Raw genomic sequence first — 57671 nt, forward strand, 5'->3', positions numbered from 1 at the left:
GGCTCAGCTCAGCCGCTCGATCACCATCGCCATGCCCTGGCCGCCGCCCACGCACATCGTCTCCAGGCCGAACTGCTTGTCGTGGAACTGGAGGCTGTTGATCAGCGTGCCGGTGAGGCGGGCGCCGGTCATCCCGAAGGGGTGACCCACGGCGATGGCCCCGCCGTTGACGTTCAGCTTGTCCAGCGGGATCTCCAGGTCCCGGTAGGACGGGATGACCTGCGCCGCGAAGGCCTCGTTGATCTCGAACAGGTCGATGTCGCCGACGGTCAGCCCGGCCCGCTTCAGGGCCTGCTTCGACGCCTCGACCGGGCCCAGGCCCATGATCTCGGGGGAGAGGCCGGTGACACCCGTCGAGACGATGCGGGCCAGCGGGGTCAGACCCAGCTCCCGGGCCTTCGTGTCGCTCATGATGACCAGCGCGGCGGCGCCGTCGTTCAGCGGGCAGCAGTTGCCGGCCGTGACCAGGCCGTCCGGGCGGAAGACGGGCTTGAGGCCCTCGACGCCCTCCAGCGTCACGCCGGCGCGCGGGCCGTCGTCCTTGGAGACGACCGTGCCGTCCGGGGTGGTCACCGGGGTGATCTCGCGGGCCCAGAACCCGTTCTTGATGGCTTCCTCGGCCAGGTTCTGCGAACGGACGCCGAACTCGTCCATGTCCCGACGGGTCACGCCCTTCAGACGGGCCAGGTTCTCCGCGGTCTGCCCCATCGAGATGTAGGCGTCCGGGACCAGGCCGTCCTCGCGCGGGTCGCGCCAGGACGAACCCTCGCTCTGCGCGACCGCGGCCGTACGGGCCTCCGCGTCGCCGAACAGCGGGTTGTGGGTGTCCGGCAGGCCGTCCGAGGAGCCCTTCGCGAACCGGGAGACCGTCTCGACGCCCGCGGAGATGAAGACGTCGCCCTCGCCCGCCTTGATGGCGTGCAGCGCCATCCGGGAGGTCTGGAGCGAGGAGGAACAGTAACGGGTGATCGTGGTGCCCGGCAGGTAGTCCATGCCCATCTGCACGGCCACGATGCGGGCCAGGTTGTGGCCCTGCTCGCCGCCCGGCAGACCGCAGCCGAGCATCAGGTCGTCGATCTGGCGCGGGTCCAGCTCGGGAACCTTGGCCAGCGCGGCCTGGATGATCGTCGCGGTCAGGTCGTCCGGGCGGACGTCCTTGAGGGACCCCTTGCCGGCGCGCCCGATGGGAGAGCGGGCGGTGGAAACGATGACGGCTTCGGGCATCGGGACTCCAAGGGGTGCGTCGTTGCGGGACCGCATGCGAAGTTACCGCCCCGTACGGTCGAGGTCACCGGCCCGGGCGTGTGATGCCGGTCGCTCCGCCCGACCGGGCGGGCGGTCGCGGGCCGGCGCGAACCGCCCCTCAGGCGGATTCCTGGAGCGGCGCCGGGCCCGGGGCGCCCGCCGGACCGGTCGTCGCCGGCTCGGGCAGCTCCTCGGCCGGAACCCGCCGCCTGCGGCGGTGCTTGAGCAGGGCCCAAGCCCCGCGGGCACCCGTGACCTCCGTGCCCGCCTCGCCGGCCGCGGCCGACGCCGCCTTGGCCACCGGCAGCATGTCCTCGTCCCGGGACACGTCGAGCCGGTCCGACTCCGGCCACAGGCCCAGCGCCGCGCACAGCGTCGGCAGCACCGCCATCGCGGCGGTCGCGTAGCCCTCCGCCGACGGGTGGTAGGAATCCGGACCGAACATCTCGCGCGGGTTCGCCGCGAACTCCGGGCCCAACAGGTCGCCCATCGAGATCGTCCGCCCGCCCTGCGCGACCACGCCGATCGTCTGCGCGGCCGCCAGCTGCCGCGACACGCGCCGGGCCATCCACCGCAGCGGCTGGTACACCGGCTCGATCGTGCCCAGGTCCGGACAGGTCCCGACCACCACCTCCGACCCGGCCAGCCGCAGGCGCCGTACCGCCGCCGTCAGCAGCCGCACCGACTGGGTCAGCGGCATCCGCCGCGTCACGTCGTTCGCCCCGATCATGATCACGCACACGTCGGGGACCGGCCCGCCGCCGTCCAGCAGCAGCCCCACCTGACGGTCCAGGTCGTCGGACATCGCGCCCGACAGCGCCACGTTGCGCAGCTCCACCGGCCGCTCCGCGACCGCCGCCAAGCCCGAGGCCAACAGCGCGCCCGGGGTCTGACGGGCCCGCCGCACGCCCAGCCCGGCCGCCGTGGAGTCGCCCAGCATGCCCATGCGCAGCGGGCCCGGACTCAGCTCCGGCCCGCCGAACTCGCTCCCGTACAGCCCGTCCGCGCGCGGCGGGTCCGGCAGCCCCGTCCCCACCGTGCGCTTCGCGAACTGCACCTCCGCCAGCACCAGCCCGACCGTGGCCACGCCGACCAGCCCGAGTCCGCCCCCGCCGTACGCTGCCCCCGCCGCGATCCGGCGGGCCGTTCTCGCCCTGGACACCCTTCAGGCCACCTCGCTTCCCTGTCTGGCGTTGTTGACCTACCTGCCCCGTACGGACGGTCGGTCAATCCCTTTCCGCATACTCTGGCCGGACCTCCCGGAGAACCCGTGGAGTCCCCTCCTTGGAGAACATGGTGCAATTCCACGACTCGATGATCAGCCTCGTCGGCAACACCCCGCTGGTGAAGCTCAACCGTGTGACCGAAGGCCTTCAGGCCACCGTTCTGGCGAAGGTCGAATACTTCAACCCCGGCGGTTCCGTGAAGGACCGCATCGCCATCCGGATGATCGAGGCCGCCGAGCAGAGCGGTGCGCTCAGGCCCGGGGGCACCATCGTGGAGCCGACCAGCGGAAACACGGGTGTCGGACTCGCCATCGTGGCCCAGCAGAAGGGCTACAAGTGCATCTTCGTCTGCCCTGACAAGGTGTCCCTGGACAAGATCAACGTGCTGCGCGCCTACGGCGCCGAGGTCGTCGTCTGCCCGACCGCCGTCGACCCCGAGCACCCGGACTCGTACTACAACGTCTCGGACCGCCTCGTGCGCGAGACGCCGGGCGCCTGGAAGCCCGACCAGTACAGCAACCCGAACAACCCCCGTTCGCACTACGAGACGACCGGTCCCGAGCTGTGGGAACAGACTGAGGGGAAGATCACTCACTTCGTCGCGGGCGTCGGCACCGGCGGCACCATCTCCGGCACCGGCAACTACCTCAAGGAGGCGTCCGGCGGCAAGGTCAAGGTCATCGGCGCCGACCCCGAGGGCTCGGTCTACTCCGGCGGATCCGGCCGCCCGTACCTCGTCGAGGGCGTCGGCGAGGACTTCTGGCCCACCGCCTACGACCCCGACGTCACCGACGAGATCATCCCGGTGTCCGACAAGGACTCCTTCCAGATGACCCGCCGCCTCGCGAAGGAGGAGGGCCTCCTCGTCGGCGGCTCCTGCGGCATGGCGGTCGTCGCCGCGCTCCGCGCCGCCGAGGGCCTCGGCCCCGACGACGTCGTCGTCGTCCTGCTCCCCGACAGCGGCCGCGGCTACCTCAGCAAGATCTTCAGCGACGAGTGGATGGCCGGCCACGGCTTCCTGGAGGAGGCCGGCCCCGCGGCCCGCATCGGCGCCGTCCTCGCCGACAAGGACGGCGGCATCCCCTCCCTGGTGCACATGCACCCCGAGGAGACCGTCGGCCAGGCCATCGAGGTGCTGCGCGAGTACGGCGTCTCCCAGATGCCGATCGTCAAGCCCGGCGCCGGCCACCCCGACGTCATGGCCGCCGAGGTCATCGGATCCGTCGTCGAGAAGGAACTCCTCGCGGCGCTCTTCGCCCAGCGCGCCTCCCTCGGCGACCCGCTGGAGAAGCACATGAGCGCGCCGCTGCCGCAGGTCGGCTCCGGCGAGCCCGTCTCCGAACTCATGGGGGTCCTCGGCGAGGCCGACGCCGCCATCGTGCTCGTCGAGGGCAAGCCGACCGGCGTCGTCAGCCGCCAGGACCTCCTGGCCTTCCTCGCCAAGGGCGCGAAGTAGTCACCCGCCCCGGCCCGGGCCGGCCCGCCGTACCGTTCGCGCGAACGGTACGGAGCCGACACGTGGCGGCAGCACCGGCTTAACACGGCCGGGGCACAGTGGTGGATGTCGGCGGGGAACACCGGGAAACCCGGCCCGGCCGACACCACGAGCGGCGCTTGCGTGGCCTCCGGAGCGGCTCCCGGAACCCGCGGACGTCACGGACGCGGACGGCCCTGACCCGGCCCGTGTCCCTCGCGGGGACCGCCGTCGTCCCGCCCCCCGGCCCAGGCCGGGGGTGCGGCGGTCCCCGCCTCCTTCTTTTGGGGCTCGGTTCGCCTCCGGGGCGCAAAAGCCGGGCTCACAGCCCCGTACGTGCTCGAAAACCGCTCGTTCCCCTTTTTTTGCGGGGCGGTTCGCCTCCGGGGCGCAAAAGCCGGGCTCACAGCCCCGCACGTGCTCGAAAACCGCTCGTTCCCCTTTTTCGCGGGGCTCGGTTCGCCTCCGGGGCGCAAAAGCCGGGCTCACAGCCCCGTACGTGCTCGAAAACCGCTCGTTCCTCGCGGTTTCCTCCGCGCGTTCGGGGCTGTTCCCCCGGCGCGCCCCTTCGGCTCACTCGCCCCGGCGGCGCAGGCGGCCCGTGTGGGCCAGGTTGACGCCCACGATGCCCGCCCAGGCGACCAGCAGGCCGCCCAGGCCCGCCTGCGCGGCGCCGATGGCGGAGAGCGGGACGGCCAGGACCAGGGTCACCACCGCGAAGCCGAAGCGTTCGGCGAGGCCGCCCTGCGCCGCCCAGGACGCGGCGCCACCGCCCCGCGCGGACGACAGCCGTTCCTCGGCGAGGCGGCGTCGCACCTGCGTGTCGACCTTCTCGACGAACGACTCCACGAGCGCGGGCTCGTACTCCGGCCCGAGCTCGCGCCGGGCGTCGAGGGTCGCGACGAGTTCCTTCTTCAGCTCCTGGGCCTGCGGCGAGTCGGCTGTCATGCCCTCCACCGTAGGAACGCCCGCGGCGCCGGGCACTGGGGTTAGCCCCCCTATCGCCGTGCTCCGGGCGTCCCGGATCGCGGGCGCGGCTTGCCGAGCTGCATAACCACATGCAGAGTGCACCGTGAGTGAATATCTCACCGGGGACGGGACGGAGGGGAGCGCCATGAGCGCCATGAGCGACAGCCCGGCCGCGCGGCTGCAGAAGCTGTTCGAGGGACACCGGCTGACGCCGACACAGCGGCGGATCGCGCACTGCATGGTGCGCGGGGCCGCGGAGGTGCCGTTCCTGTCGAGCGTGGAACTGGCCGAACTGGCCGGCGTGAGCCAGCCCTCGGTGACCCGCTTCGCGGTGGCCCTGGGGTTCGACGGGTACCCCGCGCTGCGCCGGCACCTGCGCGAGGTGGCGCCCGCCGGGCGGCCGGAGCCGGTGCGCGAGGAGGCGTACAACGAGTACCAGCAGGCCGTCGAGGGCGAGATCGAGAACCTGCGCCGGCTCTCGGCGATGCTCGCCGACCCGACGCCCGTCGAGGAGGCCGGCCGGCTGCTCGCCGCTTCCGCGCCGCTGCCGGTGCTCGGGCTGCGGGCGGCGTCCTCGCAGGCGCGCGGGTTCGCGTACTTCGCCGGGAAGGTGCACCCCGACGTGCGGCTCCTCGACGAGGGCGGCTCTATGCTCGCCGACCGGATCGACGCGGCGGCCGGCGCCGGGGCCTCGGCGCTGATCTGCTTCGCCCTGCCCCGACACCCCCGCGAGGTCGTCGAGGCCCTGGAGCACGCGCGGGGGGCGGGGCTGACGGTGGTGACGGTCGCCGACTCGGCGTTCGCCCCGGTGGCCCGGTACTCCGACCTGCTGATCCCGGCGCCCGTCGGCACCGGTCTGGCCTTTGACACGGCGTGCGCGCCGATGCTGCTGGGCCGGGTGCTGCTGGAGGCCATGGCGGACGCGCTCCCGGACGCCCAGGCCCGACTGGAGGCCTTCGACGCCCGGGCCGCGGCCCGCGGGCTGTTCGTGGAGTAGGTCGGCGGGTCGGCGGGTCAGGTCAGCAGGGCGTCGGCGAAGGCGCCGCCCGCCTCCTCGACGAGGGAGGCCGTGGACTGCGCCGGCCGGACCGGGGCGAAGCGGACCCCGTCGGGCGGGGCGGTGGTGAACCCGTGCACGGCCGGGCGCGGCAGGCTGTTGTAGCCGTAGTGGGCGGTGAAGAAGTAGGCGCCCGTGTCCGGCAGGGCGATGACGTCGCCCGGCGCGAGCTCCGGCAGCTCCCGGGCGGTGGCCAGCAGGTCCCCGGCGAAGCAGGCCGGGCCCGCGACGTCCTGCGCGAGGAGGGGGCCGGTCTTCGGGGAGCCCTTCGCGTCGTACGGCAGGACCCGCAGCGGCCAGGACCGCGGGGCGTACACGGTGCGGGTGGCCAGCTGGACGCCGGCGTGGGTCACGGCGATGGGGCGCCCTCCCGTCACCTTCGTGTACTCCACGCGCGCCAGCACCGTGCCGTGCTTGGCCAGCAGTGACCGGCCGAACTCGGTGACCAGGCCGTACGAGCCGTCGAACAGGGCCGGTACCGCCTCGCGCAGGGTCCGGACGTACCGGGCGTACGTCGGATCGGGCGCGTCGGAGGCGAAGTCGACGGGCAGGCCGCCGCCGATGTCGAGGGTGTCGACTCGGCGGTGTCCGACCGCCGTGTTGATCTCCTCGGCGAGCGCGTGCAGCTCCCGCACCCCTTCGGCGATCAGCGGGAGCGGTACCCCCTGCGAGCCCGAGTGGACGTGCAGCCGGGTCAGCCAGGGGCGGCGTACGAAGGCCTCCACGAGCCACGCGCGGGCGCCGGGGTCGCGCAGGGCGATCCCGAACTTGGACGTGGCGGTGGCCGTCGACAGGGCGTCGATGGCGCCGGCGCCGGTCTGGGGGTTGATCCGCACCCCGATCGGGGACGTGGTCGGGGCCGCCGCCACCAGCGCGTCGAGGCGCTCCAGCTCCTGGCGGTTGTCGGCGTTGACGGCGACGCCCAGGGCCAGCGCCCCGCGCAGTTCTTCCGGTGTCTTGGCGGGCGAGTCCAGCACGATCCGCTCCGCCGGGAGGCCAGCCGCGCGGGCCAGGGCCAGTTCGCCGGGGCCGGCCACCTCGCAGCCGAGCCCGGCGTCGGCGAGCAGGCGCAGGACGGGGACCAGGGGACAGGCCTTGACGGCGAAGGCGTGCAGCACCGGGGTGCCGGGGGCCAGGTGCGCGGCGAACGCGTCGGTGAGGGCGGCGGCGGAGGCCCGTACGCCCGCCACGTCCAGGAGGCAGGTCACGGGCTCCGCGTCGAGCAGGCCCGCTTCCACGGCGGCCCGTACGGCCCGGTCGCGGCGCGCGGTGGTTTCGGCGCCGGGGTCGTGCGTCTCGGATGGCATGTCCGCATCCCATCATCGGGCGGACCCGCCCGCAGCTGTTGACTGGATCTATTCATCCGGAGAGGATGTGAATGGATTGACCAACATCGGAGGAGGCACCCGCCATGTCAGGACCCCGCCCCGTACGGGCCGCGCGAGGCACCGAGCTCAGCACCCTGGGATGGCAGCAGGAGGCCGCCCTGCGCATGCTGCAGAACAACCTCGACCCCGAGGTCGCCGAGCACCCCGACAAGCTCGTCGTCTACGGCGGCACCGGCAAGGCGGCGCGCGACTGGCGCTCGTACGACGCGATGGTGCGCACCCTGCGGACCCTCAAGCAGGACGAGACCATGCTCGTCCAGTCCGGTCGCCCGGTCGGCGTGATGCAGACCCACGAGTGGGCCCCGCGCGTCCTGCTCGCCAACTCCAACCTGGTCGGTGACTGGGCCAACTGGGAGGAGTTCCGCCGCCTGGAGCACCTCGGCCTGACCATGTACGGCCAGATGACCGCCGGTTCGTGGATCTACATCGGCACCCAGGGCATCCTCCAGGGCACCTACGAGACCTTCGCGGCGGTCGCCGCCAAGAAGTTCGGCGGCACCCTCGCCGGCACCATCACCCTCACCGCCGGCCTCGGCGGCATGGGCGGCGCCCAGCCGCTGGCCGTGACGATGAACGACGGCGTCGCCATCTGCATCGACGTCGACCCGCGCGCCATCGAGCGCCGCATCGAGCACCGCTACCTGGACGTCAAGGCCGACAACCCGCGCCACGCCCTCCAGCTGGCCGTCGAGGCCCGCGACGCGCGCAAGCCGCTCTCCATCGGCCTGCTCGGCAACGCCGCCGAACTCCTCCCGCAGCTGCTCGCGGAAGGCGCCCCCATCGACATCGTGACGGACCAGACCTCCGCCCACGACCCGCTGTCGTACCTGCCCGTCGGCGTCGCCTTCGAGGACATGGCCGACGCCGCCGCCAAGGACCCGGCCGGCTTCACCACCCGCGCCCGCGAGTCGATGGCCCGCCACGTCGAGGCCATGGTCGGCTTCATGGACGCCGGTTCCGAGGTCTTCGACTACGGCAACTCCATCCGCGGCGAGGCCCAGCTGGCCGGCTACGACCGCGCCTTCGCCTTCCCCGGCTTCGTCCCCGCCTACATCCGCCCGCTGTTCTGCGAGGGCAAGGGCCCCTTCCGGTGGGCCGCCCTGTCCGGCGAGGCCTCGGACATCCACAAGACCGACAAGGCGATGCTGGAGCTGTTCCCCGAGAACGAGTCCCTGCACCGCTGGATCAAGATGGCCGGCGAGCGCGTCCACTTCCAGGGCCTGCCCGCCCGCATCTGCTGGCTCGGCTACGGCGAGCGCGACCGGGCCGGCGAGCGCTTCAACGACATGGTCGCCGACGGCACCCTCGCCGCGCCCCTCGCGATCGGCCGCGACCACCTCGACTGCGGCTCGGTGGCCTCCCCGTACCGCGAGACCGAGGCCATGCTCGACGGCTCCGACGCGATCGCCGACTGGCCGCTGCTCAACGCCATGGTCAACGTGGCCTCCGGCGCCTCCTGGGTCTCCATCCACCACGGCGGCGGCGTCGGCATGGGCCGTTCCATCCACGCGGGCCAGGTCACGGTCGCCGACGGCACCCCGCTGGCCGGCGAGAAGATCCGCCGCGTGCTGACCAACGACCCCGGCATGGGCGTCATCCGCCACGTCGACGCCGGCTACGACATCGCCGAGAACGTCGCCGACGACCTCGGCGTCCGCGTCCCGATGCGCGAGGGTGACACCGCGTGAGCGACACCGGCCGCGACGCCGCCCCCGCCCCCGGCGCCCCCTCCGGGGCCCCGGGGGCGGGGGCGGCGGGCTTCGACCGGGCCCGCCCCGGCTTCCACACCATGTGGAACGACCTCGCCCCCATCGGCCGCCACCCCGACTCCGGCGGGTACCGCCGCCACGCCTGGACCGGCGCCGACGCCGACTGCCGGGCCTGGTTCCGCGACCAGGCACGGGCGCGCGGTCTGACGTACGAGGTCGACCGCAACGGCAACCAGTGGGCCTGGCTCGGCGACCCCCTCGCCGGCGACGCCGTCGTCACCGGCTCGCACCTGGACTCCGTCCCCGACGGCGGGGCCTTCGACGGCCCCCTCGGCGTGGTGTCCTCCTTCGCCGCCCTGGACGAGCTGCGCGCCCGCGGCGCCCGCCCGACGCGACCGCTGGCCATCACCAACTTCGGCGACGAGGAGGGCGCCCGCTTCGGCCTCGCCTGCGTCGGCTCCCGACTCGCCGCCGGACAGCTGACCAAGGAGAAGGCGTACGAGCTGCGCGACGGCGACGGCGTCAGCCTCCCGCAGGCCATGGAGGCCGCCGGGTACGACCCCGAGGCGATCGGGCCCGACCCCGAACGCCTCGCCCGGATCGGCGCCTTCGTCGAACTCCACGTCGAACAGGGCCGCGCCCTCGACCTGTCCGGGGACCGCGTCGGCATCGCCTCCGCGATCTGGCCGCACGGCCGCTGGCGCTTCGACTTCCACGGCGAGGCCAACCACGCCGGCACCACCCGCCTCGTGGACCGGCGCGACCCGATGCTCACCTACGCCGAGACGGTCCTCGCCGCCCGCCGCGAGGCCGCCCTCGCCGGCGCCGTCGCCACCTTCGGCAAGATCGCCGTCGAACCGAACGGGGTCAACGCCATCCCCTCCCTCGTCCGGGGCTGGCTCGACTCCCGCGCCGCCGACCAGGCCACCCTCGACACCGTCGTCACCGCCATCGAGAAGGCCGCCCGCGAACAGGCCGACCGTGACGGCATCGACCTCGCCGTCGTCCGCGAGTCCTTCACCCCCGTCGTGGAGTTCGAGCACGCCCTGCGCGACGAGATCAACCGCGTCCTGGGCGGCGCCGTACCCGTCCTCGGCACCGGGGCGGGACACGACGCCGGCATCCTCTCCGCGGCCGTCCCGACCGCGATGCTGTTCGTACGCAACCCCACCGGCGTCTCCCACTCCCCGCGGGAGTTCGCCGCCGAGGACGACTGCGTGGCCGGAGTCCTCGCCCTCGCCGACGTACTGGAAGGACTCGCGTGCCGGTGACCGCGCACAAGACGTACTGGCTGGAACACGCCTGGCTCGACCACCGCGTCGAGCCGGGCGTCGCCCTGGAGGTCTCCGCCGACGGCCGCGTCGCCGCCGTGCGCACCGCCACCGCCACCCCGCCCCCCGGCGCCGAGGTGCTGCGCGGCCTGACCCTGCCGGGCCTGGCCAACGCGCACTCCCACGCCTTCCACCGGGCCCTGCGGGGCACCGTCCAGGTCGGCTCCGGCACGTTCTGGACCTGGCGCGAGACCATGTACGGCATCGCCCGCAACCTCACCCCGGACACCTACTTCGACCTCGCGCGGGCCGCCTACGCCGAGATGGCGCTCGCCGGCATCACCGCCGTCGGCGAGTTCCACTACGTCCACCACGCGCCCGACGGGACCCCGTACGCCGACCCCAACGCGATGGGCGAGGCCCTGATCGAGGCGGCCGCCGCCGCGGGCATCCGCATCACCCTCCTCGACACCGCCTACCTCGCCGCCGGCTTCGGCGAGGCCCCCAACCCCCACCAGCTGCGCTTCTCCGACGGAGACGCGGACGCCTGGGCGGAACGCGCCTCCGGCCTCAAGGCGCGCGACCACGCCCTGATCGGCGCGGCCGTGCACTCCGTACGGGCCGTACCGGCCGACCAGCTCTCCACCGTCGCCGCATGGGCCCGCGAGCGGGGCGCACCGCTGCACGTGCACCTCTCGGAGCAGACCGCCGAGAACGAGGCCTGCCTGGCCGCCCACGGCGTCACCCCCACCCGGCTCCTGTCCGAGCACGGGGTGCTCGGCCCGCGCACCACAGGCGTCCACAACACGCACCTCACCGACGCCGACATCGCCCTGATCGGCGGCACCGGCACCGGCACCTGCATGTGCCCCACCACCGAACGCGACCTCGCCGACGGCATCGGCCCCGCCGTACGCCTCCAGCGGGCCGGCAGCCCGCTGTCGCTCGGCAGCGACAGCCACGCCGTCGTCGACCTCCTCGAAGAGGCCCGCGCGATGGAGCTGAACGAACGGCTGCGCAGCCACACCCGGGGCCACTGGACGGCGAACGCGCTGCTCACCGCCGCCTCCGCCGACGGCCACGCGGCCCTCGGCCGCCCCGACGCCGGCCGCCTGGAAGCGGGCGCGCCCGCCGACTTCACCACCCTCGCCCTGGACTCCGTCCGCACGGCGGGGGCGCTGCCCCGGCTGGGCGCCGAGACGGCCGTGTTCGCCGCGACGGCCGCGGACGTCCGCCACACGGTGGTCGGGGGCCGCCACATCGTCCGCGACGGCCGGCACACCCTGGTCGAGGACGTCCCGTCCGCCCTCGCCTCCGCCATCGCGGCCCTGCGCTCCTGACCGCGCCGCCCGCGGCGGGCCCTTCCCCCGCCCGCGCCCTCCCCGGAGCCGGGCCACGGGGAGGGCTCCGGGCGGCGGGACCCCAGCTCTGAGAGGAACCTCCCGTGACCACCACCGCCATCACCCACATCGGCAGCCTCGTCACCAACGACCCCGCCCTCGGCGACGGCTCGCCCCTCGGCCTGATCGAGAACGCGGCCGTCGTCATCGACGGAGCCGAGGTCGTGTGGGTCGGCCCCGCCGACCGGGCGCCGGCCGCGGACGAGGGCTTCGACGCGCAGGGCCGCGCCCTGATCCCCGGCTTCGTGGACTCCCACTCGCACCTCGTCTTCGCCGGCGACCGCACCGCCGAGTTCAACGCCCGCATGTCCGGCCGCGCCTACTCCGCCGGCGGCATCCGCACCACGGTCGCCGCCACCCGCGCCGCCTCCGACGCCGCACTGGAGGCCAACCTGCTGCGCCACCTCGACGAGGCGCGCCGCCAGGGCACCACCACCTTCGAGACGAAGTCCGGCTACGGCCTGACCGTCGCAGACGAGGCCCGCGCCCTGCGCATCGCCGCCGCCCACACCGAGGAGGTCACCTACCTCGGCGCGCACATCGTCTCCCCGGACTACGCCGACGACCCCGCCGGCTACGTCGACCTCGTCACCGGCGAGATGCTCCGCGCCTGCGCCCCGTACGCGCGCTGGGTGGACGTTTTCTGCGAGAAGGGCGCCTTCGACGCAGACCAGGCCCGCGCGATCCTCACCGCCGGAGCCGCCGCCGGACTGATCCCGCGCGTGCACGCCAACCAGCTCTCGTACGGCCCCGGCGTCCAGCTCGCCGTGGAGCTGGAGGCCGCCTCCGCAGACCACTGCACCCACCTGACCGACGCCGACGTCGACGCCCTCGCCTCGGCCCGCGACACCACCGTCGCCACCCTCCTGCCCGGAGCCGAGTTCTCCACCCGCGCCCAGTGGCCCGACGCCCGCCGGCTGATCGACGCGGGCGCCACCGTGGCCCTGTCCACGGACTGCAACCCCGGCTCCTCGTACACGAGTTCCATGCCGTTCTGCATCGCCCTCGCCGTCCGGGACATGCGCATGACCCCCGACGAGGCCCTGTGGTCCGCCACCGCCGGCGGCGCCCGCGCGCTGCGCCGCGCCGACATCGGCCGGATCGCCCCCGGCGCCCGCGCGGACCTCGCGCTGCTGGACGCCCCGAGCCACGTCCACCTCGCCTACCGGCCGGGCGTCCCGCTGGTGCGCGCCGTCTGGCAGCGCGGGGTGCGCGCGGCCTGACCCGTCGACCGCTCCGGGGCCGGGGGCCTTCGGGCCGGCGGCCCTCACGCCGGGAGGGCCCGTCGCCGCGCCGGGAGGGCCCGTCCCCGCACAGGGAGGGCCCGTCGCCACGGCCCGAAGGCCCCGGAGCGGCCGGAATCCGTACGTCCGACAGGCCGTCGATCCGGCCCGTCCCGTGTCTTCCCTCCTCAACGCCCCGGGCGTACCTTGAGCCACCGATCTGATGTGTCGTCAGTAACTTGTGGCCCGAGGAGTGCCGAAGGTGTCCGACCGCAAACGCTCCACCGCGCTCGCGCCGGCCCTCGTCGCCGTCGCCTCCGTCCTGCTCGCCGCCCCCTCGGCCCACGCCGACGTGGTCGACGTCGAGTACAACTGCCAGACCCCCATCGGGGACAAGTCGGCGGTCTCGCCCATCGACATCAAGGCCGTGAAGGAGGGCGACGGCTACAAGCTCACGATGTCCTTCCAGAAGGGCGTCTCCTCCAGCCCCATCGAGCTCGGCAAGGGCGCGATGAACCCCAGCGCCGTGATCATGGCGGACGGGGCCGAGAAGGTCTCCGTGCCGGTCTCCGGGCCGCCCAATCCCGAGGCCGCCCCCGCCAACACTCCCATCAAGATCACCGACCTTTCGGGCACCTACACCCCGAAGAAGAGCGGCAAGGTCACCTTCACCGCCGGCGTGCTGACCATCAAGGCCATGGGGACCACCACCACCTGCACCCCCGGCAACAGCCCGAAGCCCTCCCTCGAACTGGAGGTCACGGCGGCCGGCGGCGGCCAGGACGCGCCCCCGCCCGGCTCCGCCGTCCCGGGGGACACCCTCCCGCAGACGGGTCCCGCCGACTCCGCCCTCGCCCTCGGCACCCTCGGCGCCACCGTCCTGCTCTCCGGGGCCGCCGGGATGCTCTGGCTGACCCGGCGCGGCCGCGGGCCCCGGCACGACCCGTCCTGAACGGAGCGGCCCGGCCATGCCCCAGCCCCCCACCCGCCCCCACCGCGCCGGCGCCGCGCTCCGGTCCGGCGGCCCGCTCCCGTCCGGCGCCGCGTTCCCGCCCGGTGCCTCGCCCCGGTCCGGCGGCCCGCTCCGGACGGCCGCCCGTCCCGGGCCGAGGCTCCGCGCGTGGCTCCGGGCCGCGCCAGGGCTCGCGCTCGGGCTGGTGCTCGGGCTCGCCGCCGCGCCGGCGGTCGCCGCCGACGGGCCCGGCTGGAGCGCCGAACCCGCCGGCGGGCGCCCCGGAACGCCCGTACGCCCGTACTTCTACCTCGCGGGCACCCCCGGCACCGTGCTGGAGGACCGCCTCGCGCTCACCAACACCACCGACCGCGAACGCGTCGTCACCCTGCGCGGGGCCGACGCCCCCGCCGATGCCCCCGCCGGGCGCCCCGACGGGGGCGGGGCCGGGGCCGGGTCCTGGATCGGCTTCGCCGCCGACACCGTGCGGATCCCGCCCCGCACCCGCGCCGTGGTCCCCTTCACCGTCAGCGTGCCGCCCGCCTCCACCCCCGGGGACCACCCCGCCGTCGTCGTCGCCGGCGAGGCCGGCCGCGAGGTCGGCGTACGGATCCACCTGCGGGTCGGCGGCCCGACGCTGGCCGCCCTCACCGTCGAGGAGGTCTCCGTGCGCGGTCGCGGCGCCTCCACCGTCGTCGCCTACACCCTCGTCAACCGGGGCAACGTCGTCCTCACCGCCCCCGTGCTCTCCCCGGCCGCCCGAGGCCGCCTCGGGGACGTCCCCGCCCCCGCCGCCCGCGCCCTGCCCGTCGAGCTCCCGCCCGGCGGGCGGCTCGCGCTGACGGAACCCTGGCCGGACGCCCCCGCGCTCGACCGCGTCGACCTCACCCTCACGGTCACCGCCCCCGGCGCGGCCCCCGCCGGCGCCCGCACCACCGCCTGGTTCCTGCCCGGAACCCCCGCCGCCCGCGCCGGCGCCGGCCTGATCGCCCTCGGCGGGGCCCTCGCGGCCGGGCGGGCCCTCCTGCGCGCCCGCCGGAGCCGCCGCCGACGGGGCGCCGACGCCGACCGCCGACCGGCCCCCGGGGAGGGGCGCCACGTACCGCACCACGAGCTGACGGGAGCCACCAGGTGAGCCGCATGGCCGGCGCGAAGGCCGTCCCCCCGACCACCCCCCACCGGACCGCCCCCCGGGGCGCGGTGCCCGGCCTGCTCGCGGCGCTGCTCCTCGGGACGGCCCTCCTCGTGGCCGCCCTCCTCACGCCGGCCGGCCCGGCCGCCGCGGACGAGGCCGGGCCCGCGGTGACGCTCTCCCTCCAGGAGGCCGGCCAGGGCACCGAGATCACCGTCGACGGCACCGGCTGGCGGCCGAAGACCATGGTCATGCTGCTGGTCTGCGGCCAGAACATGATCGGCGGCACCAACAGCTGCGCCAACGCCGACGGAGCCGCCGTCTCGGTCGCCGAGGACGGCCGCTTCGGGGCCCGGCTGGCCGTCGTCGCCCCGCCGAAACCCTGCCCGTGCGTGGTCAACGTGGCCTCCGTCAACGGGGACGGGGCCACCGTCGCCGTCCCGCTGAGGATCGCCGGCCATCCGGTCGCGGACCTCCCCACCGAAGCGGGCACTGCCCGGCTCGCCGTGCTCACCGGGGTCCGCCTGAAGGGCGAGGACGGGGTGCTGACCTGGTTCGGGGCGCCGCCTGGCCGCAGGTTCACCGTCACCGTCGGCAATCTGGGCTCCGCCCCCGTCAAGGACCCCGTCTTCCGCCTCGGCACCGCCCGCGGGGTGTTCGCCCCGACCTGGGAGGAGGCCCGCTGGAAGGGCACCATCGCGCCCGGCGGCAAGGCCGAGATCGCCCTCGACGTGGCGCTCCCGGCCGGCGCGCACGGCGACCACACCGTCTCCCTCACGTACGGGGACACCCTCCTGGCCACCCAGCCCTGGGGCGTGGACCGCCCGTACGGGGTGCTGCTGTTCTGGGGCCTCCTGCTGGTGGTGGTCCCGACCGCCCTGTTCCGCGTCGGCATGGCCGTCGTCGACCGGTTCCGGCCGCGACCCGGCGGCGGGCCCGCCGCCGGCCGGCACCGCGGCGGGCGGCTCCCGGACGTGGCGAGCGCCGTGACGGCCCGGCTCCCGAGGATCACGACCGGACGGGCCCCCGCGCCCACCCCCCAGACCACCACGGCGGTCCTGCCGTGGTTCACCCCGGACAGCGCGCCGGGACCGGCACCACAGGCGTCCGCACCGTCTGAGAACCGTTCGACGACGAAGGGACATTCGTGAAGACCCAACGGAGGGTGAGCGCGGCCCTGACCGCGCTGCTGCTCGGCGGCGCCGCCATAGCCACCGGGGCCGCTCCCGCCCAGGCGGCCGAGACCAGCTTCAAAGTCAAGTGCGTGCCGCCGGCGGGCGGCGGCAGCCCGGTGGAGGGCGAGACCACCGCCAAGGTGACCGCGCCCGCCACCGCGAAGGTCGGTGACGAGGTCGAGGTGTCCTGGGAGACCGTCAAACCCGCGTCGAACAACACGGACCTGATGGACATCCCGCAGGACTCGGTCCAGCCCACCGGCTGGATCACGGTCGGCGGGGGAGGCGAGCTGAAGGTCGTCGGGGAGAAGAAGAACCCGCCGATCCCCAAGAAGGCCCCGATGCGGATGTCCACGATGAAGGGCAAGCTGAAGCTCACCAAGGCCGGGAAGATCACCCTGACCCCCGGCAAGTACGACGTCGCCGTCAGCTTCTCGTTCGGCACGTTCGTCACCAAGTGCGCCCCGACGGGAGCCGTGGGCGTCGGAGCCACCATCGACGTGTCGGCCGGATCCACGGGCGGCACGACCACCGGCGGCACGACGACGGGCGGTACGACGTCGGGCACCACGACCGGCGGCACCACGACCGGCGGCACGACCACCGGCGCCACGACCGGTTCCACGACGAGCGGCTCCACCACGGGCTCCACCACGGGCGGCGGCGGTGGCCAGACCGACTTCCCGGGCAAGGCGGTCGAGGTCACGTACGACTGCGGCGCCGTGGTCCCCGGCGGCATCAAGACGCCGGTCACGATCAACGCGAAGAAGAACGGCGGGGGCTACGACCTCACCGTGAAGACCGCCAAGGGAGCCATGGCGGCCCCCATGGCCCTGCCCGCGGGGGCGCTCAAGCCGTCGATGGAGATCAAGCTCGGCGGCGCGGACAGCGGCTCGGTGAAGGTTTCCGGCCCGGCGAACGCGGAGCCCATCGCGGACAAGGCGCCGGTCAGCCTCAACGACATGACCGGCACCTACAAGCCCGGCAAGACCGGCAAGGTCACGCTGAGCCCCGACCAGCTGACCATCGACGTCACCATGGCCCCCGGCTCCGCCCCCATCGTCGTGCCCTGCAAGGCTGCCGGCAGCGGGGTCTCCCTGGAGCTGGACACCACCGCCCAGCCGGGCGGATCGGGCTCCACCACCGCCGGAGCCGTCGGCTCCTCGGGCTCCGCCTCGGGCGGCCTCGCCGAGACGGGCGCCGAGGACGAGGGCGGCATCAGGGCTCTGGCCCTGGTCGCCGGCACGGTGATCCTGCTGGGCGGCGCGGTCTTCGCCTTCACCCCCTGGCGCCGCCTGCGCGGCGCCCGCCGGTGACCGCGTAGCGACACGGGAACGGCCCGGCACACCTTCCGGTGTGCCGGGCCGTTCACCACTCGCGCGGGGTGCGTCAGTGCACGCTGCCCATGAGGGACTGGACCTTCTTGCGGTACGAGAAGACCGCGAAGCCGGCCAGGACCGCGGCGGCCGCCTCGAAGGCGATCACCCACGTTCCGTTGAGGTCGACGCCGGCCAGGGAGAGCAGACCGGTCGTGCAGTCACCGGCGGTGACCGCCAGGAACCAGACGCCCATCATCTGGGAGGCGTACTTCTGCGGGGCCATCTTCGTGGTGACCGAGAGGCCGACCGGGGAGAGGCACAGCTCACCGATGGTCTGGATCATGTAGATCGAGACGAGCCACATCGGGGAGACCTTGGTGTCACCGCCGGCCATGCCCATCGGAACGATGAAGACGAAGAACGAGGCACCGACCAGCACCAGACCCATCGCGAACTTCACGATGGTGTTCGGCTCCTGGTTCTTGCGGGCCAGCCACAGCCACAGCCAGGCGAAGACCGGGGCCAGGGCCATCACGAACAGCGGGTTCAGCGACTGGTACCAGGTGGCCGAGAAGGCGAAGCCGAAGACGGTGTCGGAGGTCTTGGAGTCGGCGAACAGGGACAGCGTGGAGCCACCCTGGTCGTAGATCATCCAGAAGACGGCGGCGGCGATGAAGAACCAGATGTACGCGGTCATGCGGGACTGCTCGGGGGCCGAGAGGTCCTTGTCGCGCTTGATGCGCGTCAGCACCGCGATCGGGATGATCAGACCGGCCAGCGTCAGCGGGACCAGCGCCCAGTTCAGGGTGTACATGCCGAGGGCGACGACCGCGCCGTAGAAGACGGCGATGACCAGGGCGACGAGGGCGACCTTGGTCAGGACGGCCTTGCGCTCCTCGGGCGACAGCGGGTTCGGGACCTGGCTGCTCTTGGGGCTCAGGTGCTTGGTGCCCAGCAGGAACTGGAGCAGACCCAGGCCCATGCCCGCGGCGGCGAGGGCGAAGCCCAGGTGCCAGTTGTGCTCCTTGCCGATCGTGCCGACGACGAAGGGAGCGACGAAGGCACCGAGGTTGATGCCGATGTAGAAGAGGGTGAAGCCACCGTCACGGCGCGGGTCCTCGGGACCGTCGTAGAGGTGGCCGACCATCGTGGAGATGTTGGCCTTGAGCAGACCGGAACCGGCCGCGACGAGGATCAGACCGACGAAGAACATCGCCTGGCCGGGAATGGCCAGCGACAGGTGACCAGCCATGATCACGAAACCGGCGATGGCGACCGTCTTGCGGGCGCCCCAGACGCGGTCACCGAACCATCCGCCCGGCATGGCCATGAGGTAGACCATGGAGACGTACACGGAGTAGATGGCCGTGGTGGTGGCCGCCGTCATCGCCAGACCGCCACCCTGGCTGCCCGTGGCGGCGTCGGCGCCGCCCGAGACCAGGTAGTAGACGAGAAGGGCGCGCATGCCGTAGTAGGAGAAGCGCTCCCACATCTCGGTCATGAACAGAGTGGCCAGGCCACGGGGGTGGCCGAAGAAGGTCTTCTCGGGCGCCGGGGACGCCGAGTCCTTCGTCAGGCTGGAAGCCATGGTCGATCCTTGCTTGCTCGGGACGCTCGGCTTCGTGAGCTGTTCAGCGCCCGGTGGGGGGTGGCCGGCACCGGCGACGGATGACCCGCCCCACGCCCTGGGGCCTCGTTCCCCGGGTTGTCGGGGTAGAAGGGTCGGCCGTAACCGGGATCCACGCCCTGCGCGCCTCCTCGCGCGCCGGGCCCGGCCCATAGGTCATTCACTGTCATCTGGGCCGGCTGAAACCGACCAGAGCAGAATTTGAGGTTCCTTGCTCGCTTTTCGGCACAAAGATCCCCTGAGTAGTGCATCAGGCGTCTCGCCACCATACGACACGACAGTGCGGCATATGGAAGGACTTGAGAGATGGATCACAGGTCCGCCGGGAACCGATTCGCCATATTCGAAGGCGGTCGTCGGCTCATAACCCCAGTTCGAGAGGGGTCTGCGGGCAAGGGTCTCCTTCAGGCCGTCGCGGACTACCATCACCCACATGACGCGTGTACTGCTCGCCGAGGACGACGCATCCATCTCGGAACCCCTGGCCCGCGCCCTGCGCCGGGAGGGTTACGAGGTCGAGGTCCGGGAGGACGGCCCCACCGCCCTGGACGCGGGACTTCAGGGCGGCGTCGACCTCGTCGTCCTGGACCTGGGGCTGCCCGGCATGGACGGCCTGGAGGTGGCCCGGCGACTGCGCGCCGAGGGCCACGGCTTCCCGATCCTGGTCCTCACCGCCCGGGCCGACGAGGTCGACACGGTGGTCGGCCTGGACGCCGGCGCCGACGACTACGTGACCAAGCCCTTCCGGCTCGCCGAGCTGCTGGCCCGCGTACGGGCCCTCCTGCGGCGCGGCGCCTCCGACAGCGCCCAGGCCCCCGCCACCCACGGCGTGCGCATCGACGTCGAGTCGCACCGCGCGTGGATGGGGGAGGAGGAGCTCCAGCTCACCGCCAAGGAGTTCGACCTGCTGCGCGTCCTGGTCCGTGACGCCGGCCGCGTCGTCACCCGCGACCAGCTGATGCGCGAGGTCTGGGACACCACCTGGTGGTCCTCCACCAAGACCCTCGACATGCACATCTCCTGGCTGCGCAAGAAGCTCGGGGACGACGCCGCGAACCCCCGCTACATCGCCACGGTCCGCGGCGTCGGCTTCCGCTTCGAGAAGAGCTGAGACACCCCCCGAGCCATGCGCCGCCGCCTGATCAACTCCACGCTCGCCGTGGTGCTCGTCGTGATCGCCGTGTTCGGGGTCTCCCTGGTCATCGTGGAGACCCGGACCATCACCAGCAGCGCCCAGGACCGCATCGGCTCCGAGGCGCTGCGGCTCCTCGGGATCGTCGAGGCGGACGCCCTCGAACACAAACCGATCGAGGCCGGGGCCCTCGCCGAACAGCTGGACCTCGGCACCTACGCCCGCATCGTCGTCCCCGGCCACCCGATCGTCGAGGTCGGCGACCGGGTCGACGGCAGCGTCATCCGGGGCACGGCGCGCGGGGAACAGGGCGAGTTCGTCGTGGTCGAGGAGTCCCGCTCGACCGTCACCCGCGAGGTCGGGCGCACCCTCGCCGTGGTCGGGGCGGTGGCGCTGCTGGCCGTCGTCGCGGCCGTCCTGCTCGCCGTACGCCAGGCCAACCGGCTGGCCTCCCCGCTCACCGACCTCGCCGAGACCGCCGAACGGCTCGGCTCGGGCGACCCGCGCCCGCGGCACAAGCGCTACGGGGTGCCGGAACTGGACCGGGTCGCGGACGTACTGGACTCCAGCGCCGAGCGGATCGGGCGGATGCTGACCGCCGAGCGGCGCCTGGCCGCGGACGCCTCGCACCAACTGCGGACCCCGCTGACGGCCCTGTCGATGCGGCTGGAGGAGATCACGGTCACCGAGGACCTGGAGACCGTACGGGAGGAGGCGACCATCGCCCTCACCCAGGTGGAGCGGCTCACGGACGTGGTCCAGCGGCTGCTGACGAACTCCCGCGACCCGCGCACCGGCTCGGCGGTCCCCTTCGACCTCGACGAGGTCGTCAAACAGCAGGTGGAGGAGTGGCGGCCGGCCTACCGCAGCGCCGGGCGGGCCATCGTGAGCTCCGGGAAGACGGGGGTGCGGGCGGTCGGCACCCCCGGGGCGGTCTCGCAGGTCCTGGCGACCCTCGTGGAGAACGCGTTGATGCACGGCGGCGGGACCGTCGCGCTGCGCACCCGGGTGATCGGCAACCAGGCCGTGCTGGAGGTCACGGACGAGGGCCCCGGCGTCCCGCCCGACCTCGGCAACCGGATCTTCGAGCGGGCCATCAGCGGCCGCAACTCCACCGGCATCGGCCTGGCCGTGGCCCGCGACCTCGCGGAGGCCGACGGCGGTCGCCTGGAACTGCTCCAGGCCCGACCGCCGGTGTTCGCGCTGTTCCTCAGCCGTACGGCGCCGCAGCCGCCGGAACCGGAGGAAACCGTCCGCTGACCCCGACCGCACGGCTCCGGCGGGGTGTTACTGGGCCGCGGGCTCGGGGGTGCGCGGCGCGGCGGGCAGGTCCTGCGCGCCGTCGCGCTGCTCGACCACCAGCGAGGGGGCCGCCGGCGTGGGCAGGGCCTTGAAGACCCAGGTGCGGTAGGACCAGAAGCGGAAGACGGTCGCCACGCCCATGCCGAGGAACTTGAAGATGTTGTTCTGCAGCGAGCTGTCCCAGCCGAAGCCGTACGTCGCCACGTAGAGCACGCCGCTCTCGATGACCATGCCGATGGCGCTGAAGAGGACGAAGAGCACCATCTCGCGGCGACGGCTGCCGAGGTCGCGGTCGCGGTAGGTGAAGTACCGGAAGCCGATGTAGTTCGTGATGATGGCCACCACGATGGCTATGACGTTCGCGCGCACGATCTGAAGGTCCGTCGTGCTCCGGAGCAGGTTGAACACGCCGAAGTTGACCAGGACGCCCAGTCCACCGACTGCGCCGAACTTGATGGCTTCGCGGGCGAGACCGCGAAAACGCTCGGACAGCGGTACAGCTTTCGGCGTGCTCATGTGATGGTTCAGTCCCTGTCGGTCGTCGTCACCCACGGCGTCACGGCCGATGCGCGGGCGTCACTCGAATGCGTCAACCCGTCCATGTTAAGTGTCGCCCCGGGGCGCCGTACGTGCCTTCGCGCCCCGTGCGACGCACGGCACACGGGTACGCGCCAGGCCACGTCCGGATGGCGGAATACCGACGGATACCCTGGAGGCGTGACGTTCCCGGTAGTCGGCATGGTCGGCGGCGGACAGCTCGCCCGCATGACCCACGAGGCGGGTATCCCCCTCGGTATCAGATTCAAGATCCTCAGTGACACACCACAGGATTCGGCGGCCCAGGTCGTGAGCGATGTCGTCATCGGCGACTACCGCGACCTGGAGACGCTGCGCGCGTTCGCGCGCGGATGTGACGTGATCACCTTCGACCACGAGCACGTGCCCACCGAACACCTTCGGGCCCTGGAAGCGGACGGCATCCCCGTCCGCCCGGGGCCCGACGCGTTGGTGCACGCCCAGGACAAGGGGGTGATGCGCGCCAAGCTCGACGAGATCGGCGCGCCCAGCCCCCGCCACCGGATCGTCGCCGATCCGGCGGACGTCGAGGCCTTCGCCGCCGAGGTGGGCGGGTTCCCCGTCATCCTCAAGACGGTGCGCGGCGGCTACGACGGCAAGGGCGTGTGGTTCGTGCGCACGCCCGAGGACGCGCACGCCCCGTTCAAGGCGGGCGTGCCGGTCCTCGCGGAGGAGAAGGTCGAGTTCGTCCGCGAGCTCGCGGCGAACATCGTCCGCTCCCCGCACGGCCAGGCGGTGGCCTACCCGGTCGTCGAGTCCATCCAGGTGGACGGCGTCTGCGACACGGTGATCGCCCCCGCCCCCGACCTGTCCGAGGCCCTCGCCGGCGAGGCGCAGGCGCTCGCCCTGCGCATCGCCAAGGAGCTCGACGTGACCGGCCACCTGGCCGTGGAGCTGTTCGAGACGGCCGACGGCCGCATCCTCGTCAACGAACTGGCCATGCGCCCGCACAACAGCGGGCACTGGACGCAGGACGGTGCCATCACCTCCCAGTTCACCAACCACGTCCGCGCGGTCCTGGACCTCCCCCTGGGCGATCCGCGCCCCCGGGCCCGCTGGACGGTCATGGCCAACGTGCTCGGCGGTGACTACCCCGACATGTACGCGGCGTACCTGCACTGCATGGCCCACGACCCGCAGCTGAAGATCCACATGTACGGCAAGGACGTGAAGCACGGCCGCAAGGTCGGCCACGTCAACACCTACGGCGACGATCTGGACGACGTGTTGGAGCGCGCACGTCACGCAGCCGGCTACCTCAGAGGAACGATCACCGAATGAGCACCACCCCCGCGGGCACGGGCCCCGTCGTCGGCATCGTCATGGGCTCCGACTCCGACTGGCCGGTCATGGAGGCCGCCGCCCAGGCGCTCGACGAGTTCGAGATCCCCTACGAGGTCGACGTGGTCTCCGCCCACCGGATGCCGCGCGAGATGGTCGCGTACGGGGAGCGGGCGGCGGACCGCGGCCTGAAGGCGATCATCGCGGGCGCGGGCGGAGCCGCCCACCTGCCCGGGATGCTGGCCTCGGTCACCCCGCTGCCCGTCATCGGCGTCCCCGTACCGCTGAAGTACCTCGACGGCATGGACTCCCTGCTGTCGATCGTGCAGATGCCCGCCGGGGTGCCCGTCGCCACCGTGTCCGTGGCCGGCGCGCGCAACGCCGGCCTGCTGGCCGTACGGATGCTGGCCGCGCACGACACGGAGCTGCTGGCCCGGATGCGGGACTTCCAGCAGGAACTGAACGACCAGGCCACCGAGAAGGGCAAGCGGCTGCGGACGAAGGTCGCGGGCGCGGACTCCTTCGGGTTCGGCAAGTGAGCGCCGCGCAGCGCCTGCGCCAGGCGCGTGAGCTGCTGGCCGAGCACCCGGTCGTGGACGGCCACAACGACCTGCCGTGGGCGCTGCGCGAACAGGTCCGCTACGACCTCGACCGGCGCGACATCGCCGCCGACCAGAGCGACCACCTGCACACCGACATCCCCCGGCTGCGTGCCGGGGGCGTCGGCGCCCAGTTCTGGTCGGTGTACGTGCGCTCCGACTACGCGGGCGACCAGGCGGTCAGCGCCACCCTGGAGCAGATCGACGTCGTGGCCCGCCTGATCGACCGTTACCCCGGCGACCTCGTAAGGGCGCTGACGGCGGACGACATGGAGGCGGCCCGCGCCGACGGCCGGATCGCCTCGCTGATGGGCGCCGAGGGCGGGCACTCCATCAACAACTCCCTCGCCACGCTGCGCGCCCTGCACCGGCTCGGCGTGCGGTACATGACGCTGACCCACAACGACACCATCGACTGGGCGGACTCGGCGACCGACGAGCCGCGCCACGGCGGGCTGAGCGACTTCGGCCGCGAGGTCGTCCGCGAGATGAACCGCGTCGGCATGCTCGTCGACCTCTCGCACGTCGCCGACACGACGATGCGCGACGCGATCGCCGTCTCGGCCGCGCCGGTGATCTTCTCGCACTCGTCGGCGCGGGCGATCTGCGACCACCCGCGCAACGTCCCCGACGACGTACTGGAGCTGCTGGCGGCCAACGGCGGCGTGGCCATGGCCACGTTCGTGCCGAAGTTCATCCTGCCGGCGGCGGTCGAGTGGACCCTGGCCGCCGACGAGAACCTGCGCGCGCACGGCTTCCACCACCTCGACACCACGCCGGACGCGATGGCCCTGCACCGGGCCTTCGAGGCGGGGCGTCCGCGCCCGGTGGCCACCGCCGCCACCGTCGCCGACCACCTGGACCACATGCGCGAGGTCGCCGGCGTCGACCACGTCGGCATCGGCGGCGACTACGACGGCACGGCCTTCACCCCGGCGGGCCTGGACGACGTGGCGGGCTACCCGAACCTGGTGGCGGAGCTGCTGGACCGCGGCTGGTCCCGCGCGGACCTGGCGAAGCTGACCTGGGCGAACCCCGTACGGGCGCTGCGCGACGCGGAGGCGGTGGCGGCCGACCTGGCGGCGACCCGGCCCCCGTCGGACGCCCACCTGTAGCCGTACCCGTCGCCGCCGGGCCCTTCCCGCCGGGCCCTTCCCGTGTTCCGACGCGGGGAGGGCCCGGCGGTCGGCGCGGGGAGAGCACGGCGCGGGGGAGGGGAAACGGCCCGGAGCGGGCGAACCACCCGATTGCCACACCCGTCGGGCACCCCCCACGCCTCACGTGTCACGGTGGGCACCACTCTCCCTGCCGACTCCGAGACCCCGGAGCGAACGCCATGGCCGACCTGCAGGATGAACCGCAGACCCTCGGCGTCGGTGCCGAGGACCTCCCCGCCGCGACCTCCCCGGCCGGTGCCCTCGACCGCGCCGCCGCCCTGCTCGCCGCACACCCCGTCGCCGACGGGTGCAACACCCTCGTCTGGACCCTGCGCCACAGCCCGTACCACGACATCGAAACCCCCGACGGCGGCGTCGACACCGACATCCCGAGGCTGCGCTCCGGCGGCGTGGGCGCCCAGTTCTGGACGCTGCTGACGCCCCACGAGGCGGCCGTCGGCGACCCGGTCGTGTCGGAGACCCTCGAACAGATCGACGTGGCACTCGCCCTGATGCGCCGCTACCCCGACCGGCTGTGCCTCGCGCTGACCCCCGACGACATGGCCGACGCCCGCAACCGCGGACGCATCGCCTCCTTCCTCGGCCCGGTCTCCGGCCGCACCCTCACCGGCTCGCTGGGCGCGCTGCGCGCCTTCCACTCCCTCGGCGTGCGCCTGCTCGCGCCGGCGGGGGCGCCCTGGGCGCAGGAGGGGCTGACGGCCTTCGGCCACGAGGTGGTGCGGGAGGCGAACCGGCTGGCGATGGTGCTGGACCTGACGGGCTGCCCGCCCGTGGCGGCCTGCCAGCTCGCCGCGGCCTCCAAGGCCCCGGTGATCGTCTCGAACGCGGGGGCGGCCGCGCTCAACCCGCATCCGGGCAACGTCACGGACGAGGTGATGCTCGCGCTGCGCGCGGCGAACGGCCTGGTGATGGTCACCTTCGACACCGCGCGCACCGGGGATTCCCTGCACGCGGTCGCGGACCACGTGGAGCACGTACGGGCGCTCGCGGGTGCGCAGGGGGTGGGCCTGGGCGCCGCCTTCGGCGCGGAGCCGGGCACGGCCCGGCCGGCCGGTCTGACCGATCCCTCGGGCTACCCGAGGCTGATCGCGGAACTGCTGGAGCGGGGCTGGTCGGAGGCCGACCTGGCCCTGCTCACCTGGGGCAACGCCCAGCGGGTGCTGCGCGACGCGGAGTTCACGGCCCGCGCCGCGCAGCACCGAAGATCCTCTTAGGCCCGTCCGGCCAACGCGTGCTTCGGCAGGACGGTGGCCTTCCACAGGCGGATGCCGGACCACACGGTGGCGTACAGCAGGAGACCGTTGCGCGCGCACAGCAGGATGGTGCCGAGCGTGGTGTTCTCCAGGATGTCCGAGCCGTACCAGATCGGGAAGATCAGGGTGGTCAGGGCGTTGGCGACGACCAGCAGCCAGGCGATCGGCCGCTGGGTGGTGTGCCGCGAGGTCAGGCAGACGGCGGCGAGGCCGAGCAGCCAGATCATGTACTGCGGGCTGATGACCCGGCTGGTGACGGTGAAGACCAGGATGGCGCAGAGCGCGGCGTCGAAGGGCGTCGCGTTCGACCAGCGGTTGGCCTTGACGCGCCACAGCAGGAGCAGCAGGAAGCCGATCACCGTCAGGCCGAGCGAGGCCCGCGCGATGCTCGACACGTACGGGCCGACGTACTCGAAGGCGCCGTACTGGAAGTTGATCTTGCCGGGCCACAGGTCGACGAGGCGGGCGGCCATCAGCGCGCTGCCGCCGAGGGACTCGACCTGTACGCCGCGGTCGCCCTGGTTGCCGAGGAAGCCGAAGGTGTCGCGGAACAGCAGCGCGAAGACGCCGAGCAGCGCGAGGGCGGAGACGACCGCCGAGACGAAGGCCTGTCGCGTGGACTTGCCGCGCGGGGTGCCGAGCAGCGTGAGCAGCGGCCACACCTTGACCATGGCGCCGATGCCGGCGATGGCACCGCCGACCAGGGGCCGGTAGCGCAGGAACAGCAGCGAGCCGACGGCGAGCAGCGTGACCTGGATGTCGTAGCGGGCGAACGGGGTGGCCATCATCATCGGCAGCGTGACGAGCCACAGCACCGCGCCGGCCATGCTGCCGTCGTTGCGGCGGGCCACGCGTATCAGGCCGAGCAGCAGCAGGCCGTCGCACAGGACGGTCAGCGCGACGAAGGCCTGGAAGTAGCTGAGGAAGGGGAGCAGGTCGGGCGAGAGGAAGATCGCCGCGGCCGCCGGGGGGTACTGCCACATGATGTCGTTCTGCGGCAGCGTCCCCGTGACGAGGACGTTGTACCAGTTGTGGTAGGTCGCGGTGACCTCCACGCGGACGACGTTCGAGCTGAAGAAGTCGTTGACGAGCATCCAGAGCATCGCTGCCCGGGAGGCCAGCCAGAAGCCCGCGATGCCCCACAGGGCCCCGCGTCCGCGCATGGCTGCTTCGAAGGATCCCCGCCGGTCACGCGTGGCGGGCGCCGCCGTCGCAGATGCGGTGGGGTTGGTCGGGAGGCTGCTGGTCGTGGTCATCGGCCCGAAGTCTACCCAGTCATTTATTCCACTTCTTTGACTGAGGTCGTTCAAAACTGGGTATCGGTATACGCCCTGGTCGGGCCGTCGCACCCGAACTCCCCCAAGGGAAAAGCCGGTACGGGGCCGCCTGGCCGCCCCGCCGCCGCACCCCTTCCCGCACGTGTCCCTACGCGCGCGGGCGCCCCATCGCGCGGTAGGTCCAGCCGGCCGCCCGCCACCGGGTGGCGTCCAGCGCGTTGCGCCCGTCCAGGACGAGCCGGTCGGTGACGGCCTCGCCGAGGGCGACGGGGTCGAGCTCGCGGAACTCGCGCCACTCCGTCAGGTGCAGGACGACCTCGGCTCCGCGCGCGGCCTCCAGCGCGGAGTCGGCGTAGCCGAGGGTCGGGAAGACGCGGCGGGCGTTGTCCATGCCCTTGGGGTCGTAGACGGTGACCTGTCCGCCCTGGAGGTGGATCTGCCCGGCGACGTTGAGGGCGGGGGAGTCGCGGACGTCGTCGGAGTCCGGCTTGAAGGTGGCCCCGAGCACGGCGACGCGCTTGCCGAGGAAGGACCCGCCGACGGCCTCGCGGGCCAGCTCCACCATGTGGCCACGCCGGCGCATGTTGATGGAGTCGACCTCGCGCAGGAAGGTCAGGGCCTGGTCGGCGCCGAGTTCGCCGGCGCGGGCCATGAAGGCGCGGATGTCCTTGGGCAGGCAGCCGCCGCCGAAGCCGATGCCGGCGCGCAGGAACTTCGCGCCGATCCGGTCGTCGTGGCCGATGGCCTCGGCCAGCTTGGCCACGTCGCCGCCGGCCGCCTCGCAGACCTCCGCCATGGCGTTGATGAAGGAGATCTTCGTGGCGAGGAAGGAGTTCGCGGCGGTCTTCACCAGCTCCGCCGTCGGGAAGTCGGTGACCACCAGCGGGCTGCCCTCGGACATCGGGGTCTCGTACACCTCGCGCAGCACCTTCTCCGCGCGCTCGCCCCGGACGCCGATGACGATCCGGTCGGGGTGCAGGGTGTCCCGGACGGCGAAGCCCTCGCGCAGGAACTCGGGGTTCCAGGCCAGCTCCACGTCCTCGCCGGCCGGCGCCAGCTCGGCGAGCCGGGCCGCGAGCCGCTCGGCGGAGCCCACGGGCACGGTCGACTTGCCGACCACCAGCACCGGCCGGGTCAGGTGCGGGGCCAGGGACTCCATCGCGGAGTCGACGTACGACATGTCACAGGCGTACTCGCCGTGCTTCTGCGGGGTGTTCACGCAGACGAAGTGGACGTCGCCGAAGGCGCCCACCTCCTCCCAGGAGGTGGTGAAGCGCAGCCGCCCGGTGGAGCCCGGCAGGCCGGCGACGTGCGCGGCGAGGAGTTCCTCCAGCCCGGGCTCGTACATGGGGACCCGGCCCCGGGCCAGCATCTCGATCTTCTCCGGCACCACGTCCAGGCCCAACACCTCGAAGCCCAGCTCGGCCATCGCGGCGGCGTGCGTCGCGCCGAGGTAGCCGGTGCCGATCACGGTGATCTTGAGGGGGGCCATGGGTGCTCCAGAGGTGCGGGGCCGTTTGCGGCACCCGAGCATAGTGCCGCCCCCCGTGGGGGACGCTCTCCGCTGTCACGCAGCTCACGTGCGCGGTACATATCGCCGGCGGGGCGCCGGACACTAAGATTTCGGTTACTTAACGGTAGTTAGCATCACGCATCACACATGGGGAGTGAGAGTCTTGGCGGGTTCTGCCGACTTCGACCTGTACCGCCCGGCCGAGGAGCACGACATGCTCCGCGAGTCCGTCCGCTCGCTCGCCGAGGCGAAGATCCTGCCGTTCGCCGCCGCGGTCGACGAGGAGTCCCGCTTCCCGCAGGAGGCCCTCGACGCCCTGGTCGCCAGCGACCTGCACGCCGTCCACGTCCCGGAGACCTACGGCGGTGCCGGGGCCGACGCCCTCGCCACCGTGATCGTGATCGAGGAGGTGGCCCGCGTGTGCGCCTCCTCCTCTCTTATCCCGGCCGTGAACAAGCTCGGCTCCCTCCCGGTGATCCTCTCCGGGTCCGAGGAGCTCAAGGCCAAGTACCTCGGCCCGCTGGCCAAGGGCGACGCGATGTTCTCGTACGCCCTGTCCGAGCCCGACGCGGGCTCCGACGCCGCCGGCATGAAGACCCGCGCCGTGCGCGACGGCGACTTCTGGGTGCTCAACGGCGTCAAGCGCTGGATCACCAACGCGGGCGTCTCCGAGTACTACACGGTCATGGCCGTCACCGATCCGGAGAAGCGCTCCAAGGGCATCTCCGCGTTCGTCGTGGAGAAGGGCGACGAGGGCGTCTCCTTCGGCGCCCCCGAGAAGAAGCTCGGCATCAAGGGCTCCCCGACGCGCGAGGTCTACCTCGACAACGTGCGCATCCCCGCCGACCGCATGATCGGCGCCGAGGGCACCGGCTTCGCCACCGCGATGAAGACCCTCGACCACACCCGCATCACCATCGCCGCGCAGGCCCTCGGCATCGCCCAGGGCGCCCTCGACTACGCCAAGGGCTACGTCCAGGAGCGCAAGCAGTTCGGCAAGCCGATCGGCGACTTCCAGGGCGTGCAGTTCATGCTCGCGGACATGGCCATGAAGATCGAGGCCGCCCGCCAGCTGACGTACTCCGCCGCCGCCAAGTCCGAGCGCGTCGACGGCGACCTCACCTTCTTCGGCGCCGCGGCCAAGTGCTTCGCCTCCGACGTCGCCATGGAGGTCACCACCGACGCCGTCCAGCTCCTCGGCGGCTACGGCTACACCCGCGACTACCCGGTCGAGCGCATGATGCGCGACGCGAAGATCACGCAGATCTACGAGGGCACCAACCAGGTCCAGCGCATCGTCATGGCGCGCAACCTGCCGTAACGCCCCCGAGTACCACCCGGCCCACGGCCCCCGACCACGTCGGGGGCCGCTGCGCCGTGCCCGGGACCGGGCGCCCGCACGGGCCCGCCGCTCACGGAGCGTTTGTAACGATTCCGATCCAGCGGGCGGACGCGGCGCCCCCACCGGCCCCGCCACGACGGCCGCCCGGCCGCCCCGCGCCGCCCCGCACGGGCGGGCCACCCGCCCCCGCCGGCCACGGGCGGTGAGCGGAAGGTCCCCCGCTGATCAGTGCGTCTTCCGCTCCGACGGCCGAATCTCGCGCGTCCAAAGAGGACGACGCGGGGCGTACGGGCCCCGGCGCGCCGTCATGGTGCGGAACCCGCCGTAACCGGAACGTTGCCGCCGGCGCCCCGCCCGGGCCGCCTCCGGCCTTGGTACTTCCCCGGATGGGCTAACTTTGATGCTTCGTACGCCTGAACCGGTTGGGGAGAGAACAAAATGACGGAAGCGATCCTGCTGGTCGGCGGGCAGGGGACGCGACTGCGCCCCGTGACGGTGAACACCCCCAAGCCGATGGTTCCGGCCGCGGGTGTCCCGTTCCTCGCCCACCAGATAGCCAGGGCCGCAGCCGCCGGTGTCACGCACATCGTGATGGCCACCTGCTACCTCGCCGAGGTCTTCGAGCCCTACTTCGGCGACGGATCCGACTTCGGCATCACTCTCGAATACGTCGTCGAGGACGAGCCGCTGGGCACCGGCGGTGCCATCCGCAACGCCGCCCAGCGCCTGACCGGCGGCCCGGACTCCCCGGTCCTCGTCTTCAACGGCGACATCCTGACCGGCCTCGACATCGCGGGCCTGGTCCAGTCGCACCAGGACGCCGACGCCGACGTCTCCCTGCACCTCGTGCGCGTCGAGGACCCCCGCGCCTTCGGTCTGGTCCCCACCGACTCCGAGGGGCGGGTGCTGGCCTTCACCGAGAAGCCCCAGACCCCCGAAGAGATCATCACCGACCAGATCAACGCCGGCTGCTACGTCTTCCGACGCAGCGTCATCGACTCCATCCCGGCCGGGCGACCGGTATCCGTCGAGCGCGAGACCTTCCCCGGCCTCCTCGACTCCGGCGCCAAGCTGCACGGCGTCACCGAGGACACCTACTGGCTGGACCTCGGCAAGCCCGAGTCCTTCGTGCAGGCCTCGGCCGACCTCGTCCGCGGCGTCGTCTCCTCCCCGGCCGTCCCCGGCCCCCGCGGCGAGGCCCTCGTCCTCCCGGGTGCCCAGGTCGCCGACGGAGCCAAGCTCTCGGGCGGTACCGTGGTGGGTGCCGGCGCCCGGATCGAATCGGGCGCGGTCGTCCAGGGCTCGATCGTGCTGGACGGTGCGATCCTCGGCCCGGACACGGTGGTGAGCGCCAGCCTCATCGGCGCCGGCGCCTCGGTGGGCTCGCGCACGGTGGTGAACGGCGCGGTCGTCGGTGACGGTGCCGTCGTAGGGGCTGACAACGAACTTCGCGCAGGGGTGCGGGTGTGGTGCGAGGCTGAACTGCCCGACGCCGCCGTCCGCTTCTCCTCCGACCGGTGACCAACTTCAGTGAGGCACAACCTGTGATAGGCGAGCAGCAGACTTCCCGCGCGACCGACGTCGCGACCACCAAGCTCCCCGACACCTGGGCGCACACGCCGCTCACCGTGGTCATGCCCACCTACAACGAGGCGGGCAACCTCCCCGGCATGGTGGAGCTGCTCATGGGCCTCGACCAGCCGGGCCTGCGCCTGCTGATCGTGGACGACTCCTCTCCCGACGGCACCGGCAAGATCGCCGACGAGCTGGCGGAGGGCTTCCTCACCGAGGACGGCAAGCCCCGCATGTCGGTCCTGCACCGCACCGCGAAGGACGGCCTCGGCCGCGCCTACGCGGCCGGCATGGCCAAGGCCGTCGAGGACGGCGCCGAGTACGTGCTCCAGATGGACGCGGACGGCTCGCACCCGGCCGGCAAGATCGCCGAGATGCTGGGCGTCGCCCGCTCCACCGGCGCCGGTCTCGTCGTCGGCAGCCGCTACGTGCCGGGCGGCACCCTCTCCGACGCCTGGGGCGCGCACCGCAAGCTGCTCTCCCGCTGGGCCAACGCGTACGCGAGCACCATCCTCGGCACCCGCGTCCGTGACATCACGGGCGGCTTCAACCTGTGGAGCGCCCCCGCGCTGAAGGCCATCGACCTCGCGTCGATCGGCAGCGCCGGCTACAGCTTCCAGGTGGAGATGAAGTACAAGGCCCTGCGCCGCGGCTTCCAGGTGATGGAGGTCCCGATCCACTTCGAGGACCGCACCGTCGGCGAGTCCAAGATGAACCTGGCCGTCCAGCTGGAGTCCATCGCGATGCCGTGGAAGCTGCGCGCCCGCGCCGGCAAGTGACCCACGCGCACACACGCGCATGAGGAAGGGGCACCCCCTCGGGGGTGCCCCTTCCTTCTTGTCCCGACCCTGTGCCGACGTTCCGTGCCCGCCCCTACGGAGCGCCCTGCGCGGCCTTCCGCGCGGGCCGCTCCCCGTCCCGCCCGCGCGGCGGACGGCTCTCCAGGAACCGCTTCAGGCGTCCGGAGAGCGGCCGTTCCACGAACCGTTGGATCAGCCAGGACGCCAGCACCATCACGGCCATCGCCGACAGCATCAGCGTCCACGGCTCGACGTCCTTGTGCCACTTCGCGAGCAGGGTCACCCCGATCTGCTGGTGCAGCAGGTAGAGGGGGTAGGACATGGCGCCCGCGACCGACAGCCAGCGCCAGTCGACGCGGTCCAGCCATCCGAGGGCCACCGCGGCCAGGACCACGTAGGCCAGGGTCACGATGAGCAGGCACATCTCCCAGGAGAGCCTGTCGCCCTTGACCGTGTTCCAGCGCACGATGTCGTTCAGCCAGCGCTGCATCAGCAGCCAGGAGAAGGCCAGCAGCACCCACGGCTCGCCGGCGCGCGGCCCCTCGCGGCGGATCAGGTAGAAGCAGATGCCGGAGATGAACAGGGGCGAGTAGTCCGGATTCGCCAGGACGTGGAGGATCGGCAGGCCCGAACCGGGCGCCAGCAGGGACAGGACGGTCCAGATCCAGCAGAAGTTCAGCACCTTGCGGTACGTCAGCCCGGTCCAGGCGACCACCGCGAAGATCAGGTAGAAGCGCACCTCGGACCAGAGGGTCCAGTACGAGGGGTCCAGCGGGGCGGAGCCCAGCGGGGTCTGCACCATCGTCAGGTTGGTCAGGATCTGGCTCAGCCCCGGGCCCGCGCCCCCGAAGGGCTTGCCCACGGCCAGCAGTACGCCCATGGTGACCAGGACGCAGAACCAGTAGGCCGGCGCCAGGCGGATCACGCGGCTGCGCAGGTAGCTGCCGAGCGGACGCCCCCACGCCGACATGCAGATCACGAAGCCGCTGATCATGAAGAACAGCTCCACGCCGAGCCAGCTGTAGCGGCCCACCACGGTCAGCCAGCCGAACTCGTCGCGCCCCCACACCTCCTGGCGGGTGTAGTGGTGCACGAGCACCAACACCGCGGCCAGGATCCGCAGTCCGTCCAGGATCCGCAGCCGGGGACGGGCGGCGGGCGTCGACGCACCGGTCTGTCCGGGCACGGAGGCCCCGCCGGCGACGGGACGGCCGAGGGGGGTCTCGTGTGGTCGCTCGCCGTCCTCCCGCCGGTCGTCGAGGACGTGCGGGGACGGATGAAGGGACATGGGAGGCTCCACGGGCAGGACGGACGCGTGCCCGCATGTGCGACGGCCGCGCCGGAAAAGGGCCCGGCCGAACGTTCCCCCCGGCGGACGGGCCGCCACAGTCTTACGAGAAAACCATCGGACTGTCCACAGCGCCCGCCCGAGCCTACCCGTACGTGTGACCGGTAGACACCCCCCGAACGCCCCCTCACTGACCCCTGACGGTCACCTTCTCGTCCTTCTGGATCTGCTTGACCAGCTCCTGGACCTTCGCCTTGTCCCACACGAGGTTTCCGCCGCGCTGGCCGGAAATCGGCATGTTCATCGACACCCCGTCACCGCTGTTGACGCCCTTCATCGCGAAGAACATCTGCCCCAGGTCCCACAGCCCCATGTCCCCGTCCACGATCAGCGTGTCCAGGCCGGCGCCCAGCAACGGGTACAGGGAGAAGGGGTTGAGGACGGTGCCCGGCGTCGCGGCCTGGCTCGCCAGGGCCGCGAGGAACTTCTGCTGGTTCTTCGTCCGCTGGAGGTCCGATTCCGCGAAGGCGTAGCGGGTGCGGACGAAGGCCAGCGACTGCTCGCCGTTGAGGGTCTGCCGGCCCGCCTTGAAGTCCGCGCCCGACTTCTCGTCCTTGAAGCCCTGCTCGATGTCCAGCTCCACGCCGCCCAGCGCGTCCACGATGTTCGCGAAGCCGGCGAAACCGATCTCGGCGTAGTGGTCGATGCGCAGGCCGGTGTTGTACTCGACCGTGCGCACCAGCAGCTCCGGACCGTCCTCCGCGTACGCGGCGTTCAGCTTGACCCGGCGCCCCTGGGCGGGGAACTTCTTGCCGGACTTGGAGCCGACGAAGGAGGGGATCTCCACGTCCGAGTCGCGGGGCAGCGAGATCATGGTGTTCCCGCTGGAGCACTTGGCGAGGATCATCATCGAGTCGGTGCGCTTGCCCTCGGCGGAGCCCGTGTGGAGCTTCTTCTTCTCCTCGTCGGACATGCCCTCGCGGCTGTCGGAGCCCACGATCAGGTAGGTCGTGCAGTCGCCTTCCTTGGGGCGCTCGATCACCTTGGACAGGTCGACCTCGCGGCGCACCTTGGAGTCGGCCCAGAAGTAGGTGCCGACCGTGGTGACGAACAACACGGAGACCAGCACGATCGAACCGACCTTGATCCGCTTGCGCCAGTCCGGGGGAGGCCCGGCCGGTCCGCCCGGTCGGCCCGATCCGCCGGGACCGCCCGGTCGTCCCCCGCGGCCCGGTCCGCCGGGGCCCGAGGGGGTCCCGTAGACCTGGCCGGTGTTGTAGCCGCTGTCGTACGAGGACCCGTGCGCGTCCGGCCCCTGCGTCTGCTGCGGGGGCACCCCGTACCCGGGACGGCCGCCCGGCGGCGGCGCCTGCTGCGGGACCGGGGGACCGGCCGGCCGGCGCGGAGCCTGCTGCGGGGGCCGGGGCGGGCGCGGGGGCTGCGCCTGCGGCTGCCGCTGGACGTGCCGCATCCGCTGCGGCCCCTCCGGCTGCGCCTGTCCGCCGCCGCGTCCGTACCCGTCATCGCGGCGGCCGCGCGCGTCGCGCTCGCCGTTCCACCCGTCCCAGTCACTCATGCGCACAAGGATGCCTGGCGGGGAGTGTCGCAGGACACCCCGGGCCGGGGTTCGTACCGGGGCTGTTGCAGAGCTGATGCCCGCGGGACGCACTTAAGGTGGCGGTATGACAGAAACACCGGCCGCACCGCCCGGGAAGCCGATCTCGGCGTCCCGGACCACCCTCAGCCACATCATGACCGCGAACGACACCAACCTCCTCGGCACGGTGCACGGCGGTGTGATCATGAAGCTGGTGGACGACGCCGCCGGTGCCGTCGCCGGACGCCACTCGGGCGGGCCGGCCGTGACCGCCTCCATGGACGAGATGGCCTTCCTGGCCCCGGTCCGCGTCGGCGACCTCGTCCACGTCCGGGCGCAGTGCAACTGGACCGGCCGTTCCTCGATGGAGATCGGCGTACGGGTCCTCGCGGAGCGGTGGAACGAGTCCACGCCCGCCACCCAGGTCGGCAGCGCCTACCTCGTCTTCACCGCCGTGGACTCCGAGGGCAAGCCCCGCCAGGTCCCGCCGGTGATCCCCGAGACCGAGCAGGACGAGCGGCGCTACCAGGAGGCCCAGATCCGGCGCACCCACCGCCTCGCCCGCCGCCAGGCCATCACCGAACTGCGCGAGCGCCGCGCCGCCGAGGGCCTCGACGACTGACCGCCCCGGGGCCCGGCGGCACCGCCCCGGTTCCGGCACCACCGCTCCCGGGCCCCGGTCGCACCGCGTCGCCACCCGCTTCCGTGCCCGGGGCCGCACCGCTTCGCCACCCGCGTCCGTACCGCGGTCATACCGCCGTCTTATCGGGTCCCCGTACACTGGTCCGCCGACGTCCGGCTCCGCGCGAGCACCGGCACGCCCACCACCGGCCACGACCGGTCCGCCCATCGGGTCGGCCGCGGAGATCCCTGATGCCCACTGCCACGCAGACCCCGCCCGCCGCCCTGTCCGCCCGCGGGCGGACGCGCCGCCGGGTGCCCGGTCCCGACTGGCTGTGGGCGGCGCTGCTGACCCTGGCGGTCACCACCTTCCGCGCCGGCACCCCGCAGTTGTGGCGCGACGAGCTCGCCAGCTGGAACGCCGCCTCGCGCACCACCGGCGAACTGGTGGGCATGCTCGGCAACGTCGACGCCGTCTCCGGCCTCTACTACCTCCTGCTGCACGGCTGGGTCTCGGTCGTCGGGGACTCCGCCGCGATGCTGCGGCTGCCGTCCGCGCTGGCCATGGCGGGCTCCGCCGCCTTCGTGGTGCTCATCGCCCGCACCCTCTTCGACCGCCGCACCGCGGTCTTCGCCGGGCTGCTGTTCGCCCTGCTGCCCGCGGTGACCCGCTACGGCACCGAGGCCCGCTCGTACGCCTTCGTCGTGCTCGCGGTGGCCGCCGCGACGTGGCTGCTGCTGCGGGCGCTGGAGCGGCCCGGCCCCGGGCGCTGGGCCGCGTACGGGGCGCTGGTGACCGTCGCCGGGCTGCTGCACATGGTCTCCCTGCTGTTCCTGCTGCCGCACGCGCTGATCGTGCTGCTGCGTCGGCGGGCGGGGCGCGGCGGGCGGACCGTGGTGGGCTTCGCGCTCGCCGCCGGCCTCGGCCTGGTGCCGGTGGTCCCGCTGGTGTTGCTGGGGCGCAGTCAGGTCGGCCGCCAGATCAGCTGGATCCGTACCCCGCACCTGCGCGACATCGCCGGCCTGTGGGACAACCTGTTCGGTTCCCCGCTGGTCGCGCTGGCCGTGGCCGCGACGGCGCTGCTGCCGCTGGCCTGGAGCCGCGGGCGGCGGCCGGCCGTCGAACTGTTGCTCCTGGGCGCCCTGCCGATCCTGGCCGTCTACGTGGTCTCGCAGGGCAGCACCTCGTACTTCATCGACCGCTACGTGCTCTTCACCCTGCCCGCCTGGACCGTCCTGGCCGCCGCCGGCCTGGCCGCGCTGAGGCCGCGCGCGGTCGGGGCCGCGGGCCTGGCCGCCCTGATCCTGCTCGGGCTGCCCGACCAGCGCCAACTGCGCACCGAGCGGGCCAAGGAGTCCGCGGACGGTCGGGCCGCGGCGGCGGTCATCGCCAAGGGCTACCGCGCCGGCGACGGCTTCGTCCCGCTGCGCGGCGACGCGGAGCGGGTGTACATGACCGACTTCCAGATCGAGTACCACCTGCCGGAGCGGGTCGCGCTCCGCGACGTCTTCGTCGAGAAGTCGGCCGTCGCGAGCGACGACCTCTTCCCGGTGGAGTGCGGGCGGCCCGAGCGGTGCCTCGGCGACACCCGCAGGATCTGGCTGGTCGTCCGCAACGCCCCCGGTACGGACGCCTTCGGCAAGCTCCCGGCGGAGCAGGCGCGGGCGCTCCGGGACCACTACCGGGTGGCCTCGACCACCCCCGTGCGCGGCCTGCGCGTCAGCCTGCTGGAACGGGTCCGCTGATCCGGCGCCGGCCGCCCCGCGGGACGGCCGGTCCGGGAGGGTGACGGCCCGGCCTCAGGAGGACGGCGGCTCGGCGCACACCACCTGGTCGCCGGTGACCACGCCGACGGCGCCCTGGTAGGGGTCCTCCGCCCGCACCGCCACCACCTTGCGGTAGTCGGCGCCCGCGATGACCAGGACCGTCCGGCCCTGCTTGGGGACCGCGCGCAGCTCCGCCCCGGGCAGCGCCGCCGACACCGTACGGGCCGAGCGGTCCCAGCGGGGGTCGTACGCGATCACCGTGCGCCGCACCTCGCGGCTGGCGCCGTTGCCGGGGGCCCGGGTGGTGTCGAAGCCGGTCGCGCGCAGCGCGGCGTCCACCCGCCCGCCGAGGCCGTCGATGCGGGTGCCGTTCTCCACCTGGACGCGGACCTGCTGCGGCGGGACGTCGACGGGGACGGCGGCGGGCCGGCTCGCCGGTCGGCCGGGCCGGGCCGGGGCGAGCGGACGGTCCTGGCGCAGGGCCTCGAAGAGCTTGGCGGCCTTCGCCTCGTCCCACTTGACGGTCGACCCGATGCCCTTGACGGGGTAGGAGGGGTCCCCGACGGGGACCGAGGCGAACTCCGAGGAGGAGGGGGTGAAGTCCCGCATGGCCTGTCCCAGGGCGAGCATCTGCTCCGAGCCGAAGTCCTTGTCGGCGCGCACCGACCCCAGGAGGGTGGAGCTGACCTGCTTGAACTTGACCGGGTTGAGCAGGACGCCGCCGCCGGTGGCCTGTTTGATCAGGGCGGCGACGAACCGCTGCTGACGCTGCATCCGGCCCAGGTCGGAGGCGCCGTCGATGTACCGGGAGCGCACGTACTGGAGGGCCTGGCCGCCGGTCAGGCGGTGGGTGCCGGGCAGCAGGTCGAGTCCGGTGTGGCTGTCGCGCATGGTCTTGGCGGTGCAGATGTCGACGCCGCCCATGGCGTCGACGGTCTTCATGAAGCTGGTGAAGTCGACCTCCAGGTAGTGGTCGATCTTCACGCGGGTCATGTTCTCGACGGTGCGCACGGTGAGGTTCGGCCCGCCCTCGGCGTAGGCGGCGTTCAGCTTCACGGGATGGGCCTTGTGGGCCTTGCCGGTGACGAGGTCCCGGTGGGCGGGGACCTCGGCGTAGCTGTCGCGGGGCAGGCTGATGACGCTGGCCCGTTCCTTGTCGGCGGACAGGTGCACCAGCATGATCGTGTCGGTGCAGTGGCAGGGCGCGCCGCCGAGCCGGTACTCGCGTTTCTCCTCCGGGGTGATCTTGTCGCGGCCGTCGGTGCCGACGAGCAGGAAGTTCTGGCCGTTGCCGGCCCGGGGGCGGTTCTTCATGTCCTTGAAGGGGTCGACCCGTTGGATGCCGGTGTCCAGGCCGGTCATCACGGCATGTCCGACCGCCCCGGAGCCCAGCACGATCAACGACAGTCCGGCGGCGATCCGCACCCCCCACCGCGGCCGGTCGCGCCGGCGCCGGGCCTGGCCGCCGGCGCCGCGCGCACGCGGCGGGCGGGGCGGACCGGCGGTTCGGACGGGACGGTGCGGCTGGGGCACGGGGGACACCTCCGCGGGGGACAGCACGGGTACCGGTCAGGGAATGCGGCAGATTCTTCAGATTCGTCTGAACAGTAGGCCCATACGATCAACCTCTGTCCGTACCGCTCGTGCGCCGCGCACCCGTTTCCCCCGTACGCGGTAACGTCCCACCGATACCCGACCGTGCCGGACGGCATGCCCGCCCGGCACCGCGGTCTCGGTGACCGTGCCGGTGCGGTGGTCGACGAGGAGCGCCGTCCGCGTGACCGCGCGGGGCGCTCCCCCTCACCTCGTCGCCGCCACCGCTACCAGCGGTAGGGCTTGTAGACCTCCATGCACGCCCCGCTGTCCGAGCCGTTGAGGGCGTCCGCCGTGTCCGGCACCGCGCCGGCCTGCGGCGGCTCCGGGTGCGGGTAGGCGGTCCCGTCGAGCCAGTCGGCGCCGACCACCAGCGTGACGCCCTGGATGCCGGCCGCGGGCTGCACGGCGGAGGCCGGGATGCCGAGCGCCGCCGCGACGCTCTGCGCCTCGTCGGCCAGGTCGGCCGTCGGGTAGCGCACCACGGTGCTCTTCTCCGGGGTCAGCGCGCTGTCCGCCCGGGCGGCGGTGAACCCCTTGGCGACCAGGGCCTCGGCGATGGTGTTCGCCCGCCGCGGCACCAGCGGCATACCGGACGCGGTGCCGTTGACCACGCTCACCGGGATCCTGTCGGGGGTGGTGACGGGTGCCTTGGACGGCTGCTGCTCCGGCTGCGCCGGCGGCGAGGGCTGCGTCGGCGCGGAGGACGCGGCGCCCGGCTGCGCGGAGGCGGAGCCGCTCGGCTGCGGGCTCGCGCCGCCGCCCGGCTGGGCCGGCGCGGAGCTCTCCGGGGCCTGCGGGGCGCCGTTCTTGTCGAAGGGCACGTCCTTGCGGACCATCGTCCACAGCTTGTCGGCGTCCGCCGCGTTCGGTATCAGCCGGTTGCTGTCCCGCGGGTCGGGGAAGGTCGGCATCGTCGTCATCGTGATGCGGTTGGTGGGCACGTCCTTCAGCTGCATCGCCAGGTTGAACAGCTTCTTGACGGACCCGATCTCCTCGGAGACCTCCAGCGCCTTGGTGCCCGCCTCGGCCAGGGCCGTGATCCGGCCGACGTCGGTGAAGGCGTTCTGGCCCTTGAGCTCGCGCATCATCGAGTTCATGTACATGTGCTGGGCCTGCGCCCGGCCCAGGTCGCTGCTGAAGGCGTGCCGCGTGCGCAGCCACTGGAGCGCCTGCTCACCCTTGATCTTGGTGGTGCCCGCGGTGAGCTTGAGGCCGGAGCCGCCGCCGGAGGTGGCCAGCGGCCGGTCCCACACGTTGTCCTTGACGCAGACGGGGACGCCGCCGATCGCGTCGGCCATCTGCACCACACCGGTGAAGTCGATCATCATCCAGTGGTCGATGTAGACGTTGGCCAGCTTCTCCCAGGTGGCGAGGGTGCAGCCGGGGCCGCCGCGCCCCAGGGACTCGTTGATCATCGCGGTGGACTTCTTGTACTTCTGACCCGTCTTCGGGTCCGTGCACTCGGGTATCTCCACCCGGGTGTCGCGCGGGATGCTCACCACGGAGGCGTTCTCCCGGTCGGCCGACACGTGCAGCAGCATCTGCACGTCCGCGAGCGGCGGGGCCCCGACGCTGTCGTGGCTGCCGCCCAGCTCCAGGTTCTCCGGCTTGTTGCGGCTGTCGGAGCCGAGCAACAGGATGTTCAGCGGGCGCTGGCCCTTGGCGTTGGCGTGGGACTTCTCCACGCCGCTGTCCCCGCTGAGGCGCTGACCGCTGCGGATGTTGCCGTCGAGGTGGCGGTAGTAGAGGTAGCCGGCCGCCGAGGTCCCCAGGATCAGGAACGCGGTCACGGACGACACCCAGAACAGCACCCGCCGACGTCTGCGCCGGACGGGTATCGCCCCGCCGGCGGCCGGACGGGGCCCGTCCGATCCCTTCCGGGGCCGGGGCACCGTGCCGGACGCGTCCTCGGCGCCCTTCTCGCCGTCGTCGGATATGCCGCCGCCGGCCTGGTCGGGCGTACCCTCCCCACGCACGCCGCTGTGCTTCACGCGTACCCCCCTCAAGATCTCTACTGGTCGGTATTGTGCCGGGCCCTCCGGCTACCGCCCGTCACCGGCGGTCGATCGACGCACCGCGCCCTCACCGTCGTCCGGTCACCTGGCGCAGATCGCCTTGTCCGCCTCGACCCGCTGCAGCCCCTCGGGCGCCTGCTGCGGCTGCTCCGGAGCGCCGAGCGCGGCTCCGGGCTCCTTGAAGTCGGAGCCCAGGGTCAGCTTCATCGGGGTCCTCGGCCCCGCGTCCACCGTCCCCACCTTCAACGCCGCCGCGGACAGACCCATCATGTCCGCCAGGGCCCGGGCCTGGTCGGCCTGGTTGGGAGCGTATTCCAGTTGGGTGGCGGCCAGGCGCGCGGAGGCGTTGCCGTGGTTCGTCGCCTTCAGGACGCCCTTGGAGTTCTGCAACCAGGTCAGGGTCGTGGACGCCGCTCCGGGCGGCCCTCCGCCGTTGTACACATCCACTCGGACGTCGGCGGCGGGCGCGCGGTTGCCCTGGAGCAGCGCGTCCTGCCGGCTCTTCGCGTCGGCCTCGGCCGCCTCCTTCGCGGCATGCTCCTTCTTCTCGACCTCGGTGAGCGAGACGTCCTCGCGGATCATCTTCAACAGCGGGTCGGCCTGGGCCGGGTTGAGGACCACGGTCGCCTTGCGGCTGGACGGCTCGTTCGGGTTGTCGAGCACCGGAAGCGTCGTGAAGGTGACGTTCTTCAGGTTGATGTCCTTCAGTTCACCGGCGAGATCGGTGAGTTTGGCGATGGAGCCCAGTCCCTGGTCCACCGTCAGCGACTTCGTGGCCGCCTCCGCCAGCGAGAAGAACTTCTTCGGGCTGGTCAGCGTCTCCTTGGACTTCATCTCGCGCATCATCGAACCCAGGAACTGCTGCTGCGTCTTGATGCGGTCCAGGTCGCTCTCGTTGCCGAAGGCGTGCCGGGTGCGGACGAAGGCCAGGGCCTGTTCCCCCTGGAGCCGGTGTTCGCCCGCCTTCAGGTTCAGCTTGGAGTCCCGGTCGTTGACGTCCTTCTCCACGCAGACGGGCACCCCGCCGACGGCCGTGCTCAGGTTCTTCACCGCGTTGAAGTCGACCATCATGAAGTTGTCGACCTCGACGCCCGTGAGCGCCTTGACCGTACGCATCGTGCAGCCCGGGTCACGACCCTCCTGGCCCAGGCTGTTGTTGAAGCGGGTCGCCTTGGTGCCGGGGATCTGCTTCACCGAGCCGCCCGACTGCTTCGTGGGGCAGTCCGGGATGTCGGTGATCAGGTCGCGGGGGATGGACAACGCGGTGGCGTTGCTGCGGTCCTTGGCGACGTGGAAGAGGATCGTGGTGTCGGCGTGGCCGACGCTCTCGGCGTCCCCGTAGCCCTCGTTGCCCTCGCCGCTGCGCTTGTCGGTGCCGATGACCAGGATGTTGATCGGCTGGTCCTTCTTGAAGCTGCCCGACTGGCCGGTGTCGATGACCTTGAGGTTCCCGTTCAGGTGCTCGTAGTAGAGGTACGAGCCCAACGCGCCGCCCACCAACAGGAAGGCGAGGGTTCCGCCCGTGACCATCAACGCCCTGCGGCGCCGCTCCGGACCGCCGCCGGTCGCCTTGCGCGAGCGGCCGCCCCGACGGCCGCCGGGTGGCGGGCCGTCGCCGCGGCGCGGCTTGGGTACGCCCGGCGACGCGGGCTTGGGCGCCGGGGGCGCGGCGGGGGACCTGCGGGTTCTGCGGGGGGCGGCGACGGAACGCTGCTGCGCAGCGGAATGGCCCAGTCGCAGTTCGTAGTTGCCAGTGCGGGGATTGAGAACCCACTGGTCAGCGGGGTCGATCTCGTCCGCCCGCCCACGGCTTTGCGCATCCACGGTTGCTCGAATCCTCCGTCGGTGCCTCACGACGCGCCTCCCCCCAGGCGCGCGGTCAACGATCCGGCTGCTGGTGCACGGTCTCTTCGCTTCCGGTGCACCGGATCGCTCACCTTATCCGCCCAGGTCAGCTGCAAACCATGCCGGTGACAAAATCCACTCCCCTCATAACGCCCCAAACCCCCCAAGCGGATCGGTTGGACCTCCGGCTTTTGGATTGCTTTACCGGCAATCGGCCGTACCGGCCGTCGTTCCGGTGAACGTGGGGGCCGGAACGGGTGCGTCCGAGGTTCCGCTTTCCGGCCGCGTCAGCCACGAGACGGCCCCCGGACCGTCCTGCGGACCGGCCCCCTCGCGGGCCCCCGTCGTGGGCGTCGGGGAGGGCGGGGTGATCGTCAACGGCCGGTCCGCCCGCAGCTGCCGGAACAGCCGGGTCGCGTCCGGTTCCAGCAGCTCGTCCCGGTTCGGGTCGGGGGCGTACGGGCGGCGGGGCACCGTAAGGAACTTGACTTGCTCGGTCGGTATGTCCCGGACGCCCCGTACGAGTTCGTACAGGCCGCGCAGCGACGCCAGCCCGGCGTCCGTGGTCACCGAGGAGGTGGCCGCGTCCAGCAGCGGGTACAGCCGCGTCGGGTTCAGCAGGACGCCGTTGCCCTGCACCTTCTTCACCAGCGAGCCGAGGAACTCCTGCTGGCGCTGCATCCGTTCGGTGTCGCTGCCGTTGCCCAGGCTGTGACGGGCCCGGACGAAACCGAGCGCCTGTTCGCCCCGCAGGGTCTGCCGACCGGCCGGCAGCCGCAGCTTCGCCGCCGTGTCGTCGATCGGCTCCCGCAGGCAGACCTCCACGCCGCCGACCGCGTCGACCATCCTCTTGAACCCGCCGAAGTCCACGACCATGTGGTGATCGATCCGGATCCCGGTCAGCCGTTCCACCGTACGGATCGTGCAGGCCGCCCCGCCCCACTCGAAGGCCCAGTTGAACTGCGCGAACCGCTCGGGGGTGCGCGAGCCGTCCGCGCCGCCGCAGGACGGGATCCGCGTCATCAGGTCCCGGGGGATCGACACGGCCGTGGCACTGCGCCGGTCCGCGGGCAGGTGCAGCAGGATCGTGGTGTCCGAGCGCTGGGTGCCCCGGTCCTGCCCGTAGCCCGAGTTGGCCCGGCCCGAACGGGAGTCGGTACCGATCAGCAGGATGTTCTGCGAGCCGACCGCGACGCTCGCCGGGCGCTCGCGCTCGTAGCGGCGCAGCTCGGCCTCGGCGGAGGTGTCGACGTGGATGTTCCCGTCGAGTTTCGCGTACAGCCACCAGCCCGCCGCGGTTCCGAGGAGGACCAGGAGGACGATTCCGATTCCGAGCCGGCGCAGCAGCCGGCGCCGTCGCGGCTGCGGGGGCTTCGGTGCTCCCCCGACCGCCCCGGTGCCCGGTATGCCCGCGCTGTCCATCACTAGCGCTCCGTCCCCACGCCGAAACCGGATGTCAGCCGTACGGGTGAGTACGGCCGTGAGCCGATCCTGCCCCCGGGTGACGGAGACGGCCCGGGGGCAGGGCCTCGTAAAGGGCCATGTGGGTGACAAATCGTGCGATGTTCGCCGGACCGCCCGGGTGGGGGCCTCGGCGCGGGCCGTTGGCGCGGGCCGCGGGTGCGGGCCGCCGGCGGGCCGGGTGGTCCGGGTGCCTCAGGCGGCGGTGTGGGCGACCCGCTCGCTCTCGACCCGTTGCGCCAGCGCCTGTGGAGCCAGCCGGTCCAGGTTGCGGCACAGCACCACGGAGCCGCCCGTGGCCAGGGCCCCGTAGAGACCGGCCGACAGCCCCTCCCAGCCGTCGTAGCCCAGTCCCGACAGCACGCGGGCCCCGGCGGTGCCGGCCTTGGCGGCGTCCTCGGCGGCGCGCGCCACGACCTCCGCCTGCGAGAGCTCCTCGCCCCCGACGACGAGGCCCGGGCCCGCGGCGTCCACCGGGGCGAAGGGCGCGAAGCGGTCGCCCTGCCCCGGCACCTCCACCGCGTAGTCGGCGAAACCGGCGGGCGGCTGCGGGAAGCGGCCGCCCAGGGGGCGCAGCGCGAGCGCGACCCGCTCGCCGGAGCAGGCGCGGGCCTCCTCCAGGGTGTCGGGCCCGCTCACCACCAGGTCGGCGCCGGCGGGATCCGCGCCCACCTCGGCGACCACCCCGACGGAGGAGCAGGCGAGCAACCACACGGCGCTCTGCCAGTGCGCGGGGAGCAGGAGCGCGAGCCGGTCGCCCGGCTCCGCGCCCAGGTCGCCCTGGAGCAGGTTGGCGGTCTTGGCCACCCAATTGGCGAAGGTGGCGACGGACAATTCGACGCGCTCGCCCGTGGCGTCGTCGTAGAAGGTGACGAGGGGGCGGCCCGGATCGGCGGCGAGCGCGGATCGCAGCAGGTCGGCAGGGGTGCGGTCAGTGGCGTTCACCGGGCCCAGCGTACGCGGGCCCGTCCCTCGTACGGACGGCACCGGATCGTCCGTCCAGGGGAAGCGGTGCGCGCGGATCGTCGGACGGATCGTCAGTTCTCCGATGGCGCTTCGTGGTGGGTGTGTTCAGCATCGCTTCCATGCGTGGATTCCTTGCTTCCTCGATCGGCGTCGCGACGGCGGCCGCACTGGCCCTGCCACTCGCGCTCCCCTCCTCCGCCCAGGCCGACGCGCCTTCGTCCCGGACAGCCCCCGCAGCGGTCGCCCCCGTGACCCCCGGAGGGTCCACCCAATCCCTGCCCCTGGTCCCGCTGGGACCGTCCACCGGACGGATCCCCGGTGTCCCCGGCATGAGCACCCCGCCCGACCTGCCCGAGACCCGCGGGTTGACCGCGCACGAGGTCACGACGTTCTCGCTGGTCGGCGTCGTGTGGGACGACGCGGCCACGCGGCTCGTGGGCCGGGTCCAGGTCCGCACCCGCCACGCGGGGACCTCCGACTGGAGCGACTGGCAGGACGTCGAGACCCACAACGGCGAACACGCCGCCGACCCCGACGCCGTCGAACGCGGCTCGGGCCGCGTCCGAGGCAGCACCGCCCCGCTGTGGGTGGGCCCCTCCGACGGCATCGAGGTACGGGTCCAGGCGGAGAGCGGCGGCGCGAGCACCCGCGCCGCGTCGACGCTGCCGTCCGGGATGCGGATCGAGCTCGTCGACCCGGGCGCGGAGCGGCCCGTGGGGGTGCTGGACGCGGCGGCGCCCGCCGCCCGCCCCGCGCCCGCCGGGCAGGCCGTGCCCGACGCGAAGAACGCGGGACGGGCCTCCCGCCCCGGCGACGACAAGGGCGACGCGGCGGCCACGCTGCCCGCCATGACGATGCCGGGCGCGGAGTCCTCCGCCGCCAACGTCCCGCACGCCCGGCTCGGCGCCGTGGAGATCCCCGCCCTCGACAAGGCCGACTCCACCGCCGACGCCGTCCTCGCGAGCGACGGCGCCCTCGAAGCGGCCGCGGCCCCCTTCATCGGCCCGCGCCCGCGCATCGTCACCCGGCGGGGCTGGGGCGCCGACGAGAACCTGCGCGAGGAGGGCTTCGTCTACACGAGCACCGTCAAGGCGGCCTTCGTCCACCACACCGCCTCCGGCAACAACTACGCCTGCAAGGACGCCCCGGCGGTGCTGCGCAGCCTCTACCGCTACCACGTGGTCAGCGAGGGCTGGCGCGACATCGGCTACAACTTCGCCGTCGACCGCTGCGGCACCGTCTACGAGGGACGCGCGGGCGGCGTCGCCAAGGCGGTCCTCGGCGCCCACACCATGGGCTTCAACACGGACAGCATGGGCGTCGCCGTGATCGGCTCCTACGCCTCCACGGCGCCCCCGAAGGCGGCCGTCGACGCGGTGGCCTCGCTCACCGCGTGGAAGCTCGGCCTCTTCGGACGGGACCCGCGGGCCAAGACGACCCTGAAGTCGGGCGGCGGCAACAAGTACGCCAAGGGCAGCAGCGTGAAGATGAACGTCATCGCGGGCCACCGCGACGGCTTCGCCACCGAGTGCCCCGGTCGCCGCCTCTACGACCAGCTGCCCCCGACCCGCACCTCCTCGGCCAGGCTCCAGGGCCGCTGACCCGCCCGCCCGCCCCGCCCCGCCCCCGCCCCGGGCGGGACCGCGGGGCGCCGGCACGCCCCACGGCCGCGGGACGGTACGGCCCCGGCCGCGTCGCCCCGCGGCCACGACCCCGGTATGGGCCGTGCGGCCCGTACCGGGCCGCCCCGCCCCCGTACGGGGCTACGCTCGGAGGATGGCCGGCCGCTTCGACCCCCGCCCCCGCCCCGCCCCCCTCACCCGTACCGCCGTACGGGGCGGACGCAGCGCCGTGCCCGCCGGTTCGGGCCGCCCCGCCGGGGCCGGGGCCACGGCCCGCACCTGGGAACCGCCCGGCCCGCTCGACCTCGGCCTCGTCCTCGGCCCCCTGCGCCGCGGCCCCGCCGACCCCACCTTCCGCACCACCCCCGACGGCTCCGTCTGGCGGGCCACCCGCACCCCCGCCGGCCCCGCCACCCTCCGGGTCGCCGTCGTCGCGTCCGCCGGCCGGGTGGAGGCCGAGGCCTGGGGCGAGGGGGCCGACTGGGTGCTCGACCGGCTCCCCGAACTCCTCGGCGCCGCCGACGACCCCACCGCCTTCGTCCCCCGCCACCGCCTCGTGCACGCCGGCCACCGCCGCCACCCCGGCCTGCGCCTGACCCGCACGGGACTGGTCCTGGAATCGCTGATCCCGACCGTGTTGGAGCAGAAGGTCACCAGCGACGAGGCCTACCGCGCCTGGCGCCGCCTGGTGCACCGGTACGGGGAGCCCGCCCCGGGCCCCCAGGACCTCCGCGTCATGCCCGCCGCCCGCACCTGGGCGCTGATCCCCTCCTGGGACTGGCACACGGCCGGCGTGGACGCGAAACGGTCCGCGACCATCGTCCGCGCCGCCCGCGTCGCCCCCCGCCTGGAGGAGGCCGCGGCGATGGAGCCCGGCGCGGCCGCCGCCCGGCTGGAGGCCGTACCCGGCATCGGTCCGTGGACCTCCGCCGAGACCCTCCAGCGCAGCAACGGCGCCCCCGACGCCGTCACCACCGGAGACCTCCACCTCCCGCGCATCGTCGGCTACGCCCTCACCGGCGCGCGCGACACCGACGACGCCGGGATGCTGGAACTCCTCGCCCCCTACGCGGGCCAACGCCACCGCGCGACCCGCCTGATCCTCCTGACCGGCCCCACCCCGCCCCGCCGCGTCCCGCGCATGCCGCGCGGCGACATCGGAAGGCTCTGACCGGCTCCGACCGGCTCCGACCCGCGAAGGCCTCGGCGCGGGAAGGGTTCGAAGGCCGGCTCCGCGCGGCGGGCGTTGTGCGATGGTGTCCGGGTGAACCTGGAGGACCTCGCCCGACTGCGCCGGGCCCGCGACCGGATGGACCGCGACTACGCCGAGCCCCTCGACGTCACCGCGCTGGCCGGCGAGGCCCTCATGTCGGCGGGCCACTTCTCCCGCAGCTTCCGCGCCGCCTTCGGGGAGAGCCCGTACAGCTACCTGATGACCCGGCGCATCGAGCGCGCCAAGGCGCTGCTGCGGCGGGGCGACCTGTCGGTGACCGACGTCTGCTTCGCGGTGGGCTGTACGTCCCTGGGCTCGTTCAGCTCGCGCTTCACCGAGCTGGTCGGCGAGAGCCCGAGCGCCTACCGGGCCCGCCCGCACGACGAGGGCGCCGACGTCCCCGCCTGCCTCGCCAAGATCCACACGCGCCCGATCAGGAAGGGCGGCCCCGGGCCCGGGGCCCGCGCGTGACGCCCGCTCCGCCGGGCGACCCCGCGGGGTCGCCCGGCGGAGCGGCTACCGGACCTCGATGAACGCGTCGGCGTCGCGCGCGGGCCGCTCAGCCGGGGCGGCGGCGGCCCGACCGACGGCGACGGCCCCCATCGGGTCCCAGTCCTCCGGCAGCGCGAGCACCTTGCGGACCACGTCCCGGCAGAACATCGTCGAGGACACCCACGCCGAGCCCAGCCGCTCCGCGGCCAGGGCGACCAGGAAGTTCTGCACGCCGGCGCCGGTGGCGACCACGAACATCTCCCGCTCGGCCGCGTCCCGCCGGGCGTGCCCGTAGTGGTGCGCCCCGTCGGTCACCATGCACGGCACCACCAGGTAGGGGGCGTCGCGCAGGACGTCCCCGCGCCGCACCCGCCGGGCGATGGACTCCTCGGACTTCCCGTCGCGGCGCAGGTCGGCGATCCAGGCGTCCCGCATCGCGTCGAGCAGCTCCAGGCGGGCCGCGGCCGACTCGATGAGCACGAACCGCCACGGGGTGGTGTGGTGCGGGGCGGGGGCCGTCACCGCCGCCGCCACCGCCCGCCGCACGGCGCCGGGGTCCACCGGGTCGTCGGTGAAGGCCCGTACGGTGCGCCGCTGGGTGACGGCCTCGCGGACCGCCTCGGAGGTGCCGAGGCGGAACATGTCGTCGGCGGGGTCGCGCACCAGGTCGCGGGCGGTGGAGCCGTCGCCGACGAGGTGCCCCAGGCCGCGGACGAGGGCCACCGGCAGGCCGTTCGCCTTGCCCTTGACGAGGTCGCCGGCGGCGGCGAGTTCGTCGGCCGTGGCGACGACGGTGGCGCTCAGCGGGTTGCCGTGGGTGTCGGTGCCGCCGCGCAGGTCGTCCAGGACCCGGACGCCGGCGGCGCCGATGGCCACGTCGGTCAGTCCGGAGCGCCAGGGCCGTCCGAAGGTGTCGGTGACGATGACGCCGACGTCCGCGGAGAGCAGGTCGCGCAGCCCGGTCCGGATCGCGGCGGCGGAGGCGTCGGGGTCCTCGGGCAGCAGCAGGACGGTCCCGGCCTCGGTGTTCGAGGCGTCGACGCCGGCGGCGGCCATGACGAGGCCCTGCCGGTTCTCGACGATGCGCAGCGGGCCCCGGCGGGCGACGACGCGTACGGTCTCGGCGTCGATGGCCTCCTCGCGGGAGTCGGCGCGGACGATCCGCCCCTCGGCCTTCGAGACGATCTTCGAGGTGACCAGCAGGACGTCGCCGTCGCGCAGGTCCGGGGCGGCGGCGGCGATCAGTGCCGCCAGGTCGTCACCGGGCCGGACCTCGGGGATGCCGGCGACGGCGCTCACCCGGTACGAGGGCTCGCTCACCGGGTCGACTCCGCGAGGTCCAGGGCGGCGCGCGCCATCGCGGCGGTGGCTTCGAGGTCGGTCATCATCAGCGGTACGGCGCGACAGGCGATCCCGCCGGCCTCGACGGCGGTGACGGCGTCCGCGTCGGCGGTGTCGACGAGCCAGCCGTCGAGCAGGTCGGCGCCGTAGTGCAGGGCGACGGCGGTCGCGGTGGCCTCCACGCCGACGGCGGCGAGGACCTTGTCGGCCATCCCGCGCACGGGGGCGCCCCCGACGATGGGGGAGAGTCCGACGACGGGCGCCGCGGCGGCGGCGACGGCCTCGCGGACGCCGGGCACGGCGAGGATGGTGCCGACGGACACGACGGGGTTGGACGGCGGGAAGAGGATGACGTCGGCGGCGGCGATGGCCTCCAGCACGCCGGGCGCGGGCTTGGCCCGATCGGCGCCGACGGGTACGACGGCCTCGGCGTCGAGCGCGGCGCGCAGGCGGACCCAGTACTCCTGGAAGTGGATGACGCGGCGTTCGCCGGTGTCGGGGTCGGTGATCGCGACGTGCGTCTCGACCCGGTCGTCGGACATGGGCAGCAGCCGGACGCCGGGCCGCCAACGGTCGCAGAGGGCCTCGGTGACGGCGCTGAGGGGGTAGCCCGCGCCGATCATCTGCGTACGGACGATGTGGGTGGCGAAGTCGCGGTCGCCGAGGCCGAACCAGGAGGGTCCGACCCCGTACGCGGCGAGCTCCTCCTTGACGGTGAAGGACTCGTCGGTGCGGCCCCAGCCCTGGTCCTCGTCGATGCCACCGCCGAGGGTGTACATCACCGTGTCCAGATCGGGGCACACCTTCAGCCCGAACAGGTGGATGTCGTCACCGGTGTTGCCGATGACCGTGATGTCCGCGTCGGGAACGGTGACCTTCAGTCCGCGGAGGAAGCGGGCGCCGCCGATGCCGCCGGCCAGAACAACAATGCGCATGCGGACAGTCTGTCAGCCGCGACCCGTCGACTCCGGGGCGGTCGGTCTCAGGCCGGTACGCGTTCCCCGCGGGCCGGGGAGCAGCTGTGCATCGGCATCTCGGTGAGGCCGGGGAAGTAGACGTGCAGGCTGACGGCCCCGTCGAGGGTGTCGTTGACGACCTCGTGGGCGTAGCCGGGGCCGAAGACGCGCTGGGAGCCGGGGCCGAGGGCGAGGGTGCCGCGCGCGCTGTGCTCGGTGAGTTCGCCGTCGAGGACGGTCAGGACGCCGGAGGAGGCGCCGTGGTCGTGGGCGCCGCTGCCCTGGCCGGGGACCCAGCTGAGCAGCCAGACCTCGTAGCCGGGGCCGGTGCGCAGGCGGTGGTACCAGCGGGTGGTGGCGTCGTAGCGGACCAGGTGTTCCCAGCTCGCGCGGTCCTCGGCGACGGAGCGGGCGAGACCGACGAACTCGGCGACGGTGGTCGGGTGCTCGCGGGCGGGCTGGAGGAGGTGCTGGACGGCGAGGATGTCGCCGGCGATCTGGAGGTCGCTCTCGACCGGAGCGGGGAGGGTGGTGGCTGCGGAGGCGCTGTTCATCGTGGGGTGTCCTCGACGGGTGTCAGGCGTGCGGGGCGGTTGCTGTGGGGGAGTGGCCGGAGCTCGACGGAGCCCAGGGCTCCGGAGGCATCAACAGCTACAACAGCAACAGCGAACCTGGGCAGCGCGCAGGAACCCACGAATGGGGGTCCGGGTGGCGGCTGCGGGCGCTGACATGCAGACAAGGAGACCGGGGAAAGGGCCTGACTGTCAACCCAATGTCCGGATTGCGGGAAAAGTTTCACCTCATCCGGTTACTGTGCCCGGAGAAAGGTTTGTGCAGTCCGCGCCAGGGGATGTGCCGCTTCAACCCCACGGGAAACGCCCTCAAACCAGCCGGCGCCCTTCGTGATCGGAATGTGATCCAAGCCGCATCTTCGGCCGAATCGCAACCCCGTCCCGGAGGGGCGCGTCGCCCATGAGAGAGGACGACCCCCGAGGGGCGGCTGCTGCTTGTGTCACGATTTTTGGCGATATGAACACTTACTGCATAGGCTTGGTTCCGCAGAGTGAATAAGGCGCCCAATAGCAGATCTCGGCTTGACTGGGCAGAAGCCACACACTTGTAATTTCACTCGTGTCGTTACCGGGTGACCGGCGACGGCGGCCACGGGGACGCACAGACAGAGCGAGGGGCGCACATGACCGAGCTGTTTCAGGAACTGCTGGTCGAGGAGGCGGACGAAGAGCTCGGATGGCAGGAGCGCGCTCTCTGCGCCCAGACCGACCCCGAGTCCTTCTTTCCCGAGAAGGGCGGCTCCACCCGGGAGGCCAAGAAGGTCTGCCTGGCCTGTGAAGTCCGCTCCGAATGCCTCGAATACGCCCTCGCCAACGACGAACGGTTCGGCATCTGGGGCGGTCTGTCCGAGCGCGAACGCCGCCGGCTGAAAAAGGCCGCGGTCTGAACCGGCCACCGCGCACGGCCCGAGAGGCCCACGCGCCGGCCGCGCACCGGACGCCCCCTCACATATCCACGCGCGGGACCCGCATCACCCGCACCACCCGCATCACCCGCACCACCCGCAGGAACTCCGGCCTCGTCCGGCAGAACAAACGGTCCGCCTCCCGCACCTTCCCCGCAGGAGGCGGACCGTCGCGTTCCGCCCCGTTCCGCCTCCCGTCCGGCCCCCCGCCCCGCCCGCCCGCGACCTCGCCCTCCTCCGTGCTCCGCGTGCGCCCCCACCCCTTCCGCGTACCTTCGCCACGAGGGGCGAACACGGGTCTCCCCAGCCGTTAGTGTGGGGCGCTGTCCAGCAGCCTCCGAGGGCACACCACCCCCGGATCCCCGGCCGGAGGGCCCGTACCGCGATGTCCCTGCACAGCAACTCGACGGCCTCCCACCGGGCGGCCGCCACCCCCGAGTTCCCCCGGCACGTCGTCACCGCTGTCCTCGTCGCCCACGACGGAGCCCGCTGGCTGCCCCGGACCCTCGCCGGCCTCCTCGCCCAGGAACGCCCCGCGCAACAACACGTCGCCGCCGACACCGGAAGCTCCGACGAGTCCGCGCGCCTGCTCACCGAAGCCCTCGGCGAGGACGCCGTCCTGCACCTCGCCCGCCGCACCGGATTCGGCGCCGCCGTCGACGAAGCCGCCCGCGCCGCGGGCGTCCTGACGCCCGAGGACCTCCCCTACCTCAAGCGCCCCAGCGGCTGGGACCCCGTCAGCCGCACCTGGCGCGACGACTCCTACGACCTCCCCGAACTCCCGCACGGAGAACCGGTCCAGTGGCTCTGGCTGCTCCACGACGACAGCGCCCCCGAGACCGACGCCCTCACCGAACTCCTGCGCGTCGCCGACGAGAACCCCGAAGCCGCCGTCATCGGCCCCAAACTGCGCGGCTGGTACGACCCCAGGCAACTCCTCGAAGTCGGCGTCACCCTCACCCGCGACGGCCGCCGCTGGACCGGACTCGACCGCCGCGAACAGGACCAGGGCCAACACGACCAGGTGCGCCGCGTCCTGTCCGTCTCCACGGCCGGCATGCTCGTGCGCCGCGACGTCTACGACGGCCTCGGCGGCTTCGACCGCCGACTGCCCCTCATGCGCGACGACGTCGACCTGTGCTGGCGGGCCCAGTCCGCCGGGTACGAGGTCCTCGTCGCCCCCGACGCCGTCCTGCGCCACGCCGAGGCCGCCGCCCGCGAACGCCGCACCGTCGACTGCGCCGGCCGCTCCGCCGTCAGCCCCCACCGCGTCGACAAGGCCGGCGCCGTCCACACCGTCCTCGCCAACTCCTCCGGCCGCGCCCTGCCGTGGGCCCTGCTGCGCCTGATCGTCGCCACCGTCCTGCGCACCCTCGGCCACCTCGTCGGCAAGGCACCCGGCCAGGCGGTCGACGAGTTCACCGGACTCCTGTCCACCTTGCTGCGCCCCGGCCGGATCCTCGCCGCCCGCAGACGCCGCCGCCGACCACCGGTCCCCCCCGGCGCCCTGCGCCACCTCTTCCCGCCACCGGGCGCCGGCCTGCGCGCCGGCGTCGAACAACTCGCCGGACACCTCGGCTCCGACCGCGACGCCGACCCCGCCCCCACCGGCCGGCACGGCGGCGGCATCGGACCCGCCGCCGGATCCGGCACCGGACCCGGCGGCGAGGACGTCGACCACCCGGACGCCGCGCCCACCGGCCGCCTCACCCGGATCACCCGCAGGCCCGCCCCCGTCCTCTTCGCGGCCCTGCTCCTCCTCTCCCTCGCCGCCTGCCGCGCCCTCATCGGCGGCGGCACCCTCATGGGCGGCGCCCTGCTCCCCGCCCCGCCCGGCGGCCTCGACCTCTGGCGCGGCTACACCGGCGACTGGCAGCCGGCCGGCATCGGCACCACCGCCGGAGCGCCGCCCTACCTCGCCGTCCTCGGCGCCCTCGCCGCACCCCTGTTCGGCTCCACCCACGCCGCGCTCACCCTGCTCCTCGTCGGATCGGTCCCGCTCGCCGGCCTCACCGCCTACGTCGCCTCCCGGCCGCTCGTCACCTCCCGACTCCTGCGCGCCTGGGCCGCCGTCGCCTACGCCTTCCTGCCGGCCGTCACCGGAGCCCTCGCCGGCGGCCGCCTGGGCACCGCCGTCCTCGCCGTGCTCCTGCCCCTCCTCGCCCGCTCCGCCGTCACCGCCTTCGGCCCCGCCGCCGCGCACGGCCCCGACGGCTCCGAAGGGGCCGAACGGCACGGAGCCTGGCGCCCGGTGTGGACGTTCGCCCTCCTGCTCACCCTGGCCACCGCCTTCACCCCCGTCGTGTGGCCCCTCGCCGTCCTCCTCGCGCCCGCCGCGCTCCTCGTGCCCCGCGCCCGCGTGAAGACGTACGCCCCCCGCCTCCTGGCCGCCCTCCTCGTCCCCCTCCTCGTCCTCGCGCCCTGGTCCCTGACCCTGCTCGCGCACCCCGCCCGCTTCCTGCGCGAGGCCGGCCTGCCCTTCGGCGCACGCTCCGCCGACGCCCTCGACCTGCTCGGCGCGAGCCCCGGCGGCCCCGGCACCGGGGGCGGCGTCCTCCTCCTCGGCCTGCTGCCCGCGGCCCTCGCCGCCCTGCTGCGCGCCGACCGCCGCCCCGCCGTCGCCACCGCCTGGACCGCGGCCCTCGCAGGACTCTTCCTCGCCGTCCTCCTGAACCGCGACGGCTGGGCCGGCCCCGCCACCCTCCTGTACGGGCTCGGGCTCATCGCCGCCGTCGTCCTCGGAGCCGACGGCGCCCGGTACCGCGTCGCCGCCCGCAGCTTCGGCTGGCGCCAACCGCTGGCCGTCCTCGTCGCCCTCGCCGCGACCGTCGGCCCGCTGTTCGCCGCCGCGGCCTGGGTCCTCGCCGGCGCCGACGGCCCGCTGCACCGCCGCGACCCCGTCCAGGTCCCCGCCTTCGTCGCCGCCCAGTCCGAGGACAGCAACCGCACCCGGACCCTCGTCCTCGGCGGCGCCTCGCCCGACACCGTCTCCTACACCCTGGTCCGCGGTCCCGGCGTCCGCCTCGGCGACGCCGAACTCCTCGCCGACGCCGGCGCCGACCCCCGCCTGGCCAAGGCCGTCTCCAGCCTGGTCTCCGGCTCCGGCGCCAACCAGTCCGAACAACTCGGCGCCTTCGCCGTCCGCTACGTGATGATCCCGCCCGGCGGTTCCACCCGGATGCGCCGGACCCTCGACGGCACCCCCGGCCTCAAGCAGCGCCACCAGGACGACGGCACCGCCGTCTGGGAGGTCCAGCGGCTGCCCGCCCGCGTCGCCATCGTCCCCGACCGGCCCGGCCCGGAACCCATCGCCGTCGACGCCGGCCCCGTCGAGGCCCACGCCAAGATCCCGCCCGGCGAGGAGGGACGCACCCTGCGCGTCGCCGACCGCGCCGACCCGGGCTGGCACGCCACCCTCGACGGCAGGCCCCTCGCCCCCCGGACCCTCGACGGCTGGGCCCAGGGCTTCGCCCTGCCCGCCGAGGGCGGCCGACTCGACCTCGTCCACCGGGACGCGCCCCTGCGCGACGCCTGGCACTGGACCCAGGGCGCCCTCTGTCTCCTGCTCCTGGTCATGGCCCTGCCCGGGCGCCGCCGCCGGCTCGACGACGACCTCCCCGAGGAGGACACCGAGGCGGACGGCGCCGACGCGCACGGCGGGGCCGGCCGGGGCCGACGCGCCCGCCGCCCCGGCGCCCCCCGGCGCCCCGCGCCCGAACCGACGTCCGCCTCCCTCGTGGACCCGTACGCGCGGATCCCCGGACAACAGGTCTACGGGGAGGAGACGTACGCCTACCAGGACCACCGCTCCCACGAGGAGCCGTACGCGCACCCCGACCCGCGCGCGCCGATCGGTCCCCCGCACCCCCGACAGCCGCCCCACGAGCCCTACGGCTCCCCCGAACCGCGGTACGACGCCTACGGACAGCACGACCCGCGTCCGGACGGGAGCAACCGGCAGTGAAGCAGCGCGCCCCCCTGACCCCGGCGGCGGTGACGGTCGCCCTCGCCGCCGCCTGCGGCCTGGCCTTCCTCACCGCGCCCACCGCCGGCCCCGCCGACGCCGGCCGGGCCGCCGGCGCCGCCCGGATGCCGGTGGAACGATCCGTGCTGGTGTGCCCCTCGCCCAGCACCTCGGACATCGCCGAGACCACCTACACCTCCCTCACCCCCGGCAAGGCCACCGGCGACGGCCGGGGCGGCGACAAGGACGCCCGCCCCTCGGCCCGCCTCGCGACGAAGGAGGGCAAGACGGTCCTGGAGCCGAAGGAACCCGGCCGGCCCGTCGCCGCCACCGCCTCCGGAGCCGAGGCCCCCGCGCTGACCGGCGCCGCCGAAGGGGTCCTGGCCCCCGGCTGGACCGCCCAACAGACCACCGAGGTCTCCGTCGGACAGGCCCGCGGCCTGCTCGGCGTCGCCTGC

General features: G+C 73.3%; 45 protein-coding genes (1 of these 45 cut by a window edge). 27 read left to right on the forward strand and 18 right to left on the reverse strand.

Going from position 1 to position 57671, the window contains the following annotated elements:
* Positions 1-3: 3 nt before the first annotated feature.
* Together ACZ6ZI_RS26710 and ACZ6ZI_RS26715 are read right to left on the reverse strand one after the other, a co-directional pair.
* The gene (locus ACZ6ZI_RS26710) at positions 4-1224 is read right to left on the reverse strand and encodes an acetyl-CoA C-acetyltransferase (protein ID WP_363055021.1); all 1221 of its coding nucleotides are present in this window, start codon (positions 1222-1224) and stop codon (positions 4-6) included.
* A gap of 139 nt (positions 1225-1363) precedes the next feature.
* On the reverse strand, positions 1364-2407 hold the full coding sequence (locus ACZ6ZI_RS26715; protein ID WP_469524780.1) for an SGNH/GDSL hydrolase family protein: 1044 nt from the start codon (positions 2405-2407) through the stop codon (positions 1364-1366).
* Positions 2408-2541: 134 nt separating this feature from the next.
* On the opposite strand from ACZ6ZI_RS26715, the gene ACZ6ZI_RS26720 reads away from it, so the two are divergent.
* The gene (locus ACZ6ZI_RS26720) at positions 2542-3927 is read left to right on the forward strand and encodes a cystathionine beta-synthase (RefSeq protein ID WP_469524914.1); all 1386 of its coding nucleotides are present in this window, start codon (positions 2542-2544) and stop codon (positions 3925-3927) included.
* Between the two features lie 591 nt (positions 3928-4518).
* Here the strand turns inward: ACZ6ZI_RS26720 and ACZ6ZI_RS26725 are convergent.
* Positions 4519-4893: a hypothetical protein gene (locus ACZ6ZI_RS26725; protein WP_469524782.1), complete on the reverse strand. Its 375-nt coding sequence runs from the start codon at positions 4891-4893 to the stop codon at positions 4519-4521.
* A 175-nt stretch (positions 4894-5068) separates the two neighbouring features.
* Here ACZ6ZI_RS26725 and ACZ6ZI_RS26730 point away from each other — a divergent pair, with 175 nt between their 5' ends.
* Positions 5069-5911, forward strand: coding sequence for a MurR/RpiR family transcriptional regulator (locus ACZ6ZI_RS26730; RefSeq protein ID WP_363055162.1), 843 nt, complete (start codon positions 5069-5071; stop codon positions 5909-5911).
* A 17-nt stretch (positions 5912-5928) separates the two neighbouring features.
* On the opposite strand, the gene ACZ6ZI_RS26735 is transcribed toward ACZ6ZI_RS26730, so the two are convergent.
* Positions 5929-7278, reverse strand: coding sequence for a type III PLP-dependent enzyme domain-containing protein (locus ACZ6ZI_RS26735; RefSeq protein WP_469524784.1), 1350 nt, complete (start codon positions 7276-7278; stop codon positions 5929-5931).
* A gap of 104 nt (positions 7279-7382) precedes the next feature.
* On the opposite strand from ACZ6ZI_RS26735, the gene hutU reads away from it, so the two are divergent.
* The 8 genes from hutU (at position 7383) to ACZ6ZI_RS26775 (ending at position 17537) form a co-directional block, all read left to right on the forward strand.
* Positions 7383-9047 carry a urocanate hydratase gene (gene hutU, locus ACZ6ZI_RS26740; RefSeq protein ID WP_363055017.1) on the forward strand — a complete coding sequence of 555 codons (1665 nt, stop codon included), beginning with the start codon at positions 7383-7385 and terminating at the stop codon, positions 9045-9047.
* A 101-nt stretch (positions 9048-9148) separates the two neighbouring features.
* Positions 9149-10339, forward strand: coding sequence for an allantoate amidohydrolase (locus ACZ6ZI_RS26745; RefSeq protein ID WP_469524916.1), 1191 nt, complete (start codon positions 9149-9151; stop codon positions 10337-10339).
* A complete protein-coding gene (locus ACZ6ZI_RS26750; RefSeq protein ID WP_469524787.1) occupies positions 10336-11679 on the forward strand; it encodes a formimidoylglutamate deiminase in 1344 nt (447 codons plus the stop codon). The genes ACZ6ZI_RS26745 and ACZ6ZI_RS26750 overlap by 4 nt, the downstream gene beginning before the upstream one ends.
* A 104-nt stretch (positions 11680-11783) precedes the next feature.
* Complete coding sequence (gene hutI, locus ACZ6ZI_RS26755) at positions 11784-12962, forward strand: imidazolonepropionase (RefSeq protein WP_469524788.1); 1179 nt, start codon at positions 11784-11786, stop codon at positions 12960-12962.
* A 262-nt stretch (positions 12963-13224) separates the two neighbouring features.
* Positions 13225-13914, forward strand: coding sequence for an LPXTG cell wall anchor domain-containing protein (locus ACZ6ZI_RS26760; RefSeq protein ID WP_469524790.1), 690 nt, complete (start codon positions 13225-13227; stop codon positions 13912-13914).
* Between the two features lie 16 nt (positions 13915-13930).
* On the forward strand, positions 13931-15049 hold the full coding sequence (locus tag ACZ6ZI_RS26765; protein WP_469524794.1) for a COG1470 family protein: 1119 nt from the start codon (positions 13931-13933) through the stop codon (positions 15047-15049).
* Positions 15050-15054: 5 nt separating this feature from the next.
* Positions 15055-16197, forward strand: a complete 1143-nt coding sequence (locus ACZ6ZI_RS26770) for a hypothetical protein (RefSeq protein ID WP_469524796.1) — start codon at positions 15055-15057, stop codon at positions 16195-16197.
* On the forward strand, positions 16194-17537 hold the full coding sequence (locus ACZ6ZI_RS26775; RefSeq protein ID WP_469524798.1) for a hypothetical protein: 1344 nt from the start codon (positions 16194-16196) through the stop codon (positions 17535-17537). Before ACZ6ZI_RS26770 ends, ACZ6ZI_RS26775 begins: the two co-directional genes overlap by 4 nt.
* A gap of 73 nt (positions 17538-17610) precedes the next feature.
* On the opposite strand, the gene ACZ6ZI_RS26780 is transcribed toward ACZ6ZI_RS26775, so the two are convergent.
* Positions 17611-19128 carry a peptide MFS transporter gene (locus tag ACZ6ZI_RS26780; protein WP_363055010.1) on the reverse strand — a complete coding sequence of 506 codons (1518 nt, stop codon included), beginning with the start codon at positions 19126-19128 and terminating at the stop codon, positions 17611-17613.
* Between the two features lie 472 nt (positions 19129-19600).
* Here ACZ6ZI_RS26780 and ACZ6ZI_RS26785 point away from each other — a divergent pair, with 472 nt between their 5' ends.
* Positions 19601-20278: a response regulator transcription factor gene (locus tag ACZ6ZI_RS26785; RefSeq protein WP_363055009.1), complete on the forward strand. Its 678-nt coding sequence runs from the start codon at positions 19601-19603 to the stop codon at positions 20276-20278.
* Positions 20279-20293: 15 nt separating this feature from the next.
* Positions 20294-21559, forward strand: a complete 1266-nt coding sequence (locus tag ACZ6ZI_RS26790; RefSeq protein ID WP_469524801.1) for an ATP-binding protein — start codon at positions 20294-20296, stop codon at positions 21557-21559.
* Between the two features lie 27 nt (positions 21560-21586).
* On the opposite strand, the gene ACZ6ZI_RS26795 is transcribed toward ACZ6ZI_RS26790, so the two are convergent.
* Positions 21587-22117: a GtrA family protein gene (locus ACZ6ZI_RS26795; protein ID WP_363055007.1), complete on the reverse strand. Its 531-nt coding sequence runs from the start codon at positions 22115-22117 to the stop codon at positions 21587-21589.
* Between the two features lie 201 nt (positions 22118-22318).
* Between ACZ6ZI_RS26795 and ACZ6ZI_RS26800 the strand changes: the two genes are divergently transcribed.
* The 4 genes from ACZ6ZI_RS26800 to ACZ6ZI_RS26815 all read left to right on the forward strand — a co-directional run bounded on the left by ACZ6ZI_RS26800 (position 22319) and on the right by ACZ6ZI_RS26815 (position 26449).
* The gene (locus tag ACZ6ZI_RS26800; RefSeq protein ID WP_363055006.1) at positions 22319-23458 is read left to right on the forward strand and encodes a 5-(carboxyamino)imidazole ribonucleotide synthase; all 1140 of its coding nucleotides are present in this window, start codon (positions 22319-22321) and stop codon (positions 23456-23458) included.
* Complete coding sequence (purE, locus tag ACZ6ZI_RS26805; protein ID WP_469524805.1) at positions 23455-23997, forward strand: 5-(carboxyamino)imidazole ribonucleotide mutase; 543 nt, start codon at positions 23455-23457, stop codon at positions 23995-23997. Before ACZ6ZI_RS26800 ends, purE begins: the two co-directional genes overlap by 4 nt.
* Positions 23994-25172: a dipeptidase gene (locus tag ACZ6ZI_RS26810; protein ID WP_469524807.1), complete on the forward strand. Its 1179-nt coding sequence runs from the start codon at positions 23994-23996 to the stop codon at positions 25170-25172. Before purE ends, ACZ6ZI_RS26810 begins: the two co-directional genes overlap by 4 nt.
* Before the next feature lie 221 nt (positions 25173-25393).
* Positions 25394-26449 (forward strand): membrane dipeptidase, encoded by a 1056-nt coding sequence (locus ACZ6ZI_RS26815; protein ID WP_469524809.1) that lies wholly within the window; start codon positions 25394-25396, stop codon positions 26447-26449.
* Here ACZ6ZI_RS26815 and ACZ6ZI_RS26820 read toward each other — a convergent pair.
* Together ACZ6ZI_RS26820 and ACZ6ZI_RS26825 are read right to left on the reverse strand one after the other, a co-directional pair.
* Entirely contained in the window at positions 26446-27744 is a 1299-nt protein-coding gene (locus ACZ6ZI_RS26820; RefSeq protein WP_363055002.1) for a glycosyltransferase family 87 protein, read from the reverse strand. The genes ACZ6ZI_RS26815 and ACZ6ZI_RS26820 overlap by 4 nt on opposite strands.
* A 169-nt stretch (positions 27745-27913) precedes the next feature.
* Positions 27914-29257 carry a UDP-glucose dehydrogenase family protein gene (locus ACZ6ZI_RS26825; protein WP_469524813.1) on the reverse strand — a complete coding sequence of 448 codons (1344 nt, stop codon included), beginning with the start codon at positions 29255-29257 and terminating at the stop codon, positions 27914-27916.
* A 184-nt stretch (positions 29258-29441) separates the two neighbouring features.
* On the opposite strand from ACZ6ZI_RS26825, the gene ACZ6ZI_RS26830 reads away from it, so the two are divergent.
* The 3 genes from ACZ6ZI_RS26830 (at position 29442) to ACZ6ZI_RS26840 (ending at position 32971) form a co-directional block, all read left to right on the forward strand.
* Positions 29442-30599: an acyl-CoA dehydrogenase family protein gene (locus tag ACZ6ZI_RS26830; protein ID WP_363055000.1), complete on the forward strand. Its 1158-nt coding sequence runs from the start codon at positions 29442-29444 to the stop codon at positions 30597-30599.
* 459 nt (positions 30600-31058) lie between these two features.
* Positions 31059-32141, forward strand: a complete 1083-nt coding sequence (manB, locus tag ACZ6ZI_RS26835) for a mannose-1-phosphate guanylyltransferase (RefSeq protein WP_363054999.1) — start codon at positions 31059-31061, stop codon at positions 32139-32141.
* A 113-nt stretch (positions 32142-32254) separates the two neighbouring features.
* Positions 32255-32971, forward strand: coding sequence for a polyprenol monophosphomannose synthase (locus ACZ6ZI_RS26840; RefSeq protein WP_363055160.1), 717 nt, complete (start codon positions 32255-32257; stop codon positions 32969-32971).
* A gap of 94 nt (positions 32972-33065) precedes the next feature.
* Here ACZ6ZI_RS26840 and ACZ6ZI_RS26845 read toward each other — a convergent pair whose 3' ends face one another.
* Both ACZ6ZI_RS26845 and ACZ6ZI_RS26850 read right to left on the reverse strand, forming a co-directional pair.
* The gene (locus ACZ6ZI_RS26845) at positions 33066-34280 is read right to left on the reverse strand and encodes an acyltransferase family protein (RefSeq protein ID WP_469524816.1); all 1215 of its coding nucleotides are present in this window, start codon (positions 34278-34280) and stop codon (positions 33066-33068) included.
* A 187-nt stretch (positions 34281-34467) separates the two neighbouring features.
* A complete protein-coding gene (locus ACZ6ZI_RS26850) occupies positions 34468-35856 on the reverse strand; it encodes an LCP family protein (RefSeq protein WP_469524818.1) in 1389 nt (462 codons plus the stop codon).
* 106 nt (positions 35857-35962) lie between these two features.
* On the opposite strand from ACZ6ZI_RS26850, the gene ACZ6ZI_RS26855 reads away from it, so the two are divergent.
* Both ACZ6ZI_RS26855 and ACZ6ZI_RS26860 read left to right on the forward strand, forming a co-directional pair.
* Positions 35963-36499 (forward strand): acyl-CoA thioesterase, encoded by a 537-nt coding sequence (locus tag ACZ6ZI_RS26855; protein WP_469524819.1) that lies wholly within the window; start codon positions 35963-35965, stop codon positions 36497-36499.
* Between the two features lie 251 nt (positions 36500-36750).
* Complete coding sequence (locus tag ACZ6ZI_RS26860) at positions 36751-38244, forward strand: glycosyltransferase family 39 protein (RefSeq protein WP_469524821.1); 1494 nt, start codon at positions 36751-36753, stop codon at positions 38242-38244.
* 54 nt (positions 38245-38298) lie between these two features.
* Here the strand turns inward: ACZ6ZI_RS26860 and ACZ6ZI_RS26865 are convergent, their stop codons facing one another.
* The 5 genes from ACZ6ZI_RS26865 to ACZ6ZI_RS26885 all read right to left on the reverse strand — a co-directional run bounded on the left by ACZ6ZI_RS26865 (position 38299) and on the right by ACZ6ZI_RS26885 (position 46127).
* Complete coding sequence (locus ACZ6ZI_RS26865; protein ID WP_469524823.1) at positions 38299-39798, reverse strand: LCP family protein; 1500 nt, start codon at positions 39796-39798, stop codon at positions 38299-38301.
* A gap of 287 nt (positions 39799-40085) precedes the next feature.
* On the reverse strand, positions 40086-41852 hold the full coding sequence (locus ACZ6ZI_RS26870; protein WP_469524826.1) for an LCP family protein: 1767 nt from the start codon (positions 41850-41852) through the stop codon (positions 40086-40088).
* 105 nt (positions 41853-41957) lie between these two features.
* Positions 41958-43700 carry an LCP family protein gene (locus ACZ6ZI_RS26875; protein WP_363054994.1) on the reverse strand — a complete coding sequence of 581 codons (1743 nt, stop codon included), beginning with the start codon at positions 43698-43700 and terminating at the stop codon, positions 41958-41960.
* A gap of 222 nt (positions 43701-43922) precedes the next feature.
* Positions 43923-45143, reverse strand: a complete 1221-nt coding sequence (locus tag ACZ6ZI_RS26880; protein ID WP_469524830.1) for an LCP family protein — start codon at positions 45141-45143, stop codon at positions 43923-43925.
* A gap of 234 nt (positions 45144-45377) precedes the next feature.
* On the reverse strand, positions 45378-46127 hold the full coding sequence (locus ACZ6ZI_RS26885; protein WP_469524831.1) for a TIGR03089 family protein: 750 nt from the start codon (positions 46125-46127) through the stop codon (positions 45378-45380).
* A gap of 140 nt (positions 46128-46267) precedes the next feature.
* Here ACZ6ZI_RS26885 and ACZ6ZI_RS26890 point away from each other — a divergent pair, with 140 nt between their 5' ends.
* The 3 genes from ACZ6ZI_RS26890 (at position 46268) to ACZ6ZI_RS26900 (ending at position 49454) form a co-directional block, all read left to right on the forward strand.
* Entirely contained in the window at positions 46268-47749 is a 1482-nt protein-coding gene (locus ACZ6ZI_RS26890) for a peptidoglycan recognition protein family protein (RefSeq protein WP_469524833.1), read from the forward strand.
* A 175-nt stretch (positions 47750-47924) separates the two neighbouring features.
* Positions 47925-48941, forward strand: a complete 1017-nt coding sequence (locus ACZ6ZI_RS26895) for a DNA-3-methyladenine glycosylase family protein (protein WP_469524835.1) — start codon at positions 47925-47927, stop codon at positions 48939-48941.
* A 93-nt stretch (positions 48942-49034) separates the two neighbouring features.
* Positions 49035-49454, forward strand: coding sequence for a helix-turn-helix transcriptional regulator (locus tag ACZ6ZI_RS26900; RefSeq protein ID WP_469524837.1), 420 nt, complete (start codon positions 49035-49037; stop codon positions 49452-49454).
* A 45-nt stretch (positions 49455-49499) separates the two neighbouring features.
* Here the strand turns inward: ACZ6ZI_RS26900 and ACZ6ZI_RS26905 are convergent, their stop codons facing one another.
* The 3 genes from ACZ6ZI_RS26905 to ACZ6ZI_RS26915 are packed head-to-tail and all read right to left on the reverse strand — an operon-like array spanning position 49500 to position 52326.
* Complete coding sequence (locus ACZ6ZI_RS26905; protein WP_469524839.1) at positions 49500-50795, reverse strand: coenzyme F420-0:L-glutamate ligase; 1296 nt, start codon at positions 50793-50795, stop codon at positions 49500-49502.
* A complete protein-coding gene (gene cofD / locus ACZ6ZI_RS26910; RefSeq protein ID WP_469524840.1) occupies positions 50792-51751 on the reverse strand; it encodes a 2-phospho-L-lactate transferase in 960 nt (319 codons plus the stop codon). Before cofD ends, ACZ6ZI_RS26905 begins: the two co-directional genes overlap by 4 nt.
* A 47-nt stretch (positions 51752-51798) precedes the next feature.
* On the reverse strand, positions 51799-52326 hold the full coding sequence (locus ACZ6ZI_RS26915; protein WP_469524843.1) for a cysteine dioxygenase: 528 nt from the start codon (positions 52324-52326) through the stop codon (positions 51799-51801).
* 641 nt (positions 52327-52967) lie between these two features.
* On the opposite strand from ACZ6ZI_RS26915, the gene ACZ6ZI_RS26920 reads away from it, so the two are divergent.
* From ACZ6ZI_RS26920 to ACZ6ZI_RS26930, 3 genes are all read left to right on the forward strand, one after another.
* Complete coding sequence (locus ACZ6ZI_RS26920) at positions 52968-53231, forward strand: WhiB family transcriptional regulator (RefSeq protein ID WP_003983763.1); 264 nt, start codon at positions 52968-52970, stop codon at positions 53229-53231.
* A 403-nt stretch (positions 53232-53634) separates the two neighbouring features.
* Positions 53635-57213, forward strand: a complete 3579-nt coding sequence (locus ACZ6ZI_RS26925) for a glycosyltransferase (RefSeq protein ID WP_469524845.1) — start codon at positions 53635-53637, stop codon at positions 57211-57213.
* Positions 57210-57671 carry the 5' end (the start) of a DUF5719 family protein gene (locus tag ACZ6ZI_RS26930; RefSeq protein WP_469524846.1) on the forward strand. It continues 1050 nt past the right edge of the window, so the window shows 462 of its 1512 coding nt (coding positions 1-462); its start codon is at positions 57210-57212; its stop codon lies off the right edge, out of view. Before ACZ6ZI_RS26925 ends, ACZ6ZI_RS26930 begins: the two co-directional genes overlap by 4 nt.

The sequence above is a fragment of the Streptomyces sp. NPDC103540 genome (assembly GCF_055584445.1).

Coding starts and splice junctions, on each gene's coding strand:
- ACZ6ZI_RS26845 (WP_469524816.1), bottom strand. CDS start 34,280: ATGTCCCTTCATCCGTCCCCGCACGTCCTCGACGACCGGCGGGAGGAC.
- ACZ6ZI_RS26730 (WP_363055162.1), top strand. CDS start 5,069: ATGAGCGACAGCCCGGCCGCGCGGCTGCAGAAGCTGTTCGAGGGACAC.
- ACZ6ZI_RS26895 (WP_469524835.1), top strand. CDS start 47,925: ATGGCCGGCCGCTTCGACCCCCGCCCCCGCCCCGCCCCCCTCACCCGT.
- ACZ6ZI_RS26765 (WP_469524794.1), top strand. CDS start 13,931: ATGCCCCAGCCCCCCACCCGCCCCCACCGCGCCGGCGCCGCGCTCCGG.
- ACZ6ZI_RS26850 (WP_469524818.1), bottom strand. CDS start 35,856: ATGAGTGACTGGGACGGGTGGAACGGCGAGCGCGACGCGCGCGGCCGC.
- ACZ6ZI_RS26795 (WP_363055007.1), bottom strand. CDS start 22,117: ATGAGCACGCCGAAAGCTGTACCGCTGTCCGAGCGTTTTCGCGGTCTC.
- ACZ6ZI_RS26890 (WP_469524833.1), top strand. CDS start 46,268: ATGCGTGGATTCCTTGCTTCCTCGATCGGCGTCGCGACGGCGGCCGCA.
- hutU (WP_363055017.1), top strand. CDS start 7,383: ATGTCAGGACCCCGCCCCGTACGGGCCGCGCGAGGCACCGAGCTCAGC.
- ACZ6ZI_RS26855 (WP_469524819.1), top strand. CDS start 35,963: ATGACAGAAACACCGGCCGCACCGCCCGGGAAGCCGATCTCGGCGTCC.
- ACZ6ZI_RS26880 (WP_469524830.1), bottom strand. CDS start 45,143: ATGGACAGCGCGGGCATACCGGGCACCGGGGCGGTCGGGGGAGCACCG.
- ACZ6ZI_RS26840 (WP_363055160.1), top strand. CDS start 32,255: ATGCCCACCTACAACGAGGCGGGCAACCTCCCCGGCATGGTGGAGCTG.
- ACZ6ZI_RS26790 (WP_469524801.1), top strand. CDS start 20,294: ATGCGCCGCCGCCTGATCAACTCCACGCTCGCCGTGGTGCTCGTCGTG.
- ACZ6ZI_RS26770 (WP_469524796.1), top strand. CDS start 15,055: ATGGCCGGCGCGAAGGCCGTCCCCCCGACCACCCCCCACCGGACCGCC.
- ACZ6ZI_RS26785 (WP_363055009.1), top strand. CDS start 19,601: ATGACGCGTGTACTGCTCGCCGAGGACGACGCATCCATCTCGGAACCC.
- ACZ6ZI_RS26780 (WP_363055010.1), bottom strand. CDS start 19,128: ATGGCTTCCAGCCTGACGAAGGACTCGGCGTCCCCGGCGCCCGAGAAG.
- ACZ6ZI_RS26815 (WP_469524809.1), top strand. CDS start 25,394: ATGGCCGACCTGCAGGATGAACCGCAGACCCTCGGCGTCGGTGCCGAG.
- ACZ6ZI_RS26915 (WP_469524843.1), bottom strand. CDS start 52,326: ATGAACAGCGCCTCCGCAGCCACCACCCTCCCCGCTCCGGTCGAGAGC.
- ACZ6ZI_RS26710 (WP_363055021.1), bottom strand. CDS start 1,224: ATGCCCGAAGCCGTCATCGTTTCCACCGCCCGCTCTCCCATCGGGCGC.
- ACZ6ZI_RS26820 (WP_363055002.1), bottom strand. CDS start 27,744: ATGACCACGACCAGCAGCCTCCCGACCAACCCCACCGCATCTGCGACG.
- ACZ6ZI_RS26825 (WP_469524813.1), bottom strand. CDS start 29,257: ATGGCCCCCCTCAAGATCACCGTGATCGGCACCGGCTACCTCGGCGCG.
- ACZ6ZI_RS26745 (WP_469524916.1), top strand. CDS start 9,149: ATGTGGAACGACCTCGCCCCCATCGGCCGCCACCCCGACTCCGGCGGG.
- ACZ6ZI_RS26925 (WP_469524845.1), top strand. CDS start 53,635: ATGTCCCTGCACAGCAACTCGACGGCCTCCCACCGGGCGGCCGCCACC.
- ACZ6ZI_RS26725 (WP_469524782.1), bottom strand. CDS start 4,893: ATGACAGCCGACTCGCCGCAGGCCCAGGAGCTGAAGAAGGAACTCGTC.
- ACZ6ZI_RS26920 (WP_003983763.1), top strand. CDS start 52,968: ATGACCGAGCTGTTTCAGGAACTGCTGGTCGAGGAGGCGGACGAAGAG.
- purE (WP_469524805.1), top strand. CDS start 23,455: ATGAGCACCACCCCCGCGGGCACGGGCCCCGTCGTCGGCATCGTCATG.
- cofD (WP_469524840.1), bottom strand. CDS start 51,751: ATGCGCATTGTTGTTCTGGCCGGCGGCATCGGCGGCGCCCGCTTCCTC.
- manB (WP_363054999.1), top strand. CDS start 31,059: ATGACGGAAGCGATCCTGCTGGTCGGCGGGCAGGGGACGCGACTGCGC.
- ACZ6ZI_RS26735 (WP_469524784.1), bottom strand. CDS start 7,278: ATGCCATCCGAGACGCACGACCCCGGCGCCGAAACCACCGCGCGCCGC.
- ACZ6ZI_RS26860 (WP_469524821.1), top strand. CDS start 36,751: ATGCCCACTGCCACGCAGACCCCGCCCGCCGCCCTGTCCGCCCGCGGG.